The organism is Paenibacillus sp. 7516 (genome assembly GCF_002272715.1).
GTDB classification, from domain to species: Bacteria; Bacillota; Bacilli; order Paenibacillales; family Paenibacillaceae; genus Paenibacillus; species Paenibacillus illinoisensis_A.
The window spans coordinates 1-57671 of the sequence record NZ_NPBI01000010.1; the positions used below are offsets into that span (position 1 = coordinate 1).

The 57671-nt window shown below is 48.7% G+C and carries 53 protein-coding genes and 1 riboswitch (1 of these 54 running past the window's edge); of the genes, 40 read left to right on the forward strand and 13 right to left on the reverse strand.

All coding sequences use genetic code 11. From position 1 onward, the window contains the following. Nucleotides 1-88 precede the first annotated feature (88 nt). Nucleotides 89-634, reverse strand: coding sequence for an NADPH-dependent FMN reductase (locus CHI14_RS10795; RefSeq protein ID WP_095288448.1), 546 nt, complete (start codon nt 632-634; stop codon nt 89-91). Nucleotides 635-931: 297 nt separating this feature from the next. Between CHI14_RS10795 and CHI14_RS10800 the strand changes: the two genes are divergently transcribed. Beyond that, nucleotides 932-1936, forward strand: a complete 1005-nt coding sequence (locus tag CHI14_RS10800; protein WP_095288449.1) for a ketoacyl-ACP synthase III — start codon at nt 932-934, stop codon at nt 1934-1936. Between the two features lie 129 nt (nt 1937-2065). On the opposite strand, the gene CHI14_RS10805 is transcribed toward CHI14_RS10800, so the two are convergent. Next, nucleotides 2066-4003 carry an amidase family protein gene (locus CHI14_RS10805; protein WP_095288450.1) on the reverse strand — a complete coding sequence of 646 codons (1938 nt, stop codon included), beginning with the start codon at nt 4001-4003 and terminating at the stop codon, nt 2066-2068. Between the two features lie 349 nt (nt 4004-4352). Here CHI14_RS10805 and CHI14_RS10810 point away from each other — a divergent pair, with 349 nt between their 5' ends. From CHI14_RS10810 to CHI14_RS10920, 24 genes are all read left to right on the forward strand, one after another. Then, complete coding sequence (locus tag CHI14_RS10810) at nt 4353-6482, forward strand: DNA topoisomerase III (protein WP_095288451.1); 2130 nt, start codon at nt 4353-4355, stop codon at nt 6480-6482. 125 nt (nt 6483-6607) lie between these two features. Beyond that, nucleotides 6608-6745, forward strand: coding sequence for a hypothetical protein (locus CHI14_RS29960; protein ID WP_170948088.1), 138 nt, complete (start codon nt 6608-6610; stop codon nt 6743-6745). Nucleotides 6746-6874: 129 nt separating this feature from the next. Next, on the forward strand, nt 6875-7138 hold the full coding sequence (locus CHI14_RS10815) for a DUF1294 domain-containing protein (RefSeq protein WP_095288452.1): 264 nt from the start codon (nt 6875-6877) through the stop codon (nt 7136-7138). Nucleotides 7139-7289: 151 nt separating this feature from the next. Further along, nucleotides 7290-7724, forward strand: coding sequence for a universal stress protein (locus CHI14_RS10820; protein WP_095288453.1), 435 nt, complete (start codon nt 7290-7292; stop codon nt 7722-7724). Nucleotides 7725-7993: 269 nt separating this feature from the next. After that, nucleotides 7994-8095: riboswitch (purine riboswitch) on the forward strand. Nucleotides 8096-8287: 192 nt separating this feature from the next. Beyond that, nucleotides 8288-8773 carry a 5-(carboxyamino)imidazole ribonucleotide mutase gene (purE, locus tag CHI14_RS10825; protein WP_095288499.1) on the forward strand — a complete coding sequence of 162 codons (486 nt, stop codon included), beginning with the start codon at nt 8288-8290 and terminating at the stop codon, nt 8771-8773. Beyond that, nucleotides 8770-9966 (forward strand): 5-(carboxyamino)imidazole ribonucleotide synthase, encoded by a 1197-nt coding sequence (purK, locus tag CHI14_RS10830; RefSeq protein WP_095288454.1) that lies wholly within the window; start codon nt 8770-8772, stop codon nt 9964-9966. Before purE ends, purK begins: the two co-directional genes overlap by 4 nt. After that, on the forward strand, nt 9963-11261 hold the full coding sequence (gene purB / locus CHI14_RS10835) for an adenylosuccinate lyase (protein WP_095288455.1): 1299 nt from the start codon (nt 9963-9965) through the stop codon (nt 11259-11261). The genes purK and purB overlap by 4 nt, the downstream gene beginning before the upstream one ends. 235 nt (nt 11262-11496) lie before the next feature. Continuing rightward, entirely contained in the window at nt 11497-12369 is an 873-nt protein-coding gene (locus CHI14_RS10840) for a phosphoribosylaminoimidazolesuccinocarboxamide synthase (RefSeq protein ID WP_095288456.1), read from the forward strand. A gap of 591 nt (nt 12370-12960) precedes the next feature. Next, complete coding sequence (gene purS, locus CHI14_RS10845; protein WP_090904903.1) at nt 12961-13206, forward strand: phosphoribosylformylglycinamidine synthase subunit PurS; 246 nt, start codon at nt 12961-12963, stop codon at nt 13204-13206. Nucleotides 13207-13210: 4 nt separating this feature from the next. Further along, the gene (gene purQ / locus CHI14_RS10850) at nt 13211-13900 is read left to right on the forward strand and encodes a phosphoribosylformylglycinamidine synthase subunit PurQ (protein WP_095288457.1); all 690 of its coding nucleotides are present in this window, start codon (nt 13211-13213) and stop codon (nt 13898-13900) included. After that, a complete protein-coding gene (purL, locus tag CHI14_RS10855) occupies nt 13878-16121 on the forward strand; it encodes a phosphoribosylformylglycinamidine synthase subunit PurL (protein WP_095288458.1) in 2244 nt (747 codons plus the stop codon). The genes purQ and purL overlap by 23 nt, the downstream gene beginning before the upstream one ends. Continuing rightward, on the forward strand, nt 16106-17584 hold the full coding sequence (purF, locus tag CHI14_RS10860) for an amidophosphoribosyltransferase (protein WP_095288459.1): 1479 nt from the start codon (nt 16106-16108) through the stop codon (nt 17582-17584). The genes purL and purF overlap by 16 nt, the downstream gene beginning before the upstream one ends. Before the next feature lie 11 nt (nt 17585-17595). Then, nucleotides 17596-18039 (forward strand): immunity 26/phosphotriesterase HocA family protein, encoded by a 444-nt coding sequence (locus CHI14_RS10865; protein WP_095288460.1) that lies wholly within the window; start codon nt 17596-17598, stop codon nt 18037-18039. Between the two features lie 250 nt (nt 18040-18289). Next, nucleotides 18290-19330: a phosphoribosylformylglycinamidine cyclo-ligase gene (gene purM, locus CHI14_RS10870; RefSeq protein ID WP_095288461.1), complete on the forward strand. Its 1041-nt coding sequence runs from the start codon at nt 18290-18292 to the stop codon at nt 19328-19330. Next, nucleotides 19330-19947, forward strand: coding sequence for a phosphoribosylglycinamide formyltransferase (purN, locus tag CHI14_RS10875; RefSeq protein ID WP_095288462.1), 618 nt, complete (start codon nt 19330-19332; stop codon nt 19945-19947). The genes purM and purN overlap by 1 nt, the downstream gene beginning before the upstream one ends. 200 nt (nt 19948-20147) lie before the next feature. After that, nucleotides 20148-21695, forward strand: a complete 1548-nt coding sequence (gene purH / locus CHI14_RS10880; RefSeq protein ID WP_095288463.1) for a bifunctional phosphoribosylaminoimidazolecarboxamide formyltransferase/IMP cyclohydrolase — start codon at nt 20148-20150, stop codon at nt 21693-21695. A gap of 118 nt (nt 21696-21813) precedes the next feature. Beyond that, on the forward strand, nt 21814-23079 hold the full coding sequence (purD, locus tag CHI14_RS10885) for a phosphoribosylamine--glycine ligase (protein WP_095288464.1): 1266 nt from the start codon (nt 21814-21816) through the stop codon (nt 23077-23079). A 651-nt stretch (nt 23080-23730) separates the two neighbouring features. Beyond that, nucleotides 23731-25068: a hemolysin family protein gene (locus tag CHI14_RS10890; protein ID WP_095288465.1), complete on the forward strand. Its 1338-nt coding sequence runs from the start codon at nt 23731-23733 to the stop codon at nt 25066-25068. 355 nt (nt 25069-25423) lie between these two features. Continuing rightward, nucleotides 25424-26506 (forward strand): hemolysin family protein, encoded by a 1083-nt coding sequence (locus tag CHI14_RS10895; protein ID WP_095288466.1) that lies wholly within the window; start codon nt 25424-25426, stop codon nt 26504-26506. 264 nt (nt 26507-26770) lie between these two features. After that, entirely contained in the window at nt 26771-27721 is a 951-nt protein-coding gene (locus tag CHI14_RS10900) for a ring-cleaving dioxygenase (RefSeq protein WP_481856403.1), read from the forward strand. 14 nt (nt 27722-27735) lie between these two features. Beyond that, entirely contained in the window at nt 27736-28341 is a 606-nt protein-coding gene (locus tag CHI14_RS10905) for an alpha/beta hydrolase (protein WP_095288501.1), read from the forward strand. Nucleotides 28342-28560: 219 nt separating this feature from the next. Further along, complete coding sequence (locus CHI14_RS10910; protein WP_095288467.1) at nt 28561-29421, forward strand: alpha/beta fold hydrolase; 861 nt, start codon at nt 28561-28563, stop codon at nt 29419-29421. A gap of 93 nt (nt 29422-29514) precedes the next feature. Next, nucleotides 29515-30807: a threonine ammonia-lyase IlvA gene (gene ilvA / locus CHI14_RS10915; RefSeq protein WP_095288468.1), complete on the forward strand. Its 1293-nt coding sequence runs from the start codon at nt 29515-29517 to the stop codon at nt 30805-30807. After that, nucleotides 30807-31415, forward strand: a complete 609-nt coding sequence (locus CHI14_RS10920) for a GNAT family N-acetyltransferase (protein ID WP_249281066.1) — start codon at nt 30807-30809, stop codon at nt 31413-31415. The genes ilvA and CHI14_RS10920 overlap by 1 nt, the downstream gene beginning before the upstream one ends. An 85-nt stretch (nt 31416-31500) precedes the next feature. On the opposite strand, the gene CHI14_RS10925 is transcribed toward CHI14_RS10920, so the two are convergent. After that, on the reverse strand, nt 31501-32469 hold the full coding sequence (locus tag CHI14_RS10925; RefSeq protein WP_095288470.1) for a hypothetical protein: 969 nt from the start codon (nt 32467-32469) through the stop codon (nt 31501-31503). Between the two features lie 290 nt (nt 32470-32759). Between CHI14_RS10925 and CHI14_RS10930 the strand changes: the two genes are divergently transcribed. Both CHI14_RS10930 and CHI14_RS10935 read left to right on the forward strand, forming a co-directional pair. Continuing rightward, on the forward strand, nt 32760-35972 hold the full coding sequence (locus CHI14_RS10930) for a copper amine oxidase N-terminal domain-containing protein (RefSeq protein ID WP_170948089.1): 3213 nt from the start codon (nt 32760-32762) through the stop codon (nt 35970-35972). A 174-nt stretch (nt 35973-36146) separates the two neighbouring features. Then, nucleotides 36147-37052 (forward strand): AraC family transcriptional regulator, encoded by a 906-nt coding sequence (locus tag CHI14_RS10935; protein ID WP_095288472.1) that lies wholly within the window; start codon nt 36147-36149, stop codon nt 37050-37052. 74 nt (nt 37053-37126) lie between these two features. Here CHI14_RS10935 and CHI14_RS10940 read toward each other — a convergent pair whose 3' ends face one another. After that, nucleotides 37127-37936, reverse strand: a complete 810-nt coding sequence (locus tag CHI14_RS10940) for a hypothetical protein (protein WP_095288473.1) — start codon at nt 37934-37936, stop codon at nt 37127-37129. 415 nt (nt 37937-38351) lie between these two features. On the opposite strand from CHI14_RS10940, the gene CHI14_RS10945 reads away from it, so the two are divergent. Continuing rightward, the gene (locus CHI14_RS10945; RefSeq protein ID WP_095288474.1) at nt 38352-38600 is read left to right on the forward strand and encodes a hypothetical protein; all 249 of its coding nucleotides are present in this window, start codon (nt 38352-38354) and stop codon (nt 38598-38600) included. A gap of 16 nt (nt 38601-38616) precedes the next feature. On the opposite strand, the gene CHI14_RS10950 is transcribed toward CHI14_RS10945, so the two are convergent. Together CHI14_RS10950 and CHI14_RS10955 are read right to left on the reverse strand one after the other, a co-directional pair. Next, nucleotides 38617-40080 (reverse strand): HAMP domain-containing sensor histidine kinase, encoded by a 1464-nt coding sequence (locus tag CHI14_RS10950; protein ID WP_170948090.1) that lies wholly within the window; start codon nt 40078-40080, stop codon nt 38617-38619. Continuing rightward, the gene (locus tag CHI14_RS10955) at nt 40077-40775 is read right to left on the reverse strand and encodes a response regulator transcription factor (protein ID WP_095288476.1); all 699 of its coding nucleotides are present in this window, start codon (nt 40773-40775) and stop codon (nt 40077-40079) included. Before CHI14_RS10955 ends, CHI14_RS10950 begins: the two co-directional genes overlap by 4 nt. Nucleotides 40776-41149: 374 nt before the next feature. Between CHI14_RS10955 and CHI14_RS10960 the strand changes: the two genes are divergently transcribed. Continuing rightward, complete coding sequence (locus CHI14_RS10960; protein ID WP_095288477.1) at nt 41150-41980, forward strand: alpha/beta hydrolase; 831 nt, start codon at nt 41150-41152, stop codon at nt 41978-41980. 150 nt (nt 41981-42130) lie between these two features. Then, a complete protein-coding gene (locus CHI14_RS10965; protein WP_095288478.1) occupies nt 42131-42919 on the forward strand; it encodes a DODA-type extradiol aromatic ring-opening family dioxygenase in 789 nt (262 codons plus the stop codon). A 148-nt stretch (nt 42920-43067) separates the two neighbouring features. Here CHI14_RS10965 and CHI14_RS10970 read toward each other — a convergent pair whose 3' ends face one another. Both CHI14_RS10970 and CHI14_RS10975 read right to left on the reverse strand, forming a co-directional pair. Continuing rightward, nucleotides 43068-43280: a hypothetical protein gene (locus CHI14_RS10970; protein ID WP_095288479.1), complete on the reverse strand. Its 213-nt coding sequence runs from the start codon at nt 43278-43280 to the stop codon at nt 43068-43070. A gap of 137 nt (nt 43281-43417) precedes the next feature. Then, nucleotides 43418-43957, reverse strand: coding sequence for a DoxX family protein (locus CHI14_RS10975; RefSeq protein ID WP_095288480.1), 540 nt, complete (start codon nt 43955-43957; stop codon nt 43418-43420). A gap of 341 nt (nt 43958-44298) precedes the next feature. Here CHI14_RS10975 and CHI14_RS10980 point away from each other — a divergent pair, with 341 nt between their 5' ends. The 4 genes from CHI14_RS10980 to corA all read left to right on the forward strand — a co-directional run bounded on the left by CHI14_RS10980 (nt 44299) and on the right by corA (nt 48585). Then, the gene (locus tag CHI14_RS10980) at nt 44299-45378 is read left to right on the forward strand and encodes a DUF3048 domain-containing protein (protein ID WP_095288481.1); all 1080 of its coding nucleotides are present in this window, start codon (nt 44299-44301) and stop codon (nt 45376-45378) included. 270 nt (nt 45379-45648) lie between these two features. Then, nucleotides 45649-46263, forward strand: a complete 615-nt coding sequence (locus tag CHI14_RS10985; RefSeq protein WP_095288482.1) for a DUF47 domain-containing protein — start codon at nt 45649-45651, stop codon at nt 46261-46263. A 14-nt stretch (nt 46264-46277) separates the two neighbouring features. Next, nucleotides 46278-47267 (forward strand): inorganic phosphate transporter, encoded by a 990-nt coding sequence (locus tag CHI14_RS10990; protein ID WP_095288483.1) that lies wholly within the window; start codon nt 46278-46280, stop codon nt 47265-47267. 358 nt (nt 47268-47625) lie between these two features. Next, nucleotides 47626-48585: a magnesium/cobalt transporter CorA gene (gene corA, locus CHI14_RS10995; RefSeq protein ID WP_095288484.1), complete on the forward strand. Its 960-nt coding sequence runs from the start codon at nt 47626-47628 to the stop codon at nt 48583-48585. Between the two features lie 136 nt (nt 48586-48721). Here the strand turns inward: corA and CHI14_RS11000 are convergent, their stop codons facing one another. From CHI14_RS11000 to CHI14_RS11015, 4 genes are all read right to left on the reverse strand, one after another. After that, entirely contained in the window at nt 48722-49138 is a 417-nt protein-coding gene (locus CHI14_RS11000) for a MerR family transcriptional regulator (RefSeq protein ID WP_095288502.1), read from the reverse strand. Between the two features lie 25 nt (nt 49139-49163). Next, the gene (locus CHI14_RS11005; RefSeq protein WP_095288485.1) at nt 49164-49892 is read right to left on the reverse strand and encodes an SDR family oxidoreductase; all 729 of its coding nucleotides are present in this window, start codon (nt 49890-49892) and stop codon (nt 49164-49166) included. Nucleotides 49893-50149: 257 nt separating this feature from the next. After that, nucleotides 50150-51232, reverse strand: coding sequence for a DNA alkylation repair protein (locus CHI14_RS11010; protein WP_095288486.1), 1083 nt, complete (start codon nt 51230-51232; stop codon nt 50150-50152). A 186-nt stretch (nt 51233-51418) separates the two neighbouring features. Then, on the reverse strand, nt 51419-52060 hold the full coding sequence (locus CHI14_RS11015) for a tyrosine protein kinase (protein WP_095288487.1): 642 nt from the start codon (nt 52058-52060) through the stop codon (nt 51419-51421). A gap of 449 nt (nt 52061-52509) precedes the next feature. On the opposite strand from CHI14_RS11015, the gene CHI14_RS11020 reads away from it, so the two are divergent. Both CHI14_RS11020 and CHI14_RS11025 read left to right on the forward strand, forming a co-directional pair. Next, nucleotides 52510-52800, forward strand: a complete 291-nt coding sequence (locus CHI14_RS11020) for a YerC/YecD family TrpR-related protein (protein WP_017690665.1) — start codon at nt 52510-52512, stop codon at nt 52798-52800. Between the two features lies 1 nt (nt 52801). Continuing rightward, nucleotides 52802-53587 (forward strand): sirohydrochlorin chelatase, encoded by a 786-nt coding sequence (locus CHI14_RS11025; RefSeq protein WP_095288488.1) that lies wholly within the window; start codon nt 52802-52804, stop codon nt 53585-53587. Nucleotides 53588-53677: 90 nt separating this feature from the next. On the opposite strand, the gene CHI14_RS11030 is transcribed toward CHI14_RS11025, so the two are convergent. After that, a complete protein-coding gene (locus tag CHI14_RS11030) occupies nt 53678-54247 on the reverse strand; it encodes a TetR/AcrR family transcriptional regulator (RefSeq protein WP_095288489.1) in 570 nt (189 codons plus the stop codon). A gap of 206 nt (nt 54248-54453) precedes the next feature. Here CHI14_RS11030 and CHI14_RS11035 point away from each other — a divergent pair, with 206 nt between their 5' ends. The 4 genes from CHI14_RS11035 to rlmD all read left to right on the forward strand — a co-directional run. Further along, nucleotides 54454-55377 carry a ketopantoate reductase family protein gene (locus tag CHI14_RS11035; RefSeq protein ID WP_095288490.1) on the forward strand — a complete coding sequence of 308 codons (924 nt, stop codon included), beginning with the start codon at nt 54454-54456 and terminating at the stop codon, nt 55375-55377. Between the two features lie 99 nt (nt 55378-55476). Further along, on the forward strand, nt 55477-55893 hold the full coding sequence (locus tag CHI14_RS11040; protein WP_095288491.1) for a DUF4395 domain-containing protein: 417 nt from the start codon (nt 55477-55479) through the stop codon (nt 55891-55893). A 427-nt stretch (nt 55894-56320) separates the two neighbouring features. After that, nucleotides 56321-57202 carry a diacylglycerol kinase gene (locus tag CHI14_RS11045; protein WP_095288492.1) on the forward strand — a complete coding sequence of 294 codons (882 nt, stop codon included), beginning with the start codon at nt 56321-56323 and terminating at the stop codon, nt 57200-57202. 149 nt (nt 57203-57351) lie between these two features. Further along, nucleotides 57352-57671, forward strand: the 5' end (the start) of a protein-coding gene (rlmD, locus tag CHI14_RS11050; protein ID WP_095288493.1) for a 23S rRNA (uracil(1939)-C(5))-methyltransferase RlmD. The gene runs 1426 nt beyond the window's last position; only the first 320 of its 1746 coding nucleotides appear in the window; it begins with the start codon at nt 57352-57354; its stop codon lies off the right edge, out of view.

Sequence of the window (57671 nt, forward strand, 5' to 3'; positions counted from 1 at the left end):
ATAAAGGTAGCAAATTATAATCTTAACAGCCCGATAGTCACTATCGGGCTGTTTTTGTTTTTTTTGTAAAACTTGTTAGTTCATTCATTCAGTTGGGATATGCTTCTGCTAAGCGTAATAGTGAATCTTGTAATGCTTTGTTGGTATCAGGATCAATGATCGTACCTTGTTTGTTGATTTTCATCGTAATATGAGGAATTGTAAATGAGGCATCATCCAGGATAAGGGCATTAATCATGTTTAAAGTCAGCAATATGGATGTATGGGCTTGATTACCGCCTAACGGACTGGGGGATGCTGCTATGACCACTGTTGGCTTATTCACCCATTCTCCGGAAGATACAATCCAATCTAAAGCATTTTTTAAAACACCGGGAATTCCATTTCCATACTCAGGTGTACAGATTAGGACACCGTCTGCTTGCTTTAATTGCGATCTGAAGTGTTGAACGGAAACTGGACCATCATCTACATCAAGATCAGGATTGAAGTGTGGAAGATCATTCAACTGATCATATACCTGAAATTTTAAAGTAGTAGGGGCAAGTGCCATCATGGCATGCATTAGCATGGTGTTTGTGGATTGTTTCCGTAGGCTTCCTGAAATTGCAAGGATGTTTATTTCTCTTTCCATTATGTAATCCCCCATCTTTGTCAATTGTCTATCAGTAATATGAATTGATTTGTCTATTTTCCATCTTTCCTTACGAAGATTCTATAGAGAATGGCTATAATTAAGGCATTCTTCATACTAAGCCGAATATGGTTATTCTTCTTCATATGATCTACACACCAAGTGTGAGAAGAATTGGACCAGAGGGTGTGTTTTATGTATCAACAGAGAAAACAATAAAAAAATTATCAATAATTAGTACCAAGTACTAAGACTTAGTGCTATAATAATAAAAAACAAAACGAGGTGACTGACGCTATGATGCAATCAAAAGCCAGTATTACTGCATTCGGAACCTATGTGCCGGAGCGCATTCTAAATAACGCGGATTTGGAAAAGTTGGTCGAAACGAACGATGAATGGATCGTGCAACGAACAGGGATGAGGGAGCGGAGAATTGCCGCAGAGGATCAGTTCGTTTCTGATCTGGCGGTTAAGGCTGTGGAAGACATGATTCGGCGGTACGGAGTTGACGTTCATGATGTGGATATGATCCTCGTAGCAACAAGCACGCCGGAGTATGCATTTCCCAGTACAGCCTCCAGAGTACAGGCCCGTCTGAACATTGCTCAGACGGGAGCACTGGATTTGAGCGCGGCATGCGCAGGCTTTGTCTATGGGTTGCAGCTGGCCGATAGCATGATCACAAGTGGCATGTATCGCAAAGTGCTCGTGATCGGGGCAGAGACATTATCCAAAATTACAGACTATACCGATCGTACGACCTGTATTTTGTTTGGCGATGGAGCAGGAGCGTTTCTGTTGGAACGAACCGAAGGGCAAGGCAGTACTCTTGCAGCACTTTCCGGAACTCAGGGTGATGGTGGCTTACATGTTTATAGCAGTGGGCTTTCCTCCGAGATGAACGGGGTGCCCCTTCAAGGTGACGGACGCCTTGTGCAAAACGGCAGGGAAGTATACAAATGGGCTGTACGGCTGATACCGGAGCAATTGCCGAAACTTATCGCTAGCTCAGGCTTGCAGGCGGAGCAGATCGACTGGTTTGTACCGCACAGCGCGAATATGAGAATGATTGAAGCTGTCTGCGAGCGCGGTCCTGTACCGTTGGAACGCACGCTAACCAGCATGGAGTACCGTGGAAACACATCGGCTGCATCCATACCTCTGGCCATTCAGCTGGCTGTTGATGAAGGGAAAGTGAAGCAGGGTCAGCGTCTTGCCTTATTCGGTTTCGGTGGTGGCTTAACTTATGCTGGCCTTGTGTTGGAATGGAGTGTTCCAGACGCTGATTCAATGAAGTAAGCGTAGAAGTTGAGATTAAGCAGATAAGACAGTTTGTCTTACTAGGATAATAAAGAAAGTACACTTTCCTCCGATGTGGAGGCGAAGTGTACTTTTTGTTCATTAAGCTTTTTAAATTCAATAAAGGAGTTACGGCGTAAGTTTAGGAGCTTGGCGGTGGTGGGTTCCTTGCTCATAACTATATGCAAGTTTAATCAATGTTCCTTCATCAAAGGCACGGCCCAGGAATTCAATGCCTACAGGTAGACCCTCTGTAGTGAAGCCGGCAGGTACGGTGATAGCCGGGAACCCGGAGAATGGGCTTAGTCGGTTATTCCCGCCGGAGTTCTGCCCTTCTCCAATTACGGCTGCAGCCTGGGTGGAAGTAGGATAAACAATGGCATCCAGGTTATTGTCAGCCATCACTTTTAGAAGGGCTTCGCGCGTGATTTGAGTACGTTTCAATACGATGTCTTTGTACTCGGTTGTCTCGAGCGTTTCCCGTGCATCGCGTGCCTTCATGGATTGTTCCTGTGTTTTATCAAATTCACCTGAAGCGATGATCTCCGACAGACTGTGGAATGGAGCATCTTCACCAAGTGATTCCAGATAGTCGTTGAGCTGGAATTTGAATTCATATCCGCTCAAGCTCGGGTATTTGTTGATTTCGTCCAGATTCGGAATGCTAATGGGTACAGCAGTTGCACCCAGAGATTTCAATTCTTCCACTGCATTGTTGATGACATCAGCAACGGCTTTCTCTTCTGCTTTGGTGCTTGGAATCAGTTCAGTTGCTACACCAATACGCGCGCCTTTAAGGCCATTCACGTCCAGGAAATCAGTGTAACTGGAAGGGATTTTGCCTACAGCATAGGCTGTAGCCACATCGTCCTTGTCATAACCGGCTGTAGCGTCCAGCATGATCGCAGCGTCACTAACTGTACGAGCCATAGGGCCGCCTACATCTTGAGTCAGAGCAAGCGGGATAATCCCTTCACGGCTGGATAGTCCAATCGTTGGACGAATTCCGACAAGGCTGTTGAAGCTGGATGGAATACGGATCGAGCCACCAGTATCTGTACCCATGCCTGCTGCAGCAAAGTTGGAGGCAATCGCTGCCCCTGTTCCGCCGCTGGAACCGCCAGGATAGTGATCCAGTGCATAAGGGTTCAGGGTTTGTCCACCCAATGAACTGGATGTAGTAATGCCAAATGCAAATTCATGCAGATTTGTTTTACCGAGGATAATGGCACCTGCTTCTTTGAGCTTTTTCACTTGCTCAGCGTCTTGGGCAGGCACGGAATCCTTCAGACAGATACAACCGGCAGTGGTAGGCATATCATTCGTATCGAAGTTATCCTTCACAAGAACCGGAATCCCGTGAAGTGGTCCGCGTGCGCCTTTGGCTGCACGTTCTTCGTCCAAAGCCTGGGCAATATCAAGTGCTTCCGGGTTTACGGTGAGTATGGAATTTATGCTAACTCCCTGATCATCGTATTTTTCAATCCGATCCAGATACATTTGAACCAATTCTTTAGATGTAAGCTTTCCTTGCGTCATTGCAGCCTGGAGATCCGTAATTGTTGCTTCCTCCAGAACAAACGGTTTTATGTAGTTATAAATGCGGTCTTTCAATATGGCGACATCATTTTCCGTCAGGACAGCGTTAGGTAGAAAGAGGGAATCGGTATATCCTTTCATCAACCCTGCAGCATTCAGGGCACCGATGGCACCTGCATAGCTGGATTGATCCGGTACATCCTTGAACGACTCTGTGGTGGACTCCAGCTTCAACCAGGTTTGAAGTGCTAGAGCAGCATCCTTACGCTGAACGGTTTTGCCGGAGAGCTCGTCCATTGAAAAAGGCACACCTGCAAGTGTCGCTGCTTCTTCCATGGCTTTAATAAATGCGGCAGATGTGGCAGGTGCCTTCCCTGCAGCTGTTGCTGCGACCGTTGTTTTGCTTGATGGTGTTGCTGGTCCAGCTGACGCCAGCGGTACGGAAGCTCCTCCCCAAGTTGTAACCATTACTGCTCCTGTCAGTAACAGAGCCCCACTTTTTTTCAATACAGATCCATGATAAGTCATGCATCCACGCTCCCTTCTGTCGCAATGATGTGTGTGATGAAACGGCTATATATGCTTTTGTCACATTCTAATAACATGTTAGGTATTCTTACAACACTCATATTTATCCAAAAAAACGTATACAAGCTGTATTGAGATGGTTATTTCTTTCAGATGCTCTTATTTTCATTCCAAAAGTAAATTTAAGTGTTCACAATTGTGTTATATTATCTGACATTTGATCAAGGGCAGTAATTTATCAGGTTAATCGTTCACCTGGGATATGCCAAGAAACGATTGGTATGAAATGATATAATGAAAGGATAGGAATGTAGGTTACAAGGTGTATGAAGAAAGGAAGAGATACGAAGTGAAAACATTGGTACTCGCTGAGAAACCATCTGTGGCACGTGAAATTGCCAGAGTTATGGGAGCGCGTGATAAACATAAGAGTTATTTGGAAGGTCCTAAATATATTGTAACGTGGGCACTTGGGCATCTGGTAGGGCTGGCGGAACCTGAAGATTACGACAAGAAGTACGCCACCTGGAATCTTGAAGATCTGCCGATTCTGCCGGAGCGGGCGAAGCTGAAGGTGCTAAGAGAGACGAGTCATCAATATAAAGCCGTACAGCAGCTTATGAAACGCCAAGATGTTGGTGAACTGGTCATCGCGACGGATGCCGCCCGGGAGGGAGAACTGCTTGCCCGTTGGATCATGCAAATGGCGCAGTGGAAGAAGCCCTTCAAACGACTGTGGATTTCTTCTCAGACGGATAAGGCAATCAAAGAAGGATTTGCTTCGCTGAAGCCAGGGAGTCAGTTTGACCGTCTCTATGAATCGGCACGCTGTCGTGCAGAAGCGGACTGGATGATTGGGCTTAATGTGACACGAGCGCTGACCGTTCGATTTAATGCTCAGTTGTCTGCAGGACGGGTACAGACGCCAACCCTGGGCATGATCATGGACAGGGAAAATGAAATCAATGGTTTTCGGTCACAGGAGTATGAGACATTAACTGCAGATTTTGGGGATTTTCAAGCCGTGTGGCGGGCCTCAGGTGGGGATTCACGCATCTTTGATGCTCAGGATACCCAGGCATTGAAAAAACGAGTGGATGGACGTAAGGGGACCATTGCTCAGGTCAAAAAGAGCGAAAAAGTTGAGCCGCATCCTTTGGCCTATGACTTGACGGAGCTGCAGCGTGATGCCAACCGCAAGTATGGCTTTTCAGCCAAGCAGACTTCCAATGTCCTCCAGCGTCTATATGAGCAGCATAAGCTGGTTACATATCCGCGTACGGATAGCCGTTACCTGACATCGGACATGACAGGTACGCTGAAAGAAAGACTGGATAGTGTAGCTGTTGGACCTTATGCATCGTTGGCGCGTCCGTTGCTTCGGAAAAATCTGAATATCACCAAACGAATTGTGGATGACAGCAAGGTAACGGACCATCATGCGATTATTCCGACAGAACAGACGGTGCTGCTGAATCAGCTGAATCCGGAGGAACGCAAACTGTATGATTTGATCGTACGCCGGTTTATCAGTTTGTTCTATCCAGCTGCCAGATACGATTCAGTAGCGATTACTGTGCAAGTGGGTGAAGATTCCTTCCATGTTAAAGGTACAACGGTAAAAGACAGTGGCTGGCGTGAAGTATACGGCGGCGACTATAGTGACGAAGATGATGAGCGAACAGATGAGGAAGCAGACAATGGCCGCACTCTTCTGCCAGACGTTCAGCAAGGTCAGTCGGTTACCGTTCAGCGTTGTCATATTAAAAGTGGAAGAACCATGCCACCTAAACGGTACACGGAGGCTGCATTGCTCGCGCAAATGGAGAAGCACGGACTCGGTACCCCGGCTACGCGTGCAGATATTATCGAGAAATTGGTCAGCTCGGATACCATCGACCGTCAAGGCAACAGCATGCATCCTACAGGTAAAGGGAAGCAATTGATTGAGCTGGCTGCTCCGCAGCTCCGTACACCTGAACTCACGGCACGTTGGGAAGCTGAACTCGAACGGATTGCTCGTGGACAAGGGAAACCAGGTCCTTTCCTGGAAGGCATACGTTCGATGGCTAAAGAACTGGTGTCCACTGTAAAAGGAAGCAAGGCAGAGTATAAACCGCATAACGTGTCCAACAGCCACTGCCCGGATTGTAATGCGCGTCTGCTCGAGAAGAAAGGGAAACGCGGCAAGTTTCTCGTATGTCCCACAGAGGATTGTGGCTATCGTCGCTCGGCAGAAAAGCGGTTATCCAACCGTCGTTGTCCACAGTGTCACAAGAAGATGGAAATGAAAGAAGGCAAAGCTGGCCTCTATGTGCAGTGTCTGCCTTGCGGGATCACGGAAGCACTGGATAAAGATAAACAGCACGTCAACAAGCGTGAACAGCAAAAGCTGGTCAAACAGTATGCCAAGCAGGAATCCATCGGATCCAATCTTGGAGATTTGTTGAAAGCAGCTATGGAGAAAAAAGGGGACTAGTGCCCCTGAAAGAGTTTGGTACATGTTGAATGGATACTGGTGAGGTCATGCTTAATCAACCGCTTCGCATGGTGTCGTATAAGATCCCTCCTTTTCAGGCAACGTAAGCCAAGGAGGTGACACAGATGCCACATAACAAACCAGAGAAAATTCATAACCAGCAGAATAAGGACAGCATCCGGGAAGAAAGCATCGGAGCACGTCCAGCCAAGGCGGGCAAAAGAGTTCCCAGCCTGAACGGTATTCCGAAACAGGAGTCTTAGGTTCTACCCGGAACGGATGATTCCATAAAACAACTATGCGGCTCCCTTCTCGCGTTGATCATGTCCCTGCCGAGGACTATAATGGAGGAACAGGGAGATGTCCCGGGATAGGGGGACCGCTAGAATTATATGCAAACCGGACTCATATTGTGGTTTTTATTTATTAACGTGGTAGGTTATCTGGTAATGTCAGATGACAAAAAGCGGGCACAGCGACGCCGTGACCGTACACCTGAACGAACGTTATTCCTGCTGGCGTTTATCGGAGGGGCACTTGGAGTTTGGATTGCAATGTACCGGAAAAGGCACAAAACCAAACATCCGAGCTTTACCATCGGTATTCCACTTCTGCTATTTCTGAATGCCGTAATCTATGGTTATTTTCTGAAATAGAATCTAGGGGTGGCGACGCTGTAAAACAAGGCAAATGGTTCATATCGCATGAAGAACGTTTATAGGGTTACATGGTGCTGGATTTAGTTTTATGTCAGACCGAAGCTTCCAGCTTCGGAGTTTCTACATATAAGGAAGGGACGGGATTTACATGTTATTCTCCAAAATTTTAGTAGCTTATGATGGATCAAAAGCTTCAAACAAGGCACTGGATCGTGCCATTGAACTGGCAAAGGTTTCTCCGGATTCAGTCATTGATGTCATTCATGCCTTTGATTTCCCGCGCGTATTTATTGGAGAAGGACTCGCACCGCTGCCGCCATCTCTGAATAACGATTACTACAATCTAGCTGTGCAAACAACGGATGAAGCGAAAGAACGACTCAAAGCTGCAGGAGTTACGGCAAACGTAGATCTGATTCAGGGGGCCGCAGCTGAAGTGCTCCTTGATTATGCTAAGGAAAATGGATCGGATGTTATCGTCATCGGAAGTCGTGGACTAGGCGGCATTCGTGAATTCGTCTTGGGCAGTGTCAGCCACAACGTGGTGCAGCATGCTCAAATTCCTGTATTGATCGTTAAATAATGCAATAATTTGTAAGCTACAAATATGCAGTGAGCCGGCTGTCTTCATTCCATTGAAGAGAAGTCGGCTTTCTTTTATGGGATGAAATGGATATGGAGTCCAAAAGAAATGCCTTAATCACGAACATTACATTTGTCAATATGTTAAATGTTCGTCTTTAAGTTGACATTAGCTGTAGGGGATTGTTAGAATGTTAGATGTGTCGATCACGTGAGAATAAGGTCGAGTAGGAACGAAAGATGTACCAAGGTTGACCGAAATGAGTCCCTTGGATTGAATAGATATTTGCTCGTATAACGCCGGGGATAAGGCCCGGAAGTCTCTACCCGGAGACCGTAAATTTCCGGACTACGAGGAGATACGGCTGAGAGTCGCATGAATATGGATGCGGACAGCAAGCCCCTTTTGGCATGCCCAAATGAGGGATACGTATTTCTTGGAGTCCGGTGTCCGGAGAAAATGTGATGTTTTCGCGGGTAGCGGATTTTTTTGTTTCAAAAGGGAACGCGTATGGCAAGAGTGGTTGTTATCAAAATAAGCTCAGACGGGAGTTGGATGTATTCATGTCAGTGCAGGTCGCTGTAATTATGGGCAGCAAGTCGGATTGGGAAACGATGAAGCATGCGTGTGAGGTGCTGGACGAACTGGAGATCGGGTATGAGAAAAAGGTTGTATCCGCGCATCGCACACCGGATCTGATGTTTGAATATGCCGAGCAGGCTACTGAGCGCGGATTCAAGGTTATCATTGCAGGTGCAGGCGGAGCAGCACATCTCCCTGGCATGGTTGCTTCCAAAACGATGCTGCCGGTAATCGGCGTACCTGTGCAGTCCAAGGCACTGAATGGTCTCGATTCCCTATTATCCATTGTTCAGATGCCAGGCGGCATTCCTGTCGCAACGGTAGCGATTGGCAAGGCGGGTGCTACCAATGCAGGGCTGCTTGCGGCCCAGATGATCGGTGCATTCGATGAGGATGTCCGCAATCGCTGCGAAGCCCGCAGAGAGCGGATCAAACGTGAAGTACTCGAAAGCAGTGATGAGCTATGAGTAAAACTGAACTGAATCTTTCCGGTATGGCTGGACGTGTGCTGCTCCCAGGAAAAACAACCATTGGCGTTCTCGGGGGCGGACAGCTTGGACGAATGCTGACGCTTGCCGGGACAGCGATGGGGTACCGCTTTGTCACGCTTGATCCGGCGACAGATTCGCCTTGTGGACAGGTTGCCCGCCAGATTGAGGCCGGATATGACGATGAAGCCGCAGCGCTTGAACTCGCCCGTCAGTGTGATGTGATTACGTATGAGTTTGAAAATGTGGATGCAGGTGTTGCGGGCTTGCTGGAACGTGAATCCTATGTGCCGCAAGGAAGTACATTGTTGTATACAACCCAGCATCGGTTGCGTGAGAAACGAGCCATTGAAGCTGCGGGAGTAAGAGTAGCGCCTTATCGGGAGATTACAAGTAAGGATACGATGCAAGCGGCCGTAAGCGAGCTTGGTGTACCATGTGTTTTGAAGACGGTAACTGGAGGATACGATGGTAAAGGCCAGCGAGTTATTCGCGAAGTGAGCCAGGCTATACCGGCTTACGAAGAGCTTGCAGCGACCGGAGCGGAACTGGTGCTGGAGCAATTTATCAAATTTGACTGCGAAATCTCCGTCGTCGTTGCCCGAAGCACGAGTGGAGAGATCAAGACATTCCCGCCAGCGGAGAACATTCATGTGAACAACATTCTGCATGCCTCGATTGTACCGGCCAGAGTGGCTACGGACATACAGATTGAAGCCCAGAAGCTTGCAGCGGCTGTGGCCGAATCCATGCAGGCTGTTGGATTGCTGGCGGTGGAACTGTTTGTGGCAGCGGACGGAAGATTGTATGTGAACGAACTGGCTCCAAGACCTCATAATTCCGGTCATTACACGATGGAAGCCTGTGCGACGTCACAGTTTGAGCAGCACATTCGTGCCATCTGCGGGCTGCCATTAGGAGACACTACACTGTTAAGTCCGGTTGTTATGGTCAATGTGCTTGGAGAACATCTGGAAGGAATTATCGCCAGAACGGGTCAACCTGATGCAGAAGCAATGGAACTCGGTGTTATTCCCAAGCTTCACATATATGGCAAAACCGAAGCGAAAACGGGACGGAAAATGGGGCATGTCAATCTGCTCTGTCAGGACGTAGAAGAAGGATTGCAATGGATCGAACAAACTAATATCTGGAGGAATACAAATTCATGATCGAACGTTATAGCAGACCCGAAATGAGAGCCATCTGGACAGAGGAAAACAAATTCAAGTCCTGGCTGGAAGTTGAAATTTGTGCGTGTGAAGCTTGGGCGGAACTCGGAGTTATTCCTAAGGAAGAAGCAGCATTGCTTCGTCAAAACGCTTCTTTTGATATCGATCGCATCTATGAAATCGAACAGGAAACGCGCCACGACGTTATTGCTTTTACACGCACGGTATCCGAGAGTCTGGGTGCAGAACGCAAATGGGTGCATTACGGACTGACATCCACGGATGTGGTAGATACGGCTCTGGGGTACGTACTGCGCCAGGCCAATGAAATTCTGGAACGCGATATCGTGAATTTTATCGAGATCCTGCGTGAGAAGGCCCTCGCTTATCAGCATACGCCAATGATGGGTCGCACACACGGGGTGCATGCCGAGCCAACAACCTTTGGTTTGAAAATGGCACTGTGGCATGAAGAGATGAAACGGAATCTGGAGCGTTTCCGCCATGCGGCAGACAACGTGCAGTACGGTAAAATCTCCGGTGCGGTAGGAACTTACGCGAACATCGATCCGTTTGTTGAAGAGTTTGTCTGCGAGAAGCTGGGCACGAAGCCTGCGCCGATCTCCACACAAACCCTGCAGCGTGACCGTCATGCGGAATACATGGCTACCCTGGCATTGATCGCAACCTCACTGGACAAGTTCGCTACAGAAGTTCGTGCATTGCAAAAGAGTGAATTCCGTGAAGTGGAAGAAGCGTTTGCCAAAGGTCAAAAAGGATCTTCCGCCATGCCGCACAAACGTAATCCGATTGGTAGCGAAAATATCTCCGGTCTGTCCCGCGTCATCCGCGGACATATGGTGTCGGCATACGAAAACGTAACACTATGGCATGAGCGCGATATCTCACACTCTTCCGTAGAGCGTGTCATCCTCCCGGATGCAACAATGCTGCTGAACTACATGCTGAACCGTTTCGGCAACATCGTGAAAAACCTGACAGTGTTCCCTGAGAACATGAAACGCAACATGGAGCGTACCTTCGGTGTTCCATTCTCTGGACGCGTACTGACGAAGCTGATCGATAAAGGCTTCAGCCGTGAACAGGCATATGATACCGTTCAACCACGTGCCATGCAGGCATGGGAAGAACAGCGCCAGTTCAAGGATATCGTGAAAGCCACACCGGAAATCACCGAGGTGCTGAGCGATGAAGAAATCGAAGATGCATTCAACCCATCCTGGCACCTGAAGCATGTCGATACCATCTTCAAGAAACTTGGTTTGACCAACTAATTAACTCCAATAAGGCTAGAGAGCAGAATGATGGACCAGCAAGGAACGGAGAGGACAGAGCAAATCTGTAGAAGCGAAGCGCTCGCCTTTATCCCCGGATTTTTACTTTGAATAAAGTGGATCAAAAAAATCCGGGGATAACAGCGATCGAAAGATTGTTCTGTTATCGGAGTGGAGTGTGCTCCATAGCGGTTCTGTCTGTAGCCTTATATCTCCTGAAAGAAGGTGAGCCTCCATGGCACTGTCCACAGCGGCAGATCTCGTTAAAGCTCCTCTGTTATACAAAGGAAAAGTACGTGAATTGTACGATCTGGGGGAACATTTTCTGATCGTGGTTACGGACCGGATTTCAGCTTTTGACTACGTGCTGGACCCAGCGGTGCCCGAGAAGGGCAATGTGCTGAATAAACTCAGCAGCTTCTGGTTTGAACTGACGAGCGACATGATGGACAACCACGTGGTTCATACGGACGTCAACCGGCTCGGTGATCTCATTGTGGACCCGGAGCTTCTGAAAGATCGCATTATGGTGACACGCAAAGCCGAACGCATCGATATCGAATGTGTCGTACGCGGATACATTACCGGGGGCGGATGGAGACAATATGAGAATAGCGGAGAGGTGAACGGCATCAAACTGCCGGAAGGACTTCGCAAAAACGCCAAACTCGAAAGCCCCATTTTCACCCCGGCAGCCAAAAATGATGTGGGTCATGATGAAGACATCCCGATGGATCGCATGAAAGAACTGGTTGGCGATGAGCTGGCTAGCGAGCTTCAGGAAAAAAGCCTGCGTCTGTATGAATTCGCTCGGGATTACTGTGACCAGCGTGGCATTATTCTCGCAGATTGCAAATTCGAGTTCGGTATCGTCGATGGCAAGGTCATCCTGATTGACGAAATCTTCACCCCGGATGCATCACGGTTCTGGGCGAAGGAGAACTACGCACTAGACATCGAGATCGACAGCATGGACAAAGAGCCGGTGCGCACCTATCTGGCAGGAACAGATTGGGACAAAAACAGTAAGCCTGACCCGCTGCCACAAGCGGTGGTGGAGGCAACAACGGCAAGATACGTCGACATCTATAACCGTTTAACGAAATAATAAATGGAAATTTTGAGGTGAGCTGCGGGAAAGTTTGAGTAAGGGACGTTTGAGGTATGCTACGGGAAAGTTTGGCTTTCAATCGCTCTTGCCCCTGGAATGTATTGATTGGAATTTTTTTTCAAAAGGAAACATTCCGGTTGCAAAGGCGAACGCTCCGCTTCTCCAGCTCAATCTTTCCCTCCGCCAGTATCAAACTGGGAGATGAGGTAATTAAGTGCGGAGGCTTCCCACAGGTAGGAAGCCTGAAAAATTACGAGAATTAAATTCTTTGATTACTAAAGTATTTTATAGACCATTTATTATTTAAACGTAATGGTCAGGCTTGATCATTACCCACCTTACAACGTAAAAGATTTAGGCCTTTCAAAAAACGTCGCATGGACAAGCGGAGGGGCGGAGTTGTTCGTGAAGGAACGAATTGCTCGCCTTTGTCCCCGGGTTTTGACCGCAGAGCGGGCCAAAACAATTCAGAAAAACCCGGGGACAACAGCGACCGCAAGAACAATCCGCCCCGGAGCAAGCTCCCAAACCACTTTTTTAACAGCATAAAGCATTTATCCCGTTCATTACTGAGGAGGAACATGGATCATGATCAAAGCAACCGTCTATGTCACTATTAAGCAAAGCGTACTCGACCCGCAAGGAGTAGCCGTTCAAGGTGCCCTGCACTCGATGGGATTCAATGAAGTGGAAAGTGTACGGATCGGTAAAGTCATGGAACTGAACCTGGATACAACTGATCGCGCAGAAGCGGAAAAACGTTTGACTGTGATGTGCGAGAAGCTGCTGGCCAACACCGTTGTTGAAGATTACCGCTACGAATTGGAGGGTTAATCCCATGAAATTTGCAGTTCTTGTGTTTCCTGGCTCCAACTGCGACATTGACTGTTACAAGGCAGTGGAAGATGCCATTGGGCAAGAGGTTGATTATGTATGGCACACGGCAACGGATCTTTCGGCGTATGACTGTATTCTGGTTCCCGGTGGTTTCTCCTATGGAGACTACTTGCGTTGTGGGGCGATTTCCCGCTTCGCACCTGTAATGAATGAGGTAGCCAAAGCTGCTGAACAAGGCAAATATATTCTTGGAATCTGCAACGGATTCCAGATTCTGACTGAAGCCGGATTGCTTCCGGGCGCGTTGATTCGCAATATGTCACTGAAATTCCGTTGTCACGATACGGTACTGAAAGTAACCAATGCAGATACACCATTTACACGTGACTATGCACCTGGGGAAGAGATTATCATCCCGATTGCTCACGGTGAAGGCAACTATTACTGCGATGAGGAGACGCTCGCGAGTTTGCAGGCGAACAACCAGATCGTATTTACGTACGGCAGCAACCCGAACGGTTCCCTGGGCGATATCGCAGGAATCTGTAATGAGGGTGGAAACGTGGTCGGCATGATGCCGCATCCGGAGCGCGCGGTGGATTCACTGCTGGGCTCGGAAGACGGCAAACGTATGTTTACATCTATTTTGAAAGCATGGAGGGATCGACATGACGCAGCAGCTATCCGCTAAGGAACCGACGGCAGAACAGGTCGCAGAACATAAACTTTACGCACAAATGGGCGTGTCGGACAGCGAGTATGAGCTGATCTGTGAATTCATGGGACGCAAGCCGAACTACACGGAAATCGGTGTATTTAGCGTGATGTGGTCCGAGCACTGTGCATACAAAAACTCCAAGCCGCTGCTGCGCCGTTTCCCAACCAGTGGACCGCGTGTCCTGATGGGGCCGGGTGAAGGTGCCGGGATCGTTGACATTGGCGACAACCAGGCTGTTGTTTTCAAAATTGAAAGCCATAACCACCCTTCCGCTGTAGAACCTTATCAAGGGGCAGCAACAGGCGTGGGCGGTATCATTCGTGATATTTTCTCCATGGGTGCAAGACCGGTAGCCCTGCTAAACTCGCTTCGTTTCGGGAAATTGGAGAGCGATCGCGTGAAATACCTGTTCGAACATGTCGTATCTGGTATTGCTGGATATGGTAACTGTATCGGGATTCCAACAGTAGCCGGTGAAGTGATGTTCGACGAAAGTTATGAAGGTAATCCACTCGTTAATGCCATGTGCGTAGGCTTGATCGATCATGACAAAATTCAACGCGGTGTAGCCAAAGGCGTAGGAAATCCAGTGTACTATGTTGGTCCTCCAACGGGCCGCGATGGAATTCACGGTGCAACGTTTGCATCGGTAGAACTGACAGAAGAATCCGAATCCAAGAAGACAGCGGTTCAAGTCGGTGACCCGTTCATGGAAAAACTCGTTATGGAGTCCTGCCTTGAGCTGATCGACACTGGCATCGTACTTGGTATCCAGGATATGGGTGCGGCTGGTCTGACTTGCTCCAGTGCGGAGATGGCAAGTAAAGCTGGTAATGGTCTGGAACTGTATCTCGATCAGGTACCACAGCGCGAAGAAGGCATGACCCCTTATGAGATGATGCTGTCCGAGTCTCAGGAACGGATGCTGTTCGTGGTTGAGCCGAAGGATGAAGCCCAAGCGATGGAGATCTTTGAACGTTGGGGCGTAATCTGTGCGAAAGTCGGTAAAGTTACTGATGATGGACGTCTGAAGCTGTACCACCACGGCGAAGTGGTTGGGGACATGCCGGTGACGGCATTGGTTGATGAGTGTCCGGTGTACAACAAGCCATCTTCTGTACCGGCTTACTACGAGCAAAGCGCTTCAATTGACACGCTGCGTTACGATGAAGTGTCGGATCTCGGCGGTGCGTTGAAACAGGTATTGGCTTCGCCAACGGTAGCAAGTAAAAAGTGGGTTTACGATCAATACGACTACATGGTTCGTACAAGTACAGCCGTTCGTCCGGGTTCGGATGCTGCCGTGGTAACGATTCGCGGAACACGCAAAGGTCTGGCGATGACAACGGACTGTAACGGACGTTATGTATATCTGGATCCTGAAGTGGGTGGCCGCATTGCAGTTAGTGAAGCTGCTCGTAACATTGTATGTTCCGGTGCGGAGCCACTGGCGATTACGGACAACCTGAACTTCGGTAACCCGGAGAAGCCGGACATTTTCTGGCAGATGGAAAAAGCCGTAGACGGTATGGCGGAAGCTTGCCGCGTGCTGGATACGCCGGTTATTGGTGGTAACGTGAGTCTTTATAACGAAAACGCCAAAGGCTCAATCTATCCAACGCCAGTAGTCGGTATGGTAGGTCTCGTTCATGATACGGATCATATCACGACACAGGGATTCAAATCCGAAGGCGATGTGATCATCCTCCTCGGCGAGACCAAAGCGGAGCTGGGCGGCAGCGAGCTGCAATATGCGGTTCATGGCAAAACGGAAGGCCGTCCGCCGCAGCTTGATCTGAACACGGAGAAGGCGCTGCTCAGCACCGTGCTGGAAGCTATCCAATCTGGACTTGTTCGCTCGGCACATGACTTGTCTGAGGGCGGTTTGGCTGTAGCTTTGGCTGAGTCCTGCATCAGCGGCAACGTGGGTGCACAGGTGAATGTGGAAACTGCACTGCGTGCGGATCATGCACTCTTCAGTGAGAGCCAATCCCGCATTCTGCTGTCCGCTTCGCCGGAGCAAGCAGGCAAACTTGAAGCATTTGTACGTGAGCGCGGTGTACCCGTAGCTGTTATTGGACGTGTGGAAGGAAGCAACTTGACGATCGAATTGAACGGAACATCAGCCGTGAACGAACCCGTAGGAGGTTTGGCTCAGGTCTGGGAGGATGCGATTCCATGTCTCATGAACTGACGACAGGACAGTGGTGGACAGGCGATTATTATAACGAAGGGTCCGGTAAGGAAGGACTCGATAAACTGAAGGAAGAATGTGGCGTATTCGGGGTGTTCAGACACCCTGATGCTGCTTCGCTCTCCTATTATGGACTGCATGCGCTTCAACATCGGGGCGAAGAAAGTGCAGGCATGTGTGTGAGTGATGGTACCCAGTTTAACTACCATCGTGGTATGGGTCTGGTGAAAGAAGTCTTCACCAAAGACCTGATGCAGACCTTGTCTGGTGACATTTCCATCGGTCATGTTCGGTATTCCACGAGCGGCGACAGTAAACTGACCAATGCACAACCCCTCGTTTTCAAGTATCGTGATGGGGATCTGGCCGTTGCCACGAACGGGAATATCGTGAATGCACCAACGATTCGCCGTGAGCTGGAGCAGAGCGGGTCGATCTTTCAGACAACTAGCGATACGGAAGTTATTGCGCATTTGATTGCACGTTCATCGAAGGGTTTGGTTGAAGCAGCAAAAGATGCATTCCAGCGGATTGTGGGTGGTTATGCATTTCTGATCATGACCAACGACAAGCTGCTCGTGGCTTCCGATCCGCACGGTCTGCGTCCGCTGACGATGGGCAAGCTCGGAGATGCATATCTCTTCGCATCCGAGACGTGTGCACTGGAAACGATCGGCGCAGAATTGATTCGCGATATTGAACCTGGTGAACTGCTGGTGCTTGACGCAGATGGTCTGCACGAGGATCGCTTCGATCATCACAAACACCGCAAGGCACTGTGTGCAATGGAATATATTTATTTTGCCCGTCCGGACAGTGACATGAACGGTGCCAACCAGCATGCTGCCCGGAAGCGGATGGGTGGACGTATGGCGATTGAGTCTTTCGTAGATGCCGATCTGGTAACAGGTGTACCGGACTCCAGTATTTCCGCGGCAATTGGATACGCTGAGCAAACCGGTATTCCGTATGAAATGGGCATGATCAAGAACAAATACACCGGACGTACGTTTATCCAGCCTAGTCAGGAATTGCGTGAACAGGGCGTGAAAATGAAGCTGAGCGCGGTGCGCCGCGTCGTAGAAGGCAAGCGCGTTGTCATGATTGATGATTCCATCGTCCGGGGGACGACTTCCCGCCGGATCGTGAACATGCTGCGTGATGCCGGAGCAACCGAGGTGCATGTACGCATAACGTCGCCTCCGTTCAAAAACCCGTGTTTCTATGGAATCGATACGCCTGACAGCCGTGAACTTATTGCTTCATCTTTGTCAGTGGAAGAGATCTGTCGTGAGATCAATGCGGACTCTCTGGCGTTCCTGAGTCCCGATGGACTGATTGCATCAATCCAGGGAGATAATCAGGATGATTACAAAGGCGGGCTCTGCCTCGCTTGCTTCGATAATGATTATCCAACCAACCTTGACTTCGGTGGCGAAGAGAAATTCGGCTGCAGCTGTTAGGAGATAGGCTTATGGGTAGAAAAAGCTATAATGAGGGCGATATTTTTCTGATTCCGATGCATGATGGACGGTTTGCCGTGTGTCAGATTGTATGTGCGCTGCGAGGTCGCTTCAAAAAGGCATTTTCGTTCGGCGTGATGAGCATTCAGCGTGACGAAACTGTAAGTTTGGAAGACGGCGAATTCCTTGTCTATTCTTATGGTAAACGCAAGAGCAGCGTGATCTTCACGTCACCCAAGCTGCTGAAAGATGGGACATGGAGCAATGTTGGTAACATCCCGCTGACTCCGGCGAAAAAAGAACTGCAAGTATTCCAGTGCGCCGGTGGGGTATACAACGGTGACGAATTCATTCGAATGGTTCCACCAGAAGAGTACAGTCAGTACATTACAATGGGTGTAGCTGGATTTGAGTTGGTGCAGAATCATCTTTTAGATATGAGCAAAAATCAATAAATTGGACTATCCATTTACACAAAAACGGAGAGGACAGAAAAAAACTGAAGAAGCGAAGCTAAAAGCTTTCTCATAGAAAGCTGCATCGGAAGCATAGGCTTCACCTTTATCACCGGATTTTCCCTTTGAAAAAAGGGAATCAAAAAATCTGGGGATAACAGCGATTGGAAGGTTATTCTGTCATTGGAGTGTTACGGTGGTTTAAATATCTTTAGTTCAATTTATACAAGATACGAAGGGTGCGATGGTAGTGTCAGAAGCATATAAAAAGGCCGGCGTCGATATCGCGGCAGGTAATGAAGCGGTTGAACGGATGAAAAAACACGTGAAGCGTACCTTCCGTCCGGAAGTGATGACAGATCTGGGCGGATTCGGAGCCCTATTCGGTTTGAACAAAGACAAATATGATGAGCCGGTGCTCGTTTCCGGCACTGACGGTGTAGGAACCAAGCTGAAAATCGCGTTTGCCATGGACCGTCACGATACCATTGGAATCGACGCTGTGGCCATGTGTGTGAACGACATTGTGGTGCAGGGTGCGGAGCCGCTCTTTTTCCTCGACTACCTGGCATGTGACAAAGTCATCCCTGAGAAGATCGAAGCCATCGTTGCTGGTATCGCTGAAGGATGTCACCAGTCCGGATGTGCGCTGATTGGCGGAGAAACGGCAGAAATGCCGGGCATGTACAGCGAAGGGGAATACGATATTGCCGGATTTACCGTGGGAATCGTGGATAAAGCCAAAATTATCAACGGCACGACCATCTCTCCAGGGGACACGGTAATTGGACTGGCTTCCAGTGGTGTACACAGCAATGGATTCTCTCTGGTCCGCAGACTTTTGCTGGAGGAAGCAGGGCTCGATCTGCAGGAGGAAGTATCTGAACTGGGCGGCAAGTTGGGTGATGCACTGCTGGAGCCGACAAAAATCTATGTAAAACCACTTCTGTCCCTCCTGGAAAAGGTCAACGTCAAAGGCATGGCACACATTACGGGTGGTGGCTTTATCGAGAATATCCCACGGATGCTGCCGAGCAGCGTCAATGTAGATATTGATTACGGTTCATGGCCGATCCTGCCAATCTTCAACCTGCTGCAGCAAAAAGGGTCTGTCTCGAACCGGGATATGTTCACCACGTTTAACATGGGGATCGGACTTGTGCTTGTCGTGAACGAAGCAGACGCAAACGAAGCTCTGGAACAGCTGAAAGCTTCTGGTGAAGAAGCGTACATCATTGGACGTGTGACTGAAGGAGATGCGCGAGTAACCTTCACGGGAGCGGATGTTTAATGGCGAACTACCGGATTGCCGTATTTGCCTCTGGTGAAGGGTCGAACTTTCAGGCATTGGTGGATGCAGCGAAAAACGGAGGATTGGATGCGTCCGTAGACTTGCTGGTGTGTGATAAACCTGCTGCACGCGTTGTGCAGCGGGCCAAGGATGCAGATATCGATTGTCATCTGTTCACTCCGAAAAATTACGAATCCCGCGAGGCCTACGAGGCTGAGATCGTGGAAGTGCTCGAATCCAAAAACATTGACTTGGTTGTTCTTGCTGGATACATGAGATTGCTGACTTCGGTCGTAGTGGATCGGTATGCCGGACGGCTGATTAACATCCATCCGTCCTTGCTGCCCGCATTTGCAGGTAAGGATGCAATCGGACAGGCACTGGAGTACGGCGTGAAAATTACCGGGGTAACCGTTCACTTCGTGGATGGAGGCATGGATACCGGGCCTATTATTGCCCAGCATCCGGTGCCGATTCTGCCTGAGGATACGGCAGAATCGATCAGCCGTTCCATTCACGCGGCGGAACAGCAGCTGTATCCGGAGGTCGTTTCCTGGTTTGCTCAAGGATTGGTTCAGCTGGAGGGCCGTCAGGTTACGGTGCTGAAACCGGATTGATATAAGTTGGACTACGTTTGCATATTAACAGCGATCAGAAGTTTGTTCTGACCTCGTAGTGGTCCAGTGTACAATCATTCATTTAACTTATATGGTAGAGTCGAAAATTGGTACGCATTTTGTGATATTTCTCGGGAAATAAATCGGCTGTGTTTCGTCATGAAACGCGGGGCCATGGGACATTAAAGGAGGAGCATATTGTGAGTATCAAAAGAGCTTTGGTCAGTGTGTGGGATAAAACAGGCATCGTGGACTTTTGCCGCGAGCTGTCGCAAATGGGAGTGGAGATTATTTCGACAGGAGGTACAAGCAGCCTGTTGTCGAAGGAAGGCGTACCTGTGATCGGGATCTCGGATGTGACCGGATTCCCGGAAATTATGGACGGACGTGTCAAAACGCTGCATCCAGCCGTTCATGGCGGTTTGCTGGCTGTACGTGACAGTGAAGATCATAAACGCCAGATGGAAGAGAATGGACTGGATTATATCGACCTGGTTGTCGTAAACCTGTACCCATTCCAGGACACCATTGCGAAGCCGGATGTAACCTATGAAGATGCGATTGAGAACATCGATATCGGTGGTCCTACCATGCTTCGTTCTGCAGCCAAGAACCATGCTTTTGTTAGTGTTGTTGTCGACACGGCAGACTATGACAAAGTGCTGGAGGAAGTTCGCAGCAGTGGGGATACCACGCTGGAAACACGCAAACGGCTTGCGGCAAAAGTTTTCCGTCATACGGCGGCTTACGATGCAGTTATCTCTGATTATCTCTCCAACCTGAATGGTGATCCACTGCCAGAGCGTTTGACGGTGACTTACGAAAAAATTCAGGATTTGCGCTACGGCGAAAATCCGCATCAACAAGCGGCATTCTATCGTAAACCGCTTGCTGCTCAAGATACATTGACAACAGCCGAGCAATTGCACGGCAAAGAGTTGTCTTACAATAACATCAACGATGCAAATGCAGCATTGCAGATCGTTAAGGAATTTGTAGAGCCTGCTGTTGTAGCTGTTAAGCACATGAACCCTTGCGGCGTGGGCATTGGTGAAAGCATCTATGAAGCCTACAGCAAAGCATATGCTGCGGATCCAACTTCCATCTTCGGTGGCATTGTGGCAGCGAACCGCATAATCGACAGCGACACAGCTGCCAAACTGAGCGAGATTTTCCTGGAAATCGTGCTGGCTCCTGATTTCACGCAAGAGGCACTGGATATCCTGACGAAGAAGAAAAACATCCGTTTGCTCAAAACGGGTGAGTTGAATGCAGCTCGTGACCGGGCGAGCCAATTCGCGGTGACCTCTATCGACGGCGGCATGATCGTACAACAGAGCGATGTGCATTCTATTGAAGCGAGTGAACTGAAAGTTGTTACAGATCGTGCACCTTCCGAAGAAGAATTGAAACAGCTCCTCTTTGGCTGGAAAGTCGTTAAGCACGTGAAATCCAATGCGATCGTGCTTGCAGCGAATGACATGACCGTAGGTGTGGGCGCTGGACAAATGAACCGCGTTGGTGCAGCCAAGATTGCCATTGAACAAGCTGGCGAGCAAGCAAAGGGTGCTATTCTCGCATCGGATGCATTCTTCCCGATGGGCGATACACTGGAACTGGCAGCTAAGGCTGGAATTACAGCTGTTATCCAACCAGGCGGTTCCATTAAGGATGAAGAGTCCATTAAAGTAGCGAACGAGTATGGTATTGCCATGGTCTTCACAGGCGTTCGCCATTTCAAACACTAAGAGTCGAAATCAAAGCTTCACACGTCGATGAACAAGCGAATAGGCTTGTTCATCCTCATTTTCAGCACATTAAATGATGAATGAGCGAATTCTGGAATCATGAGGGGGAACGGAACGAATGGATATTCTGGTAGTAGGCGGCGGCGGCCGGGAGCATGCGATTATCTGGGCATTGGCCAAAAGCCCGAAGGCGGGCAAGATCCACTGTGCGCCAGGAAATGCAGGCATTGCACAGCTTGCCGAATGTCACCCGGTGGCAGTGAATGAATTCGATAAATTAAAGGCTCTTGCCGTGGAACTCAAGGTGGATCTGGTGGTCATTGGCCCGGATGATCCACTGGCAGACGGGATTGTGGATGCATTTGACTCCACAGGCATTCCGGTCTTTGGACCGCGTCGCAATGCAGCGGAGATCGAAGGAAGCAAAACATTCATGAAGGATCTGCTGCACAAGTACAACATCCCAACGGCAGCCTATGAGAAATTCGACAATTACGAGCAGGCTCAGGCTTATCTGAATGCACAGTCAATTCCCGTGGTCATCAAGGCTGATGGTTTGGCAGCCGGCAAAGGTGTAACGGTTGCTTATTCCCGCGAGGAAGCGGATCAGGCACTACGCAGTATTATGGTGGAGAAAGTTTTCGGCGAAGCAGGAGCCAAAGTAATTATTGAAGAGTTTCTGGCAGGACAGGAGATGTCGATTCTGGCATTTGTCGACGGCGAGACGGTTCGTCCGATGGCCGCTGCACAGGATCACAAGCCTGTTTACGACGATGACAAGGGGCCTAACACAGGTGGTATGGGTACATACTCACCACTGCCACATATCCCGAATTCAATTATTGAAGAGGCTGTTGAAACGATTATCAAGCCAACGGCCAAAGCCATGGTATCCGAAGGACGTCCATTCCGCGGCGTACTGTTTGCCGGACTCATGATCTCACCGGACGGCAAACCGAAAACAATTGAATTCAATGCCCGTTTTGGTGATCCCGAGACACAGGTTGTACTTCCGCGCCTCAAAACGGATCTGCTCGATATTTTCTGGGCCACCGTGCATGGCAAACTGGCAGACCTGGAGATCGAGTGGAGCGAAGAGTCTGCTGTATGCGTGGTCCTGGCATCGGGAGGATATCCGGGGCCGTATGCAAAAGGCGTAGCCATCGAAGGTCTGGATCAGGTCAGCGATGCTGTCGTCTTCCACGCAGGAACAGCACGCAGCGAGTCCGGAGAATGGGTCACGAATGGTGGACGTATTCTTGGAGTTGTGGGTCTTGGAGCCGATATTGCCGAAGCTAGAAACAAGGCTTATGCCGAGGCGGAACGTATCCGCTTCGAAGGAAAGCATCAGCGATCTGACATTGCTGCCAAAGCTTTAGTGTAAATAGTTATTATGGAATATGGGGTCCGCCCGACGAACGCCTTCAGATTAGAAGCATGGCATTCATCGGGCGGGCCTTTTTTGTGTTGAGTCATCCGATTAGAAATATGTTTCAGCTGGATAACTCCAAGGGTAGTAGTGTTATAAAATCGGTCTATTCTATACATAGCTTTGTTAGGCATATAAGTAACTTATTACATGAATTAAGCCATTTGTGAACAAAATATTCATGAATATACGTGTAAGATAACCCAAACCATGACGTACAACTGGATGGTTTGATTCGGAACATGTTATACTTTTCTGAAACAGGAATGAACAAGAGGGGAGGTGGATATCTATTGGGAAGGCGATATTGTAAACTGTCCAAATGGAGAATTAAGGTGGAGTAAATCGGAGAAACAATCTGACAGCATGAGGGTTAGCCCTAATTATAGTGAAGTGGTTTCTTAATGTGATTGACTTCATCCTGAATTCCTGTTTTGCAACTTACAAGGTCTGTGTGCAGCATATAGCAATCTGGTCATTATTGAATTCGATTTTATATATGCATACGCCCAATTTAACTACAATCAGCTGTGCAGCCGTTAACGGGGTTAACGAGCGCTGCTGTAACTATTTCTGGAGGTGAATCCCTGAGAATCGGGGAAATCATTGGACATAATTACCATCTTGAATTTAGCATTACTCGTTCTCTTGATTGCTTTGACCGCATTTTTTGTGGCATCCGAATTTGCGGTTGTTAAGATTCGTACATCAAGAGTGGATCAACTGGTTGCCGAAGGTAACAAAAAGGCAGTACTCGCCAAGAAGGTCGTTTCCGATCTGGATTACTATCTGTCTGCCTGTCAGCTTGGTATTACGGTAACGGCTCTAGGACTTGGTGCATTAGGTAAGCCGACTGTCGAAAGGCTGTTATATCCGGTATTCGAGTACCTGAATATTTCACCGGCCATTTCGTCGGTTGCCTCCTATGCGATTGCCTTTATCCTTGTGACGTTCCTTCACGTGGTTGTCGGTGAGATGGCACCTAAAACCATGGCGATTCAATTTTCGGAAAAATTGACGCTGATGCTCTCGCCATCACTATATTGGTTCGGAAAGATCATGTACCCTTTCATCTGGGCACTCAATGGGGCATCCCGCGTCCTTCTGCGGATGTTCGGTGTGAAGCCTGCAGGACATGATCAGGCCTATTCCGAGGATGAGATCAAAATCATCATGAACCAAAGTTATGAAGGCGACGAGACGAATCAAACCAAGCTGTCTTACTTGGAAAATGTGTTTGTGTTTGATGAACGGGTCGCGAAAGACATCATGGTTCCGCGGACGGAACTTGTCACATTGGACCAGGAGATGACTTACGACGATATCATCCCCGTGCTTGATGAGCATAACTATTCACGTTATCCAGTCATTGAGGAAGGGGATAAAGACCGCATTGTCGGCATGGTTAATGTCAAAAAGATCCTGCCGGATATGGTTGCCCAGAAGCAATACCAATTAGCTGACTTTGTCCGTGAGATTCCATTTGTATCCGAGATTACACGAATCCAGGATGCCATGATTAAAATGCAGCAGGAACGCGTGCATATGGCCGTGGTAGTGGATGAATACGGCGGTACCTCGGGTATTCTTACGATGGAGGATATTCTGGAGGAGCTTGTTGGTGAGATCCGTGACGAATTCGATGCCGATGAAGTAGCTGACATTCAGGAGACCGGGGAGAATCAATATCTGATTAACGGCCGGGTACTTTTGGACGAAGTGGAGCGGCAGTTCGGATTGATTTTCGAAGGGAATGAAGAGATGGACACCGTCGCCGGCTGGATTCAGTTCCAGAAGGGTGTACGTGTGGAAAATGGTGATACGGTTGCCCACGGTGATTATGTCTGGACTGTCGTGGATACCGAAAATTATCAGATTAAGCAGGTCCTGCTAGAGCGCGTGAACGCAGCCCCAGTGGAGGAAGCCACAAGCGATCTGGCTTAACTAGAATTGAATTCCTGAATTTTCGATAGTTTGGTTGGTAGTAGTGTAGGGGACGGAATCGATTCTGGAGAAGCGCAGCGTTCGCGTTTGTAAACAAATTTTGACCATTTTAGATGTTTGTTTCATAAATTTATTAATCACACGATAACGAAGAGGACAGAAAAAACCTGAAGAAGCAGAGCGTTCGCCTTTATCACCGGATTTCCCCCTATAAATAGGGAATGAAAAAAATCTGGGGATAACAGCGATCGGAAGGTTGTTCTGGCATCGGAGTGGACCAATGTAAGATTCATCAGAAATTTATAACCATTAAAATGTTCAACTTGGAGGTGAATCCCTCACTCGAGGGAAATCATTGGACGGAATAATAGCATTGAATTTATTTTTGGTAGCCGTATTTATAGGGCTTACCGCCTTCTTCGTCGGCGCTGAATTCGCCATTCTGAAAGTGCGGATGTCACGAATTGATCAGCTGATTTTGGAAGGCAACAAAAAAGCGGTCATGGCCAAGAAAGTCGCACACAATCTGGACTATTACCTGTCGGCATGTCAACTGGGGATCACAATTACGGCTCTCGTCTTGGGGGCTCTGGGTGAACCGACTGTTGAAAAAATGCTTCATCCGCTGTTCGAGCGACTTGAAGTGCCGGCAGCCGTGTCGACGGTATTATCCTACGGGATTGCCTTGGCGATCATTACGTTCCTGCATGTAGTCATTGGTGAGCTTGCACCCAAAACGCTGGCGATCCAATTTGCAGAGAGAATGACGCTTTTACTTGCACCACCGCTGTACTGGTTTGGTAAGATCATGAATCCCTTCATCTATGCGCTTAATGGTGCTGCACGGGTGCTGCTCGGGATCTTTGGCATCAAGCCTGCCGGACACGATACCGTCCACTCCGAAGAGGAGCTGAAGCTGATTGTGGCCCAGAGTTACGAGAGCGGGGAGATCAATCAGACGGAGCTGGACTATCTGAAAAACATTTTTGCGTTTGATGAGCGTCTGCTGCAGGAGATTATGATTCGTAAAGAAAAAATCGTTACGCTGAATAAGGAAATGCCGCTGGATCAGGTTATCGAAGTGCTGAATCGGCACGAGTATACGAGATATCCGGTCATTGCGAACGGGGATGCGGCTCGCTTTATCGGCTTTATTAATACAAAAGAAATGCTGACCAGTGTGGCTGCAGGAAGATCGTTCAGCATGGATGCCTACATTCATGATATGCCTGGATTTTCGGAGAAGTCCCCGATCAAGGACGTTCTGATTCAAATGCAGCAGAGTCGTGTGCATATGGCCGTTGTGAATAATGAAGAGGGTGCAGCCATTGGTTTGGTTACGATGGAGGATATTCTGGAGGAAATCGTGGGGGATATCAAGGATGAATACGAGCATAAGGATCTGGTGAATCCGCCCAAACGATTGAAATTGACTTAAAGCAGACTTAAGAAAAACAGGTTTCCGATTCATTCGGAGACCTGTTTTTGTATTGCTCTTTTCTGCTAATCAGGAGTTAACAACATCAACGAGGAAACAATCTTAATTTTAAAACAAAAAGCTTGCATTTCGACCAACAATGGATTAATATGAATTTAAAGAATCTTAAATTAAAGATAATTAAAAAACAAACGAACAAACCGCAATGAATAACAAACCGCTAAATTCAACCATGATAAAATTAAAACCAAGGGAGTGGAGATTATGTTCAGAACTTCAGGTATCCATCACGTAACGGCTTTTGTAGATGACGCACAGAAAAATGTAGATTTTTACGCAGGGGTATTGGCCCTGAGACTGGTGAAAAAAACAATTAACTTCGATGCACCGGATGTGTACCATCTGTATTACGGAAATGAGGACGGAGCGCCAGGTACAATCATCACCTTCTTCCCGCACCAAAATGCCATGAGAGGTGTCATTGGTTCCGGACAGACCGGAGTAACCGTGTATGCGATTCCGGTAGGAAGTCTGCCATTCTGGAAAGAACGTCTCGCTTCCTTCGATATTCCGTTTGAAAATAAAACCAGATTCGGTGAGCAATATATTCGCTTCTTCGACAAAGGTGGCCTGCTGCTTGAACTGGTTGAACGCGAAGAAGGCCAGCCAAGTAAATGGACATTCAACGGGGTAACTCCTGAGCATGCTATTAAAGGTTTTGGCGGCGCAGTTCTGTTCAGCCAAGTTCCTGAGAAAACCACCGATGTGCTGGTTTCCATGCTCGGCCTGGAACAGGTAGGGGAAGAGAATGGATTGATTCGCCTCCGTGCGACCGGTGACATCGGGCAAATCATCGATGTTCAGTCTACCGGATTCCAGCGGGGCATTGGCGGAGCAGGTACGGTGCACCACATTGCGTGGCGTGCAAAAGACTATACAGAGCATGAGCAAATGCAGCGGGATCTGGAGAAAGCAGGCTACCATCCAACCCCTGTAATCGACCGTCAGTACTTCAATGCTGTGTATTTCCGCGAACCGGGCGGCATATTGTTCGAACTGGCTACCGATCCTCCGGGATTTGCACGCGATGAACCTCAGGAGAGCATGGGCGAGAAATTGATGCTGCCTGAGTGGTATGAACCACAGCGTGAACAGATTGAACAATTGCTGCCACCAATCGAAGTACGTGAATGGAAAGGAGAGTCCAAATCATGACCACAACCAATACGATGAAACATATTTATAAAGCAGGTGCACAGCCAGATTCCCCAACACTGCTGCTGCTTCACGGGACAGGTGGAACCGAGAATGATCTGGTAGGTCTTGGCGAATTGATTGCGCCAGGAGCAGGCATGCTGGGTGTACGCGGTAACGTGTCGGAGAACGGGATGCCCCGTTTCTTCCGCCGCTTGGCCGAAGGCGTGTTTGACGAAGAGGATCTGATTGCACGGACAGCGGAGCTGGGTGCATTTGTGGATGCAGCAGCAGCGGAGTACGGATTCGATCGTAACAATATTTACGCACTCGGTTACTCCAATGGTGCCAATATTGCGGCTAGTTTGATGTTCCACCAGGCTAACGTATTCAAAGGCGCGATTTTACATCATCCGATGGTACCTCTGCGCGGACTCGAACTGCCGAATCTGAACGGATTGCCTGTCTTCATTGGTGCAGGAGAGAACGATCCGATTGTACCGAGACGGGAAACGGAAGAACTGGCTTCACTTCTTAGTGGTGCAGGTGCAGATGTGAAAACGCACTGGGAGCGTCAGGGACATCAGTTGACCCGTACCGAGGCATTGGCGGCAGCAGCCTGGTTTAAAGCCCAGGTTTAGTGGGGGAGCGACGAGCGAAAAAGCCGTGAATCAATTGAAATAGGTAGTGAATACAATCATCATTCGCCAGTTTATAATGAGCCCGATCCTTGAATGGATCGGGTTTTTGGTTTGCTTTTACAGGAGTAATTAACCTATACTTAAGTAATTGATAATCATTTTCATTTAGAACGATAGGACTAGAAATGACAACGTTCGTAAACAGGGCAGGAGGGGACCATGAACGCTATTCATTCCAATCATTCGTATGGTTCAAGTGCATTTATCCACACACGAGATGGCCGCAAGCTTCATTATATGTCGAAGGGAGCCGGTCACCCGATCGTTGTTTTTGAATCAGGCATGGGCTTTTCCAGATCGGCGTGGGGACTCGTGGCTCCTCAAGTGGCGGAACATACACAGTCTGTGGTCTATGACCGTTCCGGGTTGGGACGGAGTGAGGCCGACACGGAGCAGCGGACTCTCCGCAGGCTTACCGAGGATCTGGGCGATCTGCTGACTGCACTTGGGCCAGGCCCTTTCATTCTGGTGGGACACAGCTGGGGAGGGCCAGTCGTCAGAGCTGCGGCAGCTGCGAATCTGTCTCGCATTAGAGGACTGATACTGGTCGATCCATCAGACGAGAACTGTGAACTGTATTTCTCCGCTCTGGCCAAAACCAGTTTTGCCGTGAACCGTGTGCTGCTTCCTTGGATGGCACGTACAGGGCTGTATCGGAAAATGGGCAGCAAGCCGGGCCAGGTTCAACCGGACGATGTTGCACGAGATCACCGAGAGGAAGACTTCACTGTACAGGCAGCACGTACCATGGCTGCTGAATCGGTGGCGTTTCTGGATGATTTGGCCGCATTACGGGATACTCCTCCTGAGCTTGGAGATCTGGAAGTCCGGATTATTTCTGGCACCAAAGCAGGACAGGGAGAGCATAAAATTAGACCTGCCATCGTGTCGGCTCACCGTAAGACAGCCCAAGGGCTCGCGAACGGACATTGGATCGAAGCAGGTCAATCGGGACATATGGTCACTTTTACCGACCCGCAGATTATTATTGATGAAATTTTGCGGATGGCAAATAGTTGAGGCCTTGGCGCAAGCTTAGGTCAAAAGTGATACAATAACAGAAAAAGCAATGCTTGCATTGCCAACCAAGACAAAGCGGAGTGTGGAGAAGAGATGAAACCAGTGGAACAAGAATCAACGGGAAACATAAATTCCGGCCATGCCGGTGTTGGCATGGAAGATATCGTACGCGCACATCATGTGCTGCGTGAAGTTATTGTAAGAACGCCTCTGCAGCGGGATGCTGTATTGTCGACCAAATATAATTGCAATGTGTATCTCAAGCGGGAGGATCTGCAAGTGGTGCGCTCTTTCAAAATTCGGGGTGCCTACAATATGATCCGCAGTCTGACTCCGGCTGAACTGGAGAAGGGCATTGTCTGCGCAAGCGCAGGGAACCATGCACAGGGTGTTGCCTTTTCCTGTAATGCCCTCGGAATACATGGCAAAATCTTCATGCCGAGCACGACACCGAATCAAAAGGTCAAACAGGTACGACGCTTCGGCGGCAGCAACGTGGAAGTGGTGCTGATCGGGGATACGTATGATGATGCGTATGCAGAAGCTATGCGTGCATGTGACGAACAAGGTATGACGTTCATTCATCCGTTTGACCAACCCAAAATTATTGCGGGTAATGGTACGGTCGCGATGGAGATCATGGAAAGCCTGGATGAGGATGCAGATTATGTTTTCGTTACCATTGGCGGCGGTGGACTCGCTGCTGGTGTCGGAACCTACATGAAGACGGTCAGCCCGGAAACGCGCATTATTGGTGTGGAGCCTCTCGGCGCTGCTTCCATGAGTGAGGCCATGTTCCGCAAACAAGTTGTCACGCTTGATGATATCGATAAATTCGTGGATGGCGCTGCAGTGAAGCGGGTAGGAGACCTGACCTACAACATTTGCAGCAGCACGCTGGATGACATCGTGAAGGTGCCGGAGGGCAAGGCTTGTACGACCATCCTGGAGCTGTACAATGAAAATGCAATCGTGGTTGAACCTGCCGGTTCACTGGCTGTTGCTGCACTGGAGCAATATCGTGAGCAAATTGTGGGCAAGACTGTAGTTTGCGTAATTAGTGGCGGTAACAACGACATCGACCGGATGCAGGAGATTAAGGAACGTTCCCTGATCTATGAAGGTCTGAAATATTACTTCATGGTGAATTTCCCGCAGCGCGCAGGTGCTTTGCGTGAATTCCTGGAGGAAGTGCTCGGACCGAATGACGATATCACCCGGTTTGAATATACGAAGAAGCATGATAAAGAGAACGGCCCTGCCTTGGTAGGCATTGAGCTAATGTACAAGGAAGACTATCAGCCTCTCATTGAGCGCATGAATCGCAAAGGCATTGCCTACACCGAGCTGAACAAAAATCTGAATCTCTTCAACATGTTAATCTGATGAGTAATCAGATGAAGCAAACGGGCAGCAATGAACCCCATCTCCAGCTGCGGCCAGCACGCAGGGAGGATGCAGATCAAGTCATTCCGCTGCTCTATCAGGCGATAGGAGACATTGCTTATGCGCTGGCGGGTGAGTCCAATCACGAGCAGGCAATGCAGATTCTGAAGCAGTTTTATATGCAGGAGGACAACCGGATCAGCTATCGCCATGTAACGGTGATGGAACATGGTCAGGACATTGCCGGTATTCTCGTAGCCTACGACGGTAGTGAAGCGGATCGTCTGGACCAGCCGATTCTGGATCGGCCTGGACGCAGTCAGGATGAGAAGTATGCAATAATCAAAGAAACTCGTCCTGGCGAATATTATTTGGATACTTTGTCGGTAAGCGAATCCTATCAGGGACAGGGGATCGGCCGGGCTCTGATGGCCGCTTTTGAGCAGCAGGGAAGAGAGCTCGGGCATGAACGGGTGGCTCTTATTGTCGAACGGGATAATGGACGTGCCTTGATGCTGTATGAACGGCAGGGCTATACGAAGGATGATGTCATTGTCATTGCAGGACATGAATATAACCATATGATCAAGCCGATTCAGCAGGGTTGATCACACTGAAAAACCGCCATGGGAGCGTATCCTGTGGCGGTTTTGTATTTTTGCAGCGGATGCATTCTTAATGGGATGAATGGTTTTAGAATCCGGTGTAGCTTCCGGTCGGAACCTTCTGATCCAGCCACTTTTCCACAGCGGAAGTCTTCTGGTATTTGGCATCGGTTACGACGTCCATGAAGGCACCCAGTTTAGCCAGCAAGTCACTATCCTCGGATGAATTCCGCTGCAGCACAGCCTTGTACCCTTTTTGGGCATTCGCCACCATGGTGTTGGTTTCGTAATCAAACAATGGTGTATTGTTCAGCCCATAAAAGGTATACAGCGTATAATTGTTCAGCAAATGTCGTACCTGCTTGACCCGATTAGACTTCGGATAATCCTGCAAGAAACGTTCCTGATTGAGTGCCCGATTCAAGATCTCCTGGTAACCAATCTTTAGTGCCGCATCCTCCGCAACTAGATTCCCCGTCTCTACCGCCATGATGTTGATGTACTGTTTGATATCTGGTTTGACATGCGAATTATATTTTTGAAAAGCCATATAATTCATGATCGGATAGAGGGAGCCTTCCAACATCACAAGGCGGTATCCGCTGTCCCTTGCTTCCTTCAGCAATGCGCGGAGTTCCGAGTCTTTGGTACGCTCCATCAGTTGGGTGAAACTGTCGTTCCACTTGTATGCTTTGATCATCTTGTCCTGAACATTGGGAACCAACATGCGGTCTGTCATGGCTGTTAATCCTTTGATGCGGGCATTCTCCAACTGCAGCACCATTAGGGTCGCATGATGGGTGGTTACTTTATTGATATTGGATTCCAGGTAGGTGTCAGCGGCGGATAAGCCGTTCTTTTTTTGGAGTGTGGATTGAAATGTGTTATAAATGGCGGTCGAACTACTGGTGGTTACTTTCGCATCGGAATCGGATGGGGCTGCAGCAGCCATTCCCGTGATCCCAGCGGCACCGGTCTGCATCAATACAGCAACGGCTGTGACAGTCATGAACATACGGAGCCCTTGGCGTTTGGCAGATGAGTACAATGATGTCATTGTTGTAAACCTCCCGTGAATTTTGAAAATCAAATGGATTGATTCTTTATACATTAACCCAATTTTCTGCGGATGTTGTTTCGGAATAATGACAAAATGTTCTGTTATTTTTAACCTTTGGCAGGTAGATGGTGGAAGAACTTTTCTGCGAAAATATTTTTTGAGCGATTGGAAACTTTTGATCAGGTCCAGACGTCTTAGATGTGCACAGGAAATTACAGGAATAAAATCAAGTGAAACACGCTCTAATACAATTCAATTCATCTAAAAAGAGAATGGGGATATTCAATATGAAAAAAGCCGGAGGCCGTCAAGTTAAAAAGGTCATGTCCGCACTGGCCGTATCAGCCATGCTGATGTCAGCTTTGCCAGCAACAGTAATCGATGCAGCAGCAAGAATCAGTATCTACATCAATGATGCCGAGCTGTCTTCTGCACAAGCACCTGTCATGAAAGCCGGACGGGTACTGGTTCCGCTGCGGTCCATTTTTGAAGGACTGGATGCTAAGGTGGGCTACACCAACAAAACCAAAACCATTACAGCCACTCGCGGAGATCAGGAGGTCTCACTTAAACTGGGGTCCAAGACAGCTTACATTAACGGGGAAGCGGTCTCGCTGGACGTGCCTGCGAGTACGATTAAGGGCAACACAATGGTTCCTATTCGCTTTGTGAGTGAAGCATTTGGAGAGAAGGTATTCTGGAACTCCCGCAATCAGCGGGTGGATATCAAAACAACGTCCACGCCTCCTGTCGATGACACGAAAGCGGCGGCATGGAACATCTACGGATCCGTTTCGGGAAGTAACGGAGATGGTCGGGATCTGACGGTCAGCTTCACGCGCCCTACATCCGAAAAGGCTGTATCCGAATATCGCATTATGCTGGTGAAAACCCGTGATGTGAACAGCTTTAATGAGTCAGCGGCTTCGGTTGTGCCATCTGGGAACTATACTTCGGTTTCCCCAAATGGCAGCAACCCGAGATTGACCCTGAACGCGCAGACACGTGACATTAACGGAGATCTGCTGAATACGAGTGAAACCTATCGTTTGTATGTCCTGACCATGGGCAACAGCAGCAATAGTTACAAAAATGTACTTGCATGGTCTGCCCAGTCTTTGAAATTAAACAATGTGAAAACAACAGTTCAGCCTGTCACCAGTCTTCGCATTGCCGATATCAGTGACTACGGAGATGGCCGTGACTTGGAGATTAACTTCAATCAGCCAAGCAGCACGTCGAATATTACCTATTATCGTGCATTTGTCGTCAAAGCGAAGGATGCTTCATCGTTCAATCTGACTGTGGCGAATAAAGTGTCCAGCTCGAATTCAACGATCATCTATAAAGGAAACAACACAGCGGTCAAAAGTCAGCTTACCTCTTCCACGCGTGATACGTCCGGGGAATTGATTCGCAGCGGCACCGCCTATGTCGTATACATCATGTCGGTCAGCTCCAATGCGGCAGCTGCAGACCACAAGCTGTCTTCCGTATCCTCTTCACTGACACTTAGCGTGAATACGGCAACAGCGCCTGTCATTACGCAAGTCAAGGATAATTCGGATTATGGAGATGGCCGTGACATTCTGGTGAGCTTCAATCGGTCTTCCGACGAATCCAAGGTAGCGAGCTACCGCATCTTCGTTGTGCGCAACTCGGTGGCCAGCAGCTTCAATCTGGCGACGGCAAGCAATCTGTCTTCCAGCCTGTACTATACCGTGAACAAAACAGGCAGCAATATCACCACAACGTTACCTTCATCAATGAAAGATACAAGCGGGTATAACGTCACGAATCTGCAGGATTACCGGATTTACGTCATGGCTGTGGGCAATCAGCAAAACAACTACACCAATGCCTTGTCCTCTTCATCCACGTTATTGAGATTGACGACGAATGGAAATGCAGGAGCTGTTAATAACTTGGCAGTCTCGGATGTGAGCGACTATGGTGATGGACGGGATCTGCGGGTATCTTTCAACAGAGCATCGGATGAGTCCAGAGTTTCGGCTTATCGGGTGTACGTCGTTCGTTCCGGTAATGTAGGAAGCTTCACCCTGAGTGCGGCTAACGCTTCGAACAACTACTACCAAGTGAACAAAACGGGTGGCAACCTGTCGGTTACACTGCCAAGCAGCATGGTAGATACGAATGGATACAGAGTTTCCAATAACGTGACTTATCGTGTGTTCGTCCTGTCGGTAAGCACAAGCGGCAACTCCAGTCAGAACGCGTTGTCTTCGTACTCGTCACAGATCACATTAACTCCAAATGCAGCGATAACAGCTCCGAGTAACGTAGCGGCAAGCGACATCGGCGATAAAGGGAATGGAGAGGATCTGCGCGTAACGTTCACCAAATCGGCGGATGAGACCAATGTGAATCACTACCGGGTGTTTGTCGTGAAATCCACGAATACCAGCTTCAATCTTTCTGCAGCTAATGCAGTAGGAAGTGCGAATTATACGTATGTCAGCAAGAATGGAAGCAATCAGACGGTGAACTTCACAAGTAACTCGAAAACAGTGGATGGTAGTCCAATTGTAAATGGTGTGGGTTATCGCGTGTATGTCATGGCGGTGAACGGTAATGCTTCTCTTGCGAATGCATTGTCATCTGGCTCCAATGTAATTACACTCGCATCCAATACGGCTGTTGGCGCAGTGAATAATGTGAATGTAACGGTGAAAAATCAAGAGCAAGCAGGAAACGCGTCAGATGTCACCGTGAACTTCACTAAACCAACAACAGACAGTGGTATTGCGAATTATAGAGTGTTAATCGTTCCATCTGGTCAAGTAACTGGATTTGACCTGAATTCGGCTCTCGGCATCAGATCGTATGTTCAAATTTCCAAGAATGATGCTGGCAATCCAATTCAGCTCAATAATGGTCACGTTGATATCAATGGTAATGCTCTTGTCGTGGGTCAAAAATACAGAGCATTTGTTTTGTCCGTATCCGATAGCGGTACGCGAGCTTCCAATCTGTCCGGTGCATCCAACGAGTTCAGCATTCTGGCCAAACCGGCAGAGCCTGTTGCTGTTCAGCCAGCAAGCTTAACGAAAGTTGAGAATGCCAGTACAGCTACGGATGCAGGCCTGAAGGTTACTTTCGCTAAACCATCCGATGAAAAAGGGATTTTAGAATATCGGCTATTTGTAGTGAAAGCCCAAGAGAGTCTGGATGTAGCTTCTGCAAATTCAAATGGTTACTTCAAAAAGGTTTCTCCAGGAGAAATCAGCTTAACTAAAGATACGTTGGATTCAAGTGGAAAGGCGATCGAACTAGGAGCTGATTACAAAGTGTACATCCTTTCTGTATCCAGTGATCTGACGTTATACACAAGTGTTCTCACTGCTCCGTCAGATGCAGTCAGACTCGATGCAGCTCAGGCGGCACCTGTGGTAACAACACCCGATACGGTTCCAACGACTGACCCAAATGCAGGTCCAACTGACTCTGCTCAAGGCACCAGCACTAATCCGACAAAATAACTTAGTATACCAACTAGTCATTTCTTGAGGGCTCCCTAACCAATCTAATTGGAAGGGAGCTTCCTTGTTATTAGCTCAATTCTTGTCGCAAAAAGGTTCTCTAGGCCATTGCTGGGCCGGGCCAGCAGGAGGATAATAAAAGAAAGAAGCGCATGATCCGAAAGGAATGATGGGATGCTTGCATTTCGCTTGACCGGGCTGCCGGATTCCCGGCTGCCTCTGTATCTGTATTGTATTGGAACACACGAGCAGAAAGTGCAGCTTAGGCCGGAAGGATTTCCGGTCCATCAGCTCTTCCTGTCGCGCAGCGCCGCAGGCGAACTCAAGATTCCGGGCAAGGGGTCATGGCCTGTAGGTGCAGGCCAATTGTGGATAGGCGAACCGGGAGTAGCCCATGAATTTTACCCGTATTCCAGAACAAACGGGGAGCTTGGATATATCGGCATTGGCGGCGATTCAGCCGGATCGGTGCTCCAGTCAGCCGGGTTAATGCATGAGGGGCCGAGAACCCTATCCGACTTTGAACAGTTCTGGTCGCGAATGGCGGACCTCTGGCATGGGCTGGACGATGGGAAGTCTGGTATCTGGGATACCTCACTTATCGTCTACCAGTTCATCCTGGACATCGCCAGGTCCGTATCGACGCAGGAGAGAGCGGATTTATCTGAAACGAGTCGTATCTCTGTGACGACTAATCAGCGCGAGTTCGATCCGGGAAGTGAGGCATTTACCCGTGCGGTTGCCTTGATGCATGCCCACTACCAGGATGATCTGTTATTAAAGCATGTTGCTGAAGCCGTGGGATACTCCGTGCAGCATCTCAATCGTTTGTTTCATCAGCGCCAGGGCGTGACCGGACATCAATATATGCAGCGTTTGAGACTGCAAAAGGCATCCGAATGGCTGGACAAGCATCCACGTGCAAGTGTGAGAGAGGCGGCAGAGATGGTTGGCATGGAGGTTAACTATTTTATCCGCATGTTCAAACGGGAATTCGGTGAAACGCCTGGCAAGGGGATTAGACAGCGGAACCAGTCTAGTAGCGAAAAAGGCGAACCCGATACGACGCCAACGCTTTGAAAGGTCACTTTCGAGGATAGGTGTGAAGAAAAGATGAGTAATGAAGAAAGGGGCCATCATGGCCCCTTTTTGGTTTATTTCTTTTTCTGCCCGAAGAGCGGTCTCAGTAGAGCAAGCCCCACGATACCAATCACGAGACTAACCCACGGGGCTAAGTAAAATACCGGAAGGCTGTCCCGCAGCGGATAACCGACAAACAGGACAAGCACAACAATGACGATATAGATCGCAATGCCCTTCAGGTTAACCTGAGGCTTGGACGTCATATCCTTGCCTTGATCATCCGGCCGTTCCGCCAGGCGGCGGAGCATCTCAACCAGGGCAATCCCGCCAACGGCTGAAATGATAATCGAAAACAGACTGATATGGCTGAATGGTTCCGTATCTCCACCGCTCCAGCCCATAAATAGCCCGGCTGCGCCCTGAATGAGCATGACAAAGGAAATGGCTGCCCAGGCAATCATCACATACCACTTGGGTGTACGTTTGACTGGACCGGAAGCTTCTCCGTTCACATCTTTATCGTCCTTGGATGTTACAGCTGGCTTAGCTGGTTTATCGGCTTTCGATTTTTTGAATGAGTCTCTGCCCACAGATACAGACGAAGAACTTGATGCTCCTGCACCTGCATCCAGGCGTGCGTGGATATCCTGTTCCAGATCCGCTCCATATCGTTCCCGGGCGGATTGTCCATCCCGCTGGGCTTGTACAATGGCTTTTCCTTCAGCCAAGATCCACTCTTCCTGAGTTCTTTCGTCTGCGTCGGTACGGCGGGCAATGCCGCTAATCTGGTCGAACAATTTTACATTTTCGGGCGTCATCCGGCTCATTTCGGTCATTTGCCGGTTTTGTATTTCTTTAAGCTTCTTATAGGAAATCCCCAATGATTGCTCCCCCTGTCTGAACACGTTACAGATCCCCAGTTTCCTGAAGACCCTGACGGTATTTTAGTATACGGGAAGGGCTCTCGTTTCGCAAAGTCATTCCTTATAAAAGAGCTGAGTGTGATGTATCCACAAGTACACGCAAGCCAGAATGACACAGCTGCATAACAACACCAGCTTGCCGTGGGCACGTATCCAATCGATTAGAAATTCCATGAATTCAACCCTTTCAGCGGAAGGAATCCGAGGTCCATTTGCATGAACATATTGTCGGTTAATTTCCCCATTTTCCCTGTGGAATATACATAGACTGAGCCCATATCCAACGATTGTGTGAAGGATGAATAAAGGCTGGCCGATTCCAACACAATAGTAGCATTTCAAACGAAAAAAACAGTAATGGGAGTGTGAAGACATGAATCAAGCCAATCATAATAACAACGAATTAACACGAAAGCTGCTGCTGAACAGCAACTCCCGTGGTGTGAAGGATGAAGTGGTTCCCATGGGACAGGGAGCAGCAGAGGATACCGAATTTGCAGTTGAGCTTGGCGAGGGGCCCGATAAGACGGGCAGCTTCTGGGAAAGTTCTGATTTTGCCCGTGATCATCGCTGGGAGGGTCAAGTAGAGACCCACGAGATGTTCCGCCGGAGCTATGAATAGTACATGGACTCCATGATCACCCTGCCGTATCGAGTGTAAAAGAGATACAGGCACCACCTTCAGGCAGGTTACTGGCGGATATGGTTCCACCGTGCTTCTCCACAATGCGTTTGGCAGTGAACAAGCCCAGTCCGGTCTGCCCTTGGTGGCCATGATAGAATTGGTCAAACAAATGCGGCAGATCCGCTTCGATGAAGCCTGGACCTGTATCGCAGACGGTAACCTGCATGATAGGTACATCCTGTATATCCACATGTAGTCTGATCTCCCCTTGCGGGGGTACATAACGTAAGCTGTTAGCCACCAAGTTATCCAGCACCTGACCCACCCGTTGTACATCCAGCTGGAGGGGTGGAGAACTGTCCGCCCTTCGATCCACGAGTTTGAATTCCAAATGCACACGTTGACTGGAACACAGGAAACCAATCTCTCGCTGCTTCATCTCCCAGAAGGAAGAAGGATCAACCGCTTCACGTCGAAGCGGAAAATAATCAAAATCGGTACCTGCGGCTACCGTCATATCCTGAATGAGCCGATTAATTCGCTTCACATTATGGTCAATGACGTCCAGATGATTGCTCATGCTTTCGGCAGTATGTACAACATGTGCGGGTGAATCCTTAAGCAGCTCCACATGACCCTGAATCACCGTCATCGGCGTGCGGAAATCATGGCTGATTGCACCCATCAGTTCACTCCGTTCCTGCTGAAGCTTCCATTCCCGGGTCAGAGCGCTCTTCAGTTCCTTGCGCATGTCCTCGAAGGAGGCGGAGAGAAGACCGAGCTCATTAGGCGCGTGGTTATCCAAAATGAAGTCCAGATCCTGCTCCTTGATGCGTTTGGAAGCCAGAATGAGGTCCTGAATCGGCCGGTTCACGTTGCGACCCACTCTTCCAGCCACAAACCAGGTCGCTGCCGCGATGTATACGAAGGGAGAAGCCAGCATTAGCACGAGAAACGTATTCGTCCAGACGGGCGATATGGATGGAGAAGGGCTGGTTTCCAATCGGTACTGGAGTACAAGAGCCCCTGAATACATTCCCTGATCTTCGCTTAGAGGCGAGATGAGCGTAACCAGTCCGCCTAACCCAAGGTTACTATCTGTGATTGTTTTGCTATTCAGCCTGCTCAGCAGGTCCATTTCATTCTCCACAATCTGCTCCTGAATCGTTCCGTATCTTCTGCTTCCATGGGTATCCACAACCTGATAGGTGATGCCTTCCGGAGGGAGCAGCTGCTCCAGCTTGGCCTGATTAGCGGTGTCGGTCCACTTGATCTGCTGCTTCGCCTGATCTTGTACAGTGTGCTGAATATCGGGGATTTGAGATTCATAATAGTTGGCAGGCTGCAGCCACTGGTTGGAGAAGAGAAATGATATACCCGCGGCCCAGGTCAGGAGTGTCAATATGATGCTAATCCCCATCACGAGTGCAAATGCCCAAACGAGTTGTTTTTTGATCGGCCAGCTTTCCTTAATCATCGTACGGGCTCCCATTTGTACCCGACACCCCATACTGTCGAGATATACGCATGATCCGGGTCAGCTGCAGCCAGCTTGGCCCTTATTTTTTTGACATGTTCCGTGATCGTAGTGGTATCCCCCGTTGCCTCGAGACCCCAGATGCGGTCATACAGCTGTTCCTTGGAGAAAACCTGCCCTGGATGCGTGGCCAGCAGTTCCACCAGATCATACTCCTTGAGCGTGAGCGGGATGGCATGCTGCATGATCATGACCGTGCGTCCCTTCAGGTCCATTTGCAAAGATCCGTATCTGTAAAACGCAGGCTCATTCACGCGCGGCTGAACGCCATCGCGACGGGAACGGCGCAAGTGGGCAGCCACTCTTGCTTTCAATTCCCCAAGACTGAACGGCTTCGTCATATAATCATCGCCGCCGATGGATAACCCTTGAATCCGGTCCATTTCGGCCTGCCTCGCACTGAGAAAGAGGATGGGGCAGCTCACCTCATCCCGAATCAGCCGGCAGAGCTCGAACCCGCTCATGCCGGGCATCATAATGTCGAGCAGAATCAGATCCGGTGGATTACCGAGAAGCTGTAAGGCCTCGGTGCCGCTTGATGCCGTGGACACGTTATACCCTTCCTGCGTGAGTGTCTGATGAATCAGAGCTACAATATCCTTTTCGTCATCTACAATTAAAATGTTTTCGTTCATGATGATTTCCTGGCAGTGGTTTTCGAGGCTGTTACTCCTCACTGCCGTCTCCGTTTCCTTCGAATAGTTGAGTATATATTGTACCTAAAATTTCCATGTCCGTAAAAACAAGAATACTAAGAAGATTTCAATTTTTTCATTCACTCCAGGCTTAATCCAGCCGATACATTGAAAATACACATGAATTCTAAAGATTTTATAACGTTCCATCTATAAATCATAAATTGCCTGTTGCACGGCGTTTCCTCACGTTGACTTGAGGTTCCCGGGATGATATTATACTAATAACATCTTAATACACATTAAACTCATCGGATTTATATACAATAAAATGGATGAACAAGCAAAGGCAAGAATGGAAAGGGGAAATTAGCATGGAGCGTCAGATCAGTATCCGTCATGGACAGGAAGAACTAACAGCTACGATTCATTATCCCGTAGTTAGGGATATCAAGGAGGGGAATCACCAGCAGCGTGTGCCTTTGGCCGTCATTTGCCATGGTTTTGTCGGCAGCCGGATTGGCGTGGACCGCCTGTTCGTGAAGACTGCACGTGAACTGGCTGAGGATGGATACCTGGTACTGCGCTTCGATTACATCGGCTGCGGGGAGAGCAGTGGTGAGTATGGAGCTGAAGGACTGGATTCCATGATCGCCCAGACCCGTTCCGTGCTGGACTACGCAGTGAACTGCAGTGATGTGGATCCAACCCGCGTGACATTGATCGGTCACAGTCTGGGCGGAGCAGTTGCTCTGCTGACGGCCATCCGTGATAAACGGGTCAAGAATCTGGTCATGTGGTCTGCGGTGGGATATCCGTTCAATGACATCGTGAAGATTACGGGGCGTGAGGTGTACGATCTGGGTGTGAAGCAGGGCTCGGCTGATTATCTCGCTTACAAGTTCACTCCGGCTTTCTTTGAGTCTCTGGCTGAGCATCAACCATTCCAGGAAGCCGTTAAGTTTAACGGCGATGTTCTGGTCGTGCATGGTACATCGGATGACATTATTCCTGTAGACTATGCTTTCCTATATCAGAAGGTATTCTGGATGCGTCAGGAAGGGCGCTGCGACAAGGAGATTATTTTTCAGGGGGATCATACCTTCTCTTCCGGCAAAGAGCGGGAGCAGCTGATCACGCGTACCCGGGAATGGCTGGGCGAACGTCAGAAGATCGAACAGGATTGGCAGCACTGGATGATCTAACGGCTTGGAGGACAGAACGATAAAGTGGAGAACAGAACGGCGCGATGGGCAGTTTCGGGATGTCAGCTTGGAAAAGCGCCTTCTACGCGGTAGAATAGAGGAGTAGTATAGAAGCGTAACCATTCTATCCGTGTCTGGAGGTTGGCAGCAATGACATTACCCGCATTTTTCATTGCGCATGGTTCTCCCGCTATGGCGGTGGAGAGCAATGACTACACTCAATTTCTGAACCAGCTTGGAAACAGGCTGCCGGCTCCAAAAGCCATTGTCGTATTTACGGCGCATTGGGATTGTCCCGAGCCGTCCGTGACGATGGACGATACACATCAGACCTTGCATGATTTCTACGGATTTCCCTCTAATATGTATACCATTGATTATCCAGCGCCAGGACAATCCGAACTCGCAAGTGAGATCTGCGCTCTCTTTACCCGCAGCAATCTGCCGCATCAGCCTGTTCGAGGCAGAGGTCTGGACCACGGAGTCTGGGTGCCACTGCTGCATATGTATCCGCAGGCGAATATCCCTGTCGTTGTTGTGTCTGTAGATTCGCTGCGTTCACCGCAGGAGCAGTACGATATTGGCCGGATGCTTGAACAACTGCGTCATGACGATGTGCTGATCATAGGCAGCGGCGGTACCGTTCATAATCTGCGACTACTCGGTAGTGACGAAGATGAGCCCGTGGATTGGGCGGTAGAGTTCGATGATTGGATGGAAGAGCGGCTGGAGAAATGGAACACGAGAGAGCTGTTTCAATATGACAAAAAAGCTCCGAATGCCCGGACTGCAGTTCCTTCCTATGGAACAGAGCATTTGGCTCCACTGTTCTATGCCATGGGCACAGCAGACATGTCCCGAAAAGCGAAGCGCCTGTTCCAGTCTTATCCGTATGGAACACTGAGTTTGAACTGCTGGCAATTCGGTGACGGCGTGTAACTTGGAGCAGACAAGAGGGATAGCTGTACAGTACGGCCCTCTATACAATGACATTCAGACATGAACCACTTATGAATAATAAAGCAAAAGGTTCCTTCAGCCAGGAATATTGGTGGGTGAAGGAACCTTTTTGGGTGTAAGCCTATATCTATTTTCGAATTTCGAAAAACTCACAAGCGGTGCGGGAATGATAGGCAAGTTCACTGACACTGGACTGCACAACAATCGTTTGGCTGTCAAAACGGATAATGACACCACCGGAATCAATCTGATGGTTATCTTTAAATACCCGGATCTGGTGCTGCAGTTCCATGGCTTCCTGGAAGTCGGCCTCGGTCTCAAGACGGCGGTTGGTCGGCATGTGGGGTACTCCTTTTGATCATGTACTTTACTTCCTGGTTCCATCATAATACGTGATTCCGTGCAGGGGCAAGTCTGGCATGAAAAAGCCCTGTTCCCCGGGGGATGGGGAGCAGGGCTGATATGGTATTCTGAATGTTACGCTGTTTTTTGAGCTGTATTTATGGTTGGTGTATCTTTGGGGTGATGACCTTTGTTCCGGCTGAACAATCCGCGAAGGTAAGGCAGAACCCAACGATCCAAACCGATTTTACCAGCATTGGCACCAGCGACGACGAGGAAGATTTGCATCAGAACCAGTTGTGCATTCGTGCTCACTGTACCCGAGAAGAGGAACGCGAAGTTCATCACGAGGGCCATCAGCGCAGCCAGTGTTGTGAAGCATCCAAGGATAAGACCGAGACCTACCAGGAATTCGCCGAGAGGGATAAGGAAGTCGAACAATCCGGCATTCGGTACTGCGAATTTTTCAAGGAATGTTGCCCACCAAGCCTGAACTGCCGGGTGATCACCTGTTGCTTTTTCCACTGCCCCAGCAAGGAAGCCTCCAGCCTCGAACCCGCCTGTCAGTTTGCTCCATCCATGAGTCATCCAGTCATAACCGATATACACCCGAAGTACTGTCAAAATCCACATTGCCACTTTGTTTTCTCTAAGCCATTGGTTGAAGCTGAACATATAAACCACTCCTTCATGGAATCTAGTGTGTGTTGTTTGTTTTGGTTTTTCTAAGTGATCACCTTTGATGTCTTTATTGTATAGTTCAAAAGTCTTTTTGTTTGTGATAAAAATCACAATCTAGTTCAAATTTTAAGTAAGCTTTTATAAGTTCACATTGAAGACATAAATGATTTGCGATTCATCGTTTCAATTCCTTGATTCCGGGGTAGAAAATTGCCTTTCTATCGAAGACAAATGGTGGTACGTGTGATTAAATGGAAAGAAAAACGTGAAATGGTTAACCGCATCCAGAAACAGCCACACCTTAGACCTAGGCCATTGTACAGGAGGTACAACGATTGAAGTCATTCAAATGGAACAAGGCAGCGTCTGCTGCATCTTTGCTGATTCTCGCCATAAGCCTGGTAGCTTGTCAAAGTAAGGAGGCAGCGCAACCGCCGGAGCCGGAAGCTGTCCCTGCGCCTGTAGAAGTGGAACAAGAGACCCAAGAACCGGCAGTTCCAAAGTTCACCGCACCGCTGACCGGCTTGCCGGTTGAGGAGGCTGTTACGCAGAGACCGCTCGCAGTCATGATTAACAATGCACCTGCAGCCCGGCCCCAGTCCGGTCTGAGCTCGGCAGATATCATTATTGAGGTGCTCGCAGAGGGCGGAATTACCCGGTTCATTGCGATCTTCCAGAGTCAGGGCGGTGCAGAGACCGTGGGACCCGTACGGAGTATTCGTCCGTATCTGATTGAGCTGGGCGAGAGTTATGATGGTGTGCTTGTACATGCGGGCGGCAGCCCAGACGCGTATTCCATTTTGCAAAAGCAGCAGAAGCAGCACATGGATGAGATTTCGAACAGCGGACCTTACTTCTGGCGTTCTTCGGATCGGAAGGCACCACACAATCTGTATACTTCTGCGGACAAGCTTAGAGAGGGAGCGGACATTAAGGGGTATAGCCACGATACCGAATCTCCCGTTTACATCTATAATGAGGAAGGCTCCACTTCAGCAGGAGAACCTGCAGCTCAATTCGATATTCATTATTTATTGGATAGTTACCGGGTGACGTATGATTATGATGAAGTTAGCGGACGATATATGAGACTGGTGAACGGCAAGCCCGATCAGGATCAGGATAATGGAGAGCAGATTGGAGCAGCGAATATTATTGTAGCCGGTGCAGATCACAAGGTGCTCGATAGCGTTGGCCGTTTGTCCGTCAATGTGGAACAGGGCGGGGAAGCGATTCTGTTTCAAAAAGGCAAGATGGTTCGTGGTCAGTGGGTGAAGAAATCGGGTGATATTATTCGTTTTGTACAAAATGGGACAGAGGCGGCCCTAGTTCCAGGTCAGACCTTTATCAGTATCGTTCCGAATCAACCTGACTTTGCAAGTCATGTTGAAGTCCAAAATCAGGTTCAGAATTAAGATCAAATTCCTTCGCTTGCTTCATTAATATGCTGATTCAAAACAGAAGTCGAATCCTGTCGGTTCATGTTTTGTAAACGCAGTGTAAAATCTGAGCATCATTTTTCCATCGATTCCAAATAATTAAGATTCATTTCAGATTAATGTGATAAGAATATAAAAAAGGATCGCAGCTTTTGTACAAACCATGAAACAAATATGATAAGATATCAAAGGTTGTCATTTCATGTTTCAAGGTTATCAGCAATTTCTCGTAAAGGGGATAGGACGATGAAGATAAAGAAGAAGGATATATTTTTCGAAACATTAGAGAATATGGCGGATACTGTCGTACAGGCGGCTGACTATTTCTCTGAGCATGTTTCCAACCTTCAGGATGTAACTCTGTTTACCAATGAAATGAAAAAATATGAGTCCAAGTGCGATGACTATGTGCATACGATCATTATGGAGCTCAACAAAACATTTATTACGCCGATCGAGCGTGATGACATCATGGAATTGACAACAACACTTGATGACGTATTGGACGGGCTTGAAGCAACAGCTTCCCGTTTCTATATGTACCAACTAACTGACCCGGATGAATTCATCGTGCAGTTCGCTGAGATTTTGCGCCAATCGGCTTACGAAATTCAAAAAGCGATCCATTTGCTGTCCCAGAAAAAATTGCTGGCGATCCGCGAATATACAATTCGTCTGAACGATCTGGAGAACCAAGGCGACGAAGTATTGCGCATGTGCATCAAGCATCTCTTCGCTACCGTGTCTGATCCGATTGAACTGATCAAGCGCAAGGAAATTTACGAGCGTCTTGAGACAACAACGGATGCTTGTGAAGACGTAGCTAACATGCTGGAATCCATCATTATGCGTAATTCTTAAGGAGCCAGAGAATAATGGAAACAACGATTTGGGTATTAGGTATAGTCGTCTTCCTTGCACTGGCGTTTGACTTCATTAACGGTTTTCACGACACTGCGAATGCCATTGCAACTTCGGTCTCCACTCGGGCACTAACCCCGCGCCGGGCGATCATTCTCGCAGCGGTCATGAACTTTGTCGGTGCGATGATGTTTACGGGAGTAGCGAAGACGATCGGAGGAAGTGTTACAGACCCCACGAAGCTGGATAACGGGATAGAGGTCGTCATAGTCACCTTGATTGCCGCGATTATCTGGAACCTCGTGACCTGGTGGTTTGGGATTCCTTCTTCTTCCTCACACGCATTGATCGGGGCACTTGCCGGCGCAGTATTTGTTGGTGCAGGTTCCGATAAAGTAAAATGGGGCGGATTCATCGAGATCGTCGAGGGGCTTTTGTTATCCCCGCTGATTGCATTTGCCATAGGTTATGTGGTCATGACCATTCTCAAATATATTTTTGCCAAACGCAGTCCGCACACCGTGAACAAGGGTTTCCGTACGGTACAGATTTTCACGGCTGCACTGCAGGCGTTCACGCATGGTACGAATGATGCTCAGAAGGCCATGGGGATTATTACATTTGCGCTAGTCGCAGCAGGTGTGCAGGATCATCTTGAAGTTCCGCTCTGGGTTAAAATCTCTGCGGCAACGGCGATGGCACTGGGTACTTCCATCGGTGGTTGGAAAATCATCAAAACGATGGGAACCAAAATCTTCAAAATTGAACCGATCAACGGTTTTGCTGCCGATTTGTCCGCGGCTTCCGTTATATTCACGGCAACACTGCTGCATCTTCCAGTAAGTACAACGCACGCTATTACATCCGCCATCTTGGGTGTAGGTTCCGCGAAGCGTTTCTCTGCTGTCAAATGGGGCTTGGCCGGACGTATCATTATTACGTGGTTCATTACCATTCCGATTACGGCTGTACTCGCAGGCTTGCTGTACTGGATTATTTTCTAAGAAAATGATCTGAAGAGCCATTCAGGACCGTCTGGCACAGCTGTTTATAACTGTGTGAATATCGGGATATGTGGACAATTTTTTAATCATAAGATAGAGAAGCCTGTGCATGAACGTGTGGACAGGCTGGATATGTGGATAGCCATCCGTGGAATGATAAACCAAACGTTAGATTATCCTGTGGATACAGGGAACTGTGGATAGGGAATGAGAGAAGCCAACAGGGTTGGCTTTTTTTGTTGTCTCTGCAGCAAGAGGTTATGTGGATAATATGGATGTTATGCGTTGGCAGGAGACGATTCGAGGATTAAGTTATACAATAGCGTAAAGGATATAGGACAAGGACGTGGTCTAATTTATGATTCGTACACTCGCCATCACACGAGATCATCAGGTCTCCATCAATACTCCCCTGACACAGCTGGACCTGCAGGATTATGCCTGGGTCTGGGCAGACTTTAACCAGCCTTCGGAGGAAGAAAGCCGATTGCTGGATACATATTTTCATTTTCACCCCTTGGCGATCGAGGATTGTCTGCATGTGCTGCAGCGCCCGAAGCTGGATTACTACGACAATTTACAGTTTCTTGTGCTGCACGCGCTTAATCCAACTACACTGGAAGCAGAAGAAGTGGATTTGTTCCTGGGGTCGAACTTCCTCGTTTCCTTTCATCATGGTGTACTGGAAGAAGTGGATGAAGCATGGGAGCGTATATTGCATCATGCACACGAACGTACCATCTGGGCACGTGGACCGGTGGCTGCTGCCTATACCGTGATGGACAAGCTTGTCGATCATTACTTCCCGTCTCTGTTTGCGATTGAAGATGAGCTGGCTGAACTGGAGAACCGGGGGAGCCAGGAATCGGTGGAAGACTTGATGAACCAGGTATTTGACCTGCGCAGCCGGCTGCTGAAGCTTAGACGAACCGTGGTGCCCATGCGGGATCTGCTCTACCGGGTCATCAACTCGCAGCATGTGCAGCGGACGGGGGAGCATACTGTGTATTTTACAGATATCTATGACCATCTCCTGAAGCTGACGGACATGATTGAGGCGGACCGGGAGATGACCTCGGACCTGCGGGACAGTTATATTTCCCTGAACTCCAACCGGATGAATCAGATCATGAAGACACTCACCGTTATTACAACGGTATTCATGCCGCTGACGCTGATTGCCGGAATTTACGGCATGAACTTCGCCTATATGCCGGAGCTTCAGTGGAAGTTCGGGTATGGTGCCGTACTGCTGCTGATGTTTGTGCTCGGTGGAAGCATGGTGGCCTGGTTTGTGAAGCGCGGATGGTTTAAATAAAAAGATTTATATAGAAAATCTAATATGGATAAGTAAATAAAATGTGAACAAGCGATGATCTTCTTTTGGTCTGTTGTAGCAGCGCAAAAGGGATCATCGCTTGTGTCTTCACAAATGGAGTAATTGTTGGAGCGATTTAGGCACCAGTGTCGCAGTTTGTATCTTCAAGATCAGGACGTTCTGAAAGCTCCCGGTAATGCTGAAGCTTATAGGCTATAATCTCTGATGTCTCTTTCAAATTAGATATGTCTTGTTGAATCTTACGCTGATGTTCCTCCAGGATCGCATACCTGGTTGCAAGGGTATCGGCACCTTGCTCAGACAGCTCGCGGTAATGCTTCATCTGTTCGATGGTCATCCCGGTGGATTTGAGTCTGGTCAAAAAAATAATGCCGAGAATCTGGTCTTTACTGTATTGCCGATGACCGTTTGATTTGCGTTCTGCATAAGGGAGCAGACCTACCTTTTCATAATAGCGGATCGTATCTTCCGTCAGGCCTGTATGCAGAGCAGCTTCGCGAATCGATGTAACGATGTCGGGTATGTCATGCATGTAATGCAACTCCTCAGTATTGAATTTACCAAGGTATTTCTCCATTATCCCCATAGAATCCTCCTGTGGGGCCATCGCTCCCGAGAACAGCAAGTTTCACAATCGTAGCAGCTGCCTGCTGCACAGTATTGGTTCCTGTAAAACCGTTTAGATCGGTTGCTGTAAAGCCTGGATCGACAGAGTTAATTTTAAGCGACGTATCTCTGAATTCCTTGGCAAGAGTAACGGTAAACATGTTAACGGCTGCTTTGCTGCTGTTGTAAGCGAGCAGATTGAATTGTGCATGCTCATGCTCGGGATCACTATTGTAGGCGAGGGAGCCCAGACCACTTGTCAGGTTAACGATTCGTCCTGCTGGGGACTGCTGCACTAAGGGTAACATGGCCTGGGTTACGGATATCATGCCGAAGAAGTTCGTGTTATAGGTTTCTCGTATATCATCCACAGCGATTAAGCTTGGTGGAGCAGCTCCACCCACGGAGATTCCTGCGTTATTGATCAGAATGTCGAGCGAGCCATACGTTTGTTCAATGTGATTGACCGCGGTCTCAATGGTTTTTTGACTCGTAACATCAAGCTCGATTCCATAGGCTTCGATTCCCTCGTTTAGTAGTCTCTGTGCGGCCTCCTCGCCTTTATGTACGTCTCTCGCTCCGAGGAGAACAACATAACCCATATTTCCCAACTGCCGAGCGGTTTCGAATCCGATTCCTTTGTTTGCTCCCGTGATGAGGGCGTTTTTTTTAGTTTGCATCCGTCATTCCTCTTTTCTTAATAATGTGAAGCATGTGGGTGATGATCTCCGAATGGTACAACTTGGAGTATGCTCCAAGTCAACAGACAATTTTGAGGGGATAGAGGTAGGGGAAATGAAGGAGAAAAATAAATAACCGAAGCGCGTCTGTGACAGACAGGCATTCGGTTAAGGGAAATATGAAGATATCCACATGTGAATATCTTTGTATCCGGGATTGTGGGCTGTTAATAACTCATTGGCGCGCAATCCTGTTGTTATTCAAGGACGAAAGCTGCCGAAGCAGTGGGTTGTCCGTTGACCACGATCGTCAAAGTATGAAGCCCGGCATAGTAACGTCTGGTGGTAATTACCTTAAACGATTGCTTCGTGGCGACCTTGCTTCTCCCCGCAGGATACATTTTATCCGAGCATTTGAAACGTTTGGGGGCCTGCTTGCCACTCGCCTTCATATATCCAATCTCATATTCAATCCGCAGCATTTGAGGCTGCCCACTCGCATTGACCACATCGAACGTGAATTCCAGCTCTTCACCAACGGCAATCGTATCCCTTGCAAGCCGAAGATGCTCAACGTGCACCGCATCCTGCTCAACATAGCCGAAGAGGGCGAGTGCTTTGGGATGCCCCTTTTTGAGCAGCGACCGGCTTGCGTGGCGCACAATCCAGTCGGTATGTGCATGCTGACCGAACCAGGTGGAGGCAAGATCCAGAACCAGATCAGGATGGTCTTTCGAAATATCGTTCAGATGATTCGCTACACTTTTTCGTACATAGAGGGATTCGTCCTGCTTCAAGGCATGGAGAATGGGAAGTGCTGGCGTTGGATCCGTAATTAAGCTGCGCAGCTTGGAACCCCATGGCAGGCGAGGGCGACTACCTTCGCTGGCAAGCCTACGAATATGCTCGTTCTCACTGCTTGTCCATTCCATCATCCGTTTCAACGTCTCGATCGGATACCGTTCAATAAACGGGCGCACCGCAAACTCCGAGCTGGAATAAGGTGTGAAGACCGTCAGGTACTTCATGGACAATTCATAATGTTCAGGAGCTAGTCCGTTCACCTCGATAAAATCAGGGACAAACAAATACTCGACCCCTCGCAGCTGTGGTGCCGCCTGTTCGAGGACATGCAGCGCCTCCTCATAGGAAGAGGGCAGTACTTCAGTCAGGGCCTGTGTAATGCGGCGAATACGTGCCTTGAATTCTGCCTGTTCCCAGCCTTCGGCAAACACGAGATCACGAAAATGTGCCTTGTCCAGGGCAGGGTAATATTGATGCAGAAGTTCGCCGGTCCGATCAATTAATCCGGGCGTATATTTATCCTTAAACAGTTCCATGGTCCGCCTCCTTTATCTACTACCCAGTATACCTTAATTTACAGAAATAAGAACATAGGTTCCTGAATTTTTTTATTTGAGATACTTTATATCAGATAGGAGTGTACAGCTAAGGCAACAGGTGGGCATGCTCGTAAGAAGGTGAAGGCACCTTCCTTATTCAAGGAGAGGTGCCTGAGGAAATGGCTAACGTTTGCTGCTTGAGGGACGGCGCTTGGTGGAAGTTGTTTTGCGACGAGTGGTATTACTGCTGCGGCGACGTGGCGTAGTCGTAGTGGACTTCTTGCGGCGCTTGCGCGGCCGGGGACGTGGCGGCGTATATTCCTCATAGTCGACCTCGGCAGGGCTGCTCTTGTTTTTCCCTTTTCCAAAAGGCAGGATACCCATAACAAGCTTCATCATGGGAGCCATTTGTTGAATGCCGCCAACGACCTTTTGCATTTTTCCAATGCCATTCATGATGCCGTCAATTCCGCCGAAGCGGTCAATCATTCCTTTCAATTCACCGAGGTTGGCCAGCGAGAACCCGGAACTGCTGGAAGCCGCAGGTGTCTCAACAGGTACTGGAGGAGCAACGGGAACACCGCCGCCATACAGGTTGCCTCCAGGTGTGCCTTGCCCGTAAGGTACAAGTGCAGATGCCTCCACTTCACCGTAGACCGGATAATAGGGCTCTACTCCGGGGTACATCGGCTGAACTTGGGCTTCATTCAATGAACGCTGTACCGCACCGGGTCGAGCATAGGCAGAAGTGTGCGCCTGTCGCTGTGAATAGGAAGACGGACGCTGCCGTGGTGTGGGCTGGCGATGATAATAATGCTGTGGCATGAACGATCACGTTCCTTCTATAGTGGATTTCGGAAATGCGTTCCTTCAACGGTCAGGTCCATAGGCGTGAACAGACCTTGATGGAACTCCCTTTTGCTATACTGTATGTCATTCGCGGAGAGACGGCGTAGGCGGGTGTCACGGAAAACGGGATATTTGCGGAATTGGGCGCAGGGGACAAGGAAGGATCATAATCATGGAAAAGGGAAGCGTGTACACAAAATTGTAACAATTAGGAGGGTTAAATCCCTACATAAGTAATCGGGAATATACAGGTGAAAAATGGGATATAACGCAGGAATTACGGTTGGTGTCCACGTGTGGAGGACAATAGTACCTAATGGAAGCGGTAACATGTATTTTTATTCTGTAGTGCGTTAACGCTTGAAATACCAACTCAGGGTGAGTACAATGAAGGTACACAGTAACCGCTAGGGGATGATGATGAAATGCAGCTGAAAAAGCTAAATGATAAAAGTATTGAACAACTATTTGAGGCCATTCTCACTCTGAAAGATATTGAGGAGTGCTACGTGTTTTTTGATGACCTTTGCACGGTAAACGAGATTCAATCCATGTCCCAGCGGCTGGAAGTTGCTCGTATGCTTGGTAAAGGCAACACGTATAATCAGATCGAAGCAGAGACAGGAGCTAGTACAGCTACGATCTCCCGCGTGAAGCGCTGCCTGAACTACGGCAATGATGGTTACAAAATGACATTGGAACGTCTGGGTCGCTAAGATGAAGAAACCGGGTGTACTGATCATTAGTCACGGTTCTCAGGAGCAGACCTGGGTAGAATCCGTCGATGACGCGGTCTCCCGGCTTAATCTGCCTGATGATCTCCCTGTTGAAGCTTCATTTCTTGAACTTGTGGAAGGACGCCTGATCCAGGACGGTATCAACCGACTGGAAGCACAGAACGTAACCGATATATTGGTCGTACCGCTATTTGTTTCATCTGGCAGCACTCATGTGGATGAAATTGAATATGCGATCGGCGCGAAGGAAGCACCGGAACGGGAAACGGATCTGGAACCCTTTCAGGTAACTGCAAGGGTACATTTCGGTTATCCTGTGGATAATGACCCGGATATTGCCGTGATGGTGTGGGATAAGGTGAAATCGCTGTCCCGGGAGCCGAAGCAGGAGACGATTCTACTGGTTGGGCACGGGAGCATTCACGATGGGTTCCGTCAGCGCTGGGAGTCAGGCATCTCCTCACTCGCACAGCGGGTACAGGATGTCAGTGGCGTTGCCCATACGGATTATGCACTTCTCAATCCGGAGAGTGTATATGACAAGGCAAAATACTGGAGCCAGGAGCAGGGAACCCGCGTTATTGTGGCACCGCTGTTTTTGAGTGCCGGTTATTTTACCATGAACGTTATTCCAGGCAGGCTGAAGGAACTGGACTATGCGTACAGCGGTGAGACGCTGCTGCCGCATCCGCTCCTGGGGAACTGGCTGGAGCGTCAAATTCAACTTTTACTGGACAAATGTAACGAGGGTAAGGCCCTTTCTTAAGATGGGGACGAGCGCTTTAAAATTATAGACAAGGAAACCACGTCCGCTGGACGTGGTTTTCTTTTTGCTGGTGTTCCTTGAGGGAGGAGATTACCCTTGGACCACGAGTCCAGGCAGGCTCAGATGGAGCTCCAATAACGCAATTAACTGATCGACCATATCCTCTGCAGAATAAGGCATGGCATTCATAATCCACCATTCCAGCAGACCGACGGCAGCAGAAGCGAGGAACTGTATAGTGACCTCCTTGCTCATGCCCCCCTGAACGCCGCACGCATCCATCTGTTCTTCGACGCCCTGAATCATAATCGTCATGAGCTTGCTCCGGAAGGCGGGAATTCCTTTTTTAGTAAGGAGGGTGGTATAGATGGATGCATGTTCCTCGAGATAACGGAAGGTTCGCAGCAGCGCGTCCTTTGCCGTCATTGGTGTTGGATCATGATCGATCATGCAGGTGTCCACCAATTGCTGCAAATACGTCTCGATACAGCGGTCCAGCAGATCATACTTGTCTATATAGTGCAGATAGATCGTTCCCCGGTTAACATTGGCCCGATCTGCGATATCATTGATCGTCATATGCTCGAAATCCTTTTCATTCAGCAATCCGACAAAAGCCTCCATGATGGCCTTTCTGGTTTTAAGTACGCGTCTGTCCATGGCGCCTCCTCTATAAGTTTCTTCGTTTCCTATTAATCTCTATGAATTGCTTACGCTTTTCAACAAAAAGGAGTATTTCGTTGAATAATCAACGAAAGCGGTTTTTTTAGCGATTGAAGCCTGAAAGCTGCTTTGATACTCTTATTTTATCAACAAATGTTCATAAAGCAACGATTATTCATAATAATGAAACCGAGGGGAATCGAATGAAAATATTGGTCTATGGTGCAGGTGTGCTAGGCAGTCAGCTGGCCCACGTTCTGGTACGTGGAGGAAATGACGTTACGGTTATGGCGAGAGGGAAACGGGCGGAGGAATTGGAGAGGGAGGGCGTGGTCATTCGGCATGTATTTCAGTTTAGAACGACGGTTGATCCGGTTCGGGTAACAAGAGAATTAACAGCGGAAGATGTTTACGATCTCATTTTCGTGGTCATGAAATATAATGATTTTCCATCGGTGTTACCTATTCTCGCGAATAACCGGAGCACTAACATCGTGATTGTAGGCAACAATGCAGATGCGCGAAGCATGCAGACCTATCTCGAAGACAGCAGCCCAGTGGATAAGCAAGTCGCGTTTGGTTTTCACGTTAGCGGCGGGAAGCGTCACAAGGATCGGATGATGTCCATAGGCGGGGGAAAGGGACTAATGGTGATTGGCGCACTGGACGGTAAGATTCCTTTTCAACCTCTGCTGGATTATGCCTTTGCAAAAGCAAAGTATAAGCTGGATGTGATTGAGGATATCGATGCTTGGCTGAAGAGTCATCTCATCCCGATTCTGATGCTGAATGCGGTGAGCTTCAATGAAGAGCGAGAGATGAAGAAGCTGGAGGGAAACCGCGAGCAGCTCCTGCACATGATCGGTGCCATGGATGAGGGGATTGCCGTACTGGAGGCGATGGGCATCGCCATGATTCCGCAAGCACAGGCGAAGCTGATCCGCAAGCATAAGCGGCTGCTGTATCTTTTGCTGAAGATCTACAGCATGCTTCCCGTGCATAAACTGGTTGCAGGTTCTTATGGCGAAATAGAAGCAATGGACCTGGCATTTACCGATTGGAAAAGCGTAACGAATGTACCTACACCCCATTGGGATGCACTCCGAAGGGATTTTACCATCCTATAATAAGATATGCACATGTTCAAACCATCTTTCTGTTGCTCCAAACTTCGATCCCGATTACAATAAAACCAACTAATAAAATAGGGATAAGGAGATATGGAGATGCGGGAAGTGCCTATGCGTTATGTCAAAGCGAATCAGGTCGGGATCGTGCTGTTTGTACTCCTGTCGTTTGGGTTCAGTGAGCCGCTGATCTTGGGTGCGTTGTGGATCATTCAGGTGGTCGGGCTCGTCTCCGGCGGGAAGCTGAATTTATTTGTCCAGATCGGGAAAGCGGTGCTTAACGGAAAAGGTACGGAAACCCAGGCGGTAGAGCTGCAGCGCTTCAATAATATTCTGGCGGTCTTGTTTCTGTCTCTGGCTCTCATCTCATTTTCCTTGAGCTGGCAGGTAGCCGGTTATCTGTTCTCCGGAATGCTCCTGCTTGCTGCAAGTGCAGCGCTGCTCGGTTACTGTGTAGGCTGCACCGTTTACTTCTGGTACAAACAGCTTCGCGCAGGCAGACGGATTAGCTTCTAAACCATTGATTAAAGTAAAATATTTGGTAACGTGGATGCGGCTTCGGGATTCGGAGCCGTTTCTTTGTGCTTTTTGAAGGAGATAAAGGTTAAATTCTTGTCAGACGGGCAGAATGGGTGTCTATGAAATGGGTTAATTACAGTTGAACAGAAAATCGCTGGCTGTGTAAAATAACATAGTATATGCTTGCCGGATGGCGTAAATCCGTTACAGGCTAGGACATCTTTACATTTGATGATATGATAGAATATAAAGGCTCTGGAATGAGATGGAATTCCTTATGCATAGATATAGGTATGATGAAGATTCGGGCAGGATTAACGGACGTGGGTGATCATGTAAAATGTTCCCCGGTTGTGACGCTCGCAAGTGAAAGAGAATGAGGTCGTTCAGACTCATGGATAATGTGGAATAGGTGGCGTATGAGATGAAAAAGGCTCGCTTAATATATAATCCGACCTCAGGCCGGGAAGAAATGAAGAAACGCTTGGCTGATGTGCTGCAGCGTTTGGATCAAGGTGGCATCGAAGCTTCAGTACACGCAACAACGGGTGAGGGAGATGCAACCCGTGAAGCGGAGCTGGCGATTGAACGTGGCTATGACATGATTATTGCCGCTGGAGGCGACGGTACGCTGTACGAAGTCATCAACGGCATGGCCGAGCGGGAGAATCGTCCGCCGCTGGGTGTGTTCCCTTTGGGAACAACGAATGATTTTGCGCGTGCGCTCGGGATCCCGAGACAATGGGAGGATTATGTGGATCTGGTCATTAATCAGCAGACCCGTCCGCTCGATCTGGGTAAGGCAAATGATAAATACTTCATTAATATCGCAGGCGGCGGCTCGTTGACCGAATTGACATATGAGGTGCCAAGCCGTCTGAAAACGATGATCGGACAGCTCGCCTATTATATGAAGGGTATCGAGAAGATGGCCAGCCTGTCTCCGCAGGAGCTGATTATTCGCGCGGCAGGCCAGGAAGAGATTCATGACGAATTCATGCTGTTCCTGATCGCCAACACGAATTCTGTCGGAGGTTTCGAGAAGCTTGCACCAGGAGCCACGATAGACGATGGAATGTTCGATGTGATCGGTGTACGCAAATGTAATCTGGCCGACATGATCCGCCTTGTTACACTGGCGCTGCGCGGGGAACATCTGAATGATAAGAAAGTGCTTCATTTCCAGACGGATTATATGGAAGTGACATCACCGGGCTATGTACAGCTGAATCTGGATGGGGAGCTTGGTGGTACTTTGCCTGCGACGTTCCAGAACCTCCAGCATCACCTGCTGCTGTATCGTTAAGAGAATAGGTGGGGCGCGGTGGCAGTGCGTTTTTCCAGTTGCCGTCCGCGCGGGGATCACGTATAATCTCAGGGTGAAATTGAAAAGATGAAGTAGAATGAACTCCCCATGCGTGGGGTGATATATAAGAAGAAAGAAGTGAATGTACGTTGTCTAATACGAACCGCAGCGGTCGTGGAAAAAACCGCCGGAATTCGGCTGCCTCTCAGGGGCAAGGGAATGCGATGGCATCCCGTCAGCCAGGTAAATCATCTCGTCCATCATCACGTCAGCAAGGGAAAGAGGTGCGGCCACAAGGCGCATCTCTTTCTGCCGTTCGTCCGAAGGGACGTGGACGTGAATCTGCGCCGATCGAAGGACTTCCAGTTAGCAAAAACGAAGAGACCGTCATCGACATCATTGGCATGAACCATGACGGTGAGGGTGTAGGCCGTGCGAATGGATACACGCTCTTCGTACAAGGTGCGCT

Bases quoted from the DNA above. Each gene is read 5' to 3' on its own strand.
- CHI14_RS11045 (WP_095288492.1), top strand. From the start codon at position 56,321: ATGAAAAAGGCTCGCTTAATATATAATCCGACCTCAGGCCGGGAAGAA.
- CHI14_RS10795 (WP_095288448.1), bottom strand. From the start codon at position 634: ATGGAAAGAGAAATAAACATCCTTGCAATTTCAGGAAGCCTACGGAAA.
- purD (WP_095288464.1), top strand. From the start codon at position 21,814: ATGGATATTCTGGTAGTAGGCGGCGGCGGCCGGGAGCATGCGATTATC.
- CHI14_RS10925 (WP_095288470.1), bottom strand. From the start codon at position 32,469: ATGACATCATTGTACTCATCTGCCAAACGCCAAGGGCTCCGTATGTTC.
- CHI14_RS10960 (WP_095288477.1), top strand. From the start codon at position 41,150: ATGGAGCGTCAGATCAGTATCCGTCATGGACAGGAAGAACTAACAGCT.
- purS (WP_090904903.1), top strand. From the start codon at position 12,961: ATGATCAAAGCAACCGTCTATGTCACTATTAAGCAAAGCGTACTCGAC.
- CHI14_RS11005 (WP_095288485.1), bottom strand. From the start codon at position 49,892: ATGCAAACTAAAAAAAACGCCCTCATCACGGGAGCAAACAAAGGAATC.
- CHI14_RS11000 (WP_095288502.1), bottom strand. From the start codon at position 49,138: ATGCATGACATACCCGACATCGTTACATCGATTCGCGAAGCTGCTCTG.
- CHI14_RS10945 (WP_095288474.1), top strand. From the start codon at position 38,352: ATGAATCAAGCCAATCATAATAACAACGAATTAACACGAAAGCTGCTG.
- CHI14_RS10990 (WP_095288483.1), top strand. From the start codon at position 46,278: ATGGAAACAACGATTTGGGTATTAGGTATAGTCGTCTTCCTTGCACTG.
- CHI14_RS11020 (WP_017690665.1), top strand. From the start codon at position 52,510: ATGCAGCTGAAAAAGCTAAATGATAAAAGTATTGAACAACTATTTGAG.
- CHI14_RS10900 (WP_481856403.1), top strand. From the start codon at position 26,771: ATGTTCAGAACTTCAGGTATCCATCACGTAACGGCTTTTGTAGATGAC.
- purQ (WP_095288457.1), top strand. From the start codon at position 13,211: ATGAAATTTGCAGTTCTTGTGTTTCCTGGCTCCAACTGCGACATTGAC.
- CHI14_RS10935 (WP_095288472.1), top strand. From the start codon at position 36,147: ATGCTTGCATTTCGCTTGACCGGGCTGCCGGATTCCCGGCTGCCTCTG.
- CHI14_RS11040 (WP_095288491.1), top strand. From the start codon at position 55,477: ATGCGGGAAGTGCCTATGCGTTATGTCAAAGCGAATCAGGTCGGGATC.
- CHI14_RS10905 (WP_095288501.1), top strand. From the start codon at position 27,736: ATGAAACATATTTATAAAGCAGGTGCACAGCCAGATTCCCCAACACTG.
- CHI14_RS10970 (WP_095288479.1), bottom strand. From the start codon at position 43,280: ATGCCGACCAACCGCCGTCTTGAGACCGAGGCCGACTTCCAGGAAGCC.
- ilvA (WP_095288468.1), top strand. From the start codon at position 29,515: ATGAAACCAGTGGAACAAGAATCAACGGGAAACATAAATTCCGGCCAT.
- CHI14_RS11015 (WP_095288487.1), bottom strand. From the start codon at position 52,060: ATGCCACAGCATTATTATCATCGCCAGCCCACACCACGGCAGCGTCCG.
- CHI14_RS10815 (WP_095288452.1), top strand. From the start codon at position 6,875: ATGCAAACCGGACTCATATTGTGGTTTTTATTTATTAACGTGGTAGGT.
- CHI14_RS11030 (WP_095288489.1), bottom strand. From the start codon at position 54,247: ATGGACAGACGCGTACTTAAAACCAGAAAGGCCATCATGGAGGCTTTT.
- CHI14_RS10800 (WP_095288449.1), top strand. From the start codon at position 932: ATGATGCAATCAAAAGCCAGTATTACTGCATTCGGAACCTATGTGCCG.
- corA (WP_095288484.1), top strand. From the start codon at position 47,626: ATGATTCGTACACTCGCCATCACACGAGATCATCAGGTCTCCATCAAT.
- CHI14_RS10910 (WP_095288467.1), top strand. From the start codon at position 28,561: ATGAACGCTATTCATTCCAATCATTCGTATGGTTCAAGTGCATTTATC.
- purE (WP_095288499.1), top strand. From the start codon at position 8,288: ATGTCAGTGCAGGTCGCTGTAATTATGGGCAGCAAGTCGGATTGGGAA.
- CHI14_RS10920 (WP_249281066.1), top strand. From the start codon at position 30,807: ATGAGTAATCAGATGAAGCAAACGGGCAGCAATGAACCCCATCTCCAG.
- CHI14_RS29960 (WP_170948088.1), top strand. From the start codon at position 6,608: ATGCCACATAACAAACCAGAGAAAATTCATAACCAGCAGAATAAGGAC.
- CHI14_RS10805 (WP_095288450.1), bottom strand. From the start codon at position 4,003: ATGACTTATCATGGATCTGTATTGAAAAAAAGTGGGGCTCTGTTACTG.
- purF (WP_095288459.1), top strand. From the start codon at position 16,106: ATGTCTCATGAACTGACGACAGGACAGTGGTGGACAGGCGATTATTAT.
- CHI14_RS10840 (WP_095288456.1), top strand. From the start codon at position 11,497: ATGGCACTGTCCACAGCGGCAGATCTCGTTAAAGCTCCTCTGTTATAC.
- purL (WP_095288458.1), top strand. From the start codon at position 13,878: ATGACGCAGCAGCTATCCGCTAAGGAACCGACGGCAGAACAGGTCGCA.
- CHI14_RS10930 (WP_170948089.1), top strand. From the start codon at position 32,760: ATGAAAAAAGCCGGAGGCCGTCAAGTTAAAAAGGTCATGTCCGCACTG.
- CHI14_RS11035 (WP_095288490.1), top strand. From the start codon at position 54,454: ATGAAAATATTGGTCTATGGTGCAGGTGTGCTAGGCAGTCAGCTGGCC.
- CHI14_RS10865 (WP_095288460.1), top strand. From the start codon at position 17,596: ATGGGTAGAAAAAGCTATAATGAGGGCGATATTTTTCTGATTCCGATG.
- CHI14_RS10820 (WP_095288453.1), top strand. From the start codon at position 7,290: ATGTTATTCTCCAAAATTTTAGTAGCTTATGATGGATCAAAAGCTTCA.
- purB (WP_095288455.1), top strand. From the start codon at position 9,963: ATGATCGAACGTTATAGCAGACCCGAAATGAGAGCCATCTGGACAGAG.
- CHI14_RS10965 (WP_095288478.1), top strand. From the start codon at position 42,131: ATGACATTACCCGCATTTTTCATTGCGCATGGTTCTCCCGCTATGGCG.
- CHI14_RS10985 (WP_095288482.1), top strand. From the start codon at position 45,649: ATGAAGATAAAGAAGAAGGATATATTTTTCGAAACATTAGAGAATATG.
- CHI14_RS10975 (WP_095288480.1), bottom strand. From the start codon at position 43,957: ATGTTCAGCTTCAACCAATGGCTTAGAGAAAACAAAGTGGCAATGTGG.
- CHI14_RS11025 (WP_095288488.1), top strand. From the start codon at position 52,802: ATGAAGAAACCGGGTGTACTGATCATTAGTCACGGTTCTCAGGAGCAG.
- CHI14_RS10955 (WP_095288476.1), bottom strand. From the start codon at position 40,775: ATGAACGAAAACATTTTAATTGTAGATGACGAAAAGGATATTGTAGCT.
- purN (WP_095288462.1), top strand. From the start codon at position 19,330: ATGGCGAACTACCGGATTGCCGTATTTGCCTCTGGTGAAGGGTCGAAC.
- purK (WP_095288454.1), top strand. From the start codon at position 8,770: ATGAGTAAAACTGAACTGAATCTTTCCGGTATGGCTGGACGTGTGCTG.
- CHI14_RS11010 (WP_095288486.1), bottom strand. From the start codon at position 51,232: ATGGAACTGTTTAAGGATAAATATACGCCCGGATTAATTGATCGGACC.
- CHI14_RS10950 (WP_170948090.1), bottom strand. From the start codon at position 40,080: ATGATTAAGGAAAGCTGGCCGATCAAAAAACAACTCGTTTGGGCATTT.